Here is a 52,418-nt window from a genome sequence, read left to right as displayed (position 1 = left end):
GAGAAAAGCAAATTTTTAAACTGAACAAACTTTTTTGTATTATTGTAATCTCTTTCAAAGTGGCACCATTTCAACCGAAATGGGTGGCACGGTCCGACCGAAATACCCACTGATTTTGTATCGATTTGCAGAGTTTCGCATTCTCGCATTAAAGACATGGCGAGAAGATAATTTACTCTTCGAATTGCTTTTGCGAAATTTTCAGGATCAATCGCTTGGTTGAAAAATTCGGTTAACCGCAATTCTGTTTCTTTTGAAAGGGTGTTTACACTCATAATCTTGCATTTTAGGAAATATAAAACCCGCGCAGGTTAGGTGTCCTACGCTGCAAGAGCGTTGCAGTTGTTTCCAATACCGCCACCATACCACACGGGCACAAAGTTTTTCTGAGATCATAAGTTCTTGCATTTAGGACTGCGAAGATACCAAAAAAACTCTTGGGATTTGTATGGTTTTTCTATCTGAATATAAAAGATTAAATTTAGTTTGCTTGTTGCTTCGGGGCTTCGACTAAGCTCAGCATGAAATATCGACTTTGCTCAGCATGACAAAAAATACAATAAAAAAATCTGTTTTTATCCGCGTTTTCACGAAGTGAATCCGTTAAATCCGCGTTCGATAATAACATTTCACAATCGCCAGGTCTCACAAAAAAAGGCTTAAAATTTTCCAACATTTTTTCATAATGTTTTATTAACTCACTTGGCTTTTCATTCTAAAAAAGATAGCTTTGAGAAACAATCATTAAATATAAACCGATTATGAAAATTCAAATCAACACCGACAAGAACATCGAAGGACACGAAAGATTAGCAACTTATTTTTCTGAAGAATTAGAAAAAGGTTTAGCTCGTTTTGAGGAAAAAATAACCCGTATTGAAGTACATTTTGGCGATGAAAACGGAGAAAAATTCAGCTTAAACGATAAAAAATGCGTGATTGAAGTTCGTGTAGCCAATTTGCAACCTTTAACCGTAACAGACCACGCCGATACGCTTGAAAAAGCTTTTAGCGGCGCTCTTGCCAAAGCAAAAAAATCTCTTACGACGACTTTCGAAAAACAGAAAGCGTTTTAATCAATATACAAACAAATGCAAATGGCATTATCTCTAATTAAGATAATGCCATTTTTTATTTTAATAAAGCGTTCATTTCTTCCCAATGCAATATTTTGACTTTTTCGCTAAGTTGGTTCGCACTATTGACCATTGCTTTGGCGATATCGCTCGCCTCTATTCCTTTGTATTTCTTCATTCCACCCACAAACAAAGGATTGATGAATTTGAATATCCCAATAAATACTTTTTCCAGAGGTCTGCTTTCTTTTCTGTCTCCTAAAATCATCGATGGTCGAAAAATATGCGTATGATCAAGATTCAAGTTGATAATATCCTGTTCGGTTTCGCCTTTCATCTTGGTGTAAAATATCGACGACTTTGCGTTTGCTCCAATTGCCGAAACTAGAAAAACTGCTTTGGCACCGTTTTCTTTGGCCAATTTCGCCGCCAAAACCGGATAATCATGATCGATTTGATAATATAGTTTTTTATCGGGTGTTTTCTTTTGCGTGGTTCCAAGTGCTATAAAAACTTCATCAACTTGAATGCCTTTTACAACTTCGGGCAATGAATTAAAATCACCTATCAGAGTTTTTAGTTTTGGATGCTGAATGTTAATTGCTGCCCTGACCACGATTGTTACTTGTTCGTAATTGGCATTATTCAACAACGTTTCGAGAATATACGATCCTACCAGTCCGCTTGCTCCGTATACAATTGCTTTTTTCATAATAAGGCGATTTGTTTCCTCGAAGTTAGAAAATTAAAACTTAACTTTTTGGATTGAGTTGTTTAAACACATAGAAACATAGGATTTGTAAACTTAAAAAAAGGCATTTCATTTATTTTAAAGTCACATAGCTATGTGTCAAATCTTGATTTGTATTTAATTCTCTTTTGTTCATTCCTAAATCCTATGTCTCTATGTGTTTATTTTTTTTCCTCTCGCAGATTGAGCAGATTTTAATTTTTAATCTATATTGTCTATTTTTTTTAAACACATAGAAACATAGATTCTAGCAGTTTAGGAAAAGACATTTCATTTGCTTAAACACACATAGCTATGTGTCAAATCTTGATTTGTATTTAATTCTCTTTTGTTCATTCCTAAATCCTATGTCTCTATGTGTTTAAATATTTCTCCCGCATATTGAAAAGATTTAATTTCTAATCTATGCTCTTGTTGTTTTTAAATAAAAGTACGATTAACATAATAATAACGCTTTTCGGGATTGTAAGAAGTAATTTTGCAGTCCCAAAAAAGCAACTTGGTTTTTGAGATAAACCAAGCTTCTTAATTGAGATTATTCATTACAAATTATTTAAAATTACACTTATGAAAAAGCAACTACTCGTATTATTAATCGCAATATTTATAGGTTTTGGTTCCAATGCGCAAACAAAATCATCGGAAACAAATGTGCTGGTTTTGATTTATTCTCAAAACGGCGGAACTTACAAAATGGCAAAAGCAATTGCCGATGGAGTTCAGGAATATCCAAATACAAAAGCGACTTTAAAACGTGTTCCATCTATAAATCCAAAAGAGAAACTAAATGCTGATGTAGAGAAATTACCTGTTGCAACGATCGAAGAATTGGCCAATTATGACGGAATCGCTTTTGGAAGTCCGGTGCATTTTGCGAATATTAGCGCTGATATGAATTACTTTTTCAGCCAGAGTATTCCGCTTTGGACTTCGAGAACTTTAGAAGGAAAACCGGCAACTGTATTTATGTCGGCAGGATCTGGGGCAGGAAAAGAAGCTGCGATTTTGTCTTTCTGGAATATTCTTGCCTCCCACGGAATGGTGATCGTACCAACCGGAATAATGGGAACGGCTACTTTAGACAAAACGGTTCCTCAGGGAAATACGCCTTTTGGAGCGACTTCATTGGCCGGATCTACAGGAATTCGCCCGTCGCAAAGCGAATTGAATCTGGCTAAAGAACAAGGAAAAGCTTTGGCAAGAGTAGCTTCTGGATTGAGAAATACAGAGAATATAAAATCCGTAAAAACAACTTCGGTTGAAAGTAAAAGCGATATCAACAAAACATTAAAAGACAATAATATTGTTATTCCTGAAGCACCAAAACCAGTAGGGAATTATGTTCCGTTTACGATTTCGGATCATAAGGTATATATTAATCAGGTGGCTTTGAAAGACGGAAAGATCCTAAATCCGGGTAAAGTTGGCGCAACAGTTACAGAAGATCAGGCAAAGGAAGCAACATACCAAACGATGCTGAATGTATTTGCTGTTCTAAAAGAAGCTTGCGGAGGCGACTTGAACAAAGTAAAACAATGTGTGCAACTAACAGGATATTTTAATACCACTCCTGAATATACGCAACATGCAGGACTTATGAATTCGGCTTCGAATTTGACGGCTTTGGTTTTTGGAGAAAAAGGAAAACATGCGAGAGCAACGATTGGCGCAGCTTCGTTGCCGATCAATTCGGCTGTAGAAATTCAGGCGATTTTTGAGATTGAATAAAAGAAAATTTTACCGCAATCCCGATAGCTATCGGGAGCAAAGGATTACGCAAAGGTCACAAAGCTTTATGAATTACGCTTTGCTTTGAGATCGCAAAGTAATTAGAAAAAATCCGTTTTTATCAGCGTTTTCGCGTTAGCGAATCAGTAAAATCAGCGTCTAATTTTTGACGCAGATCAAACAGATTTACTTCGTAAAAACGCGGATAAAAACGGATTTTATTTGCAATGATTTTATTTTTTAAAAGCTTAACTCTCTGACATTCCCCATAGGGATAAAACATGCAAGAGCGCCACTATTGGTGCGACTGCGTTACCAATCAATTCGGCTTTAGAAATTCAGGCGATTTTTGAAATTGAATAAGGGTTTATTGGTTTACAAATGGGAATAAATTTGGGAACGTTTTTGTGTTGTCCCTACGGGACAAAATTGTGATTCGCAAATTGTTTTTCTACCAACATGTAATCTCTACGAGATATTTTTTTAGTGACTATATTATATAGAAGAGACTTCACATTTTATAAACATTGCCAACGTTTTCAATCGCTCGAACACAATATATTTTTCACTATCCTTATCCCACGCCTGAAATTGTGGGTAATAATTGAAAATATTGATATTTTAAATAATAACTCCGTTAGGAGTTAAATATTGGTAGAAAAAACATATAGTAAGTATTAATGTCCCGTAAGGGACTACACGTATATTTGTTATAACACAATCGATGTTTTTTGCGTGAGGGATAGAAGCTGGCTACCGAAGTAGCGCGGATAGCCCGACAGCAATAAAAAAAGGGGCCGACTAAGCGATTTGCATAGTTGGCCCCTTTTTTTATTGGTGGCACGCCCAGATTATTATTGACGTAATATTATGATTTTGGCAACGGAGCTCCAACGGCGATATCGCAACGATGTCCGGGTTTTCCGTGAGCAGGATTCATTCCGTCTGCTGTGGCTACTTCTTCGGTACTTAATAAGGCCGGAACCGCATTGTTTGCAGGTGGCGTCACGGTAAAGTTTTGCGAAGTGCTTCCGCTTTGGGCCGTATTAGCAACAGGTTGTTTTGCTGCAGGAGAGTTTAAAGGTGCTCCAACCGGAATATCGCATCTGTGACCGGGTTGTCCGTGCGCAGGATTCATTCCTTTGGCAACTTTGGCTGGCGTTACGGTTGTTGTGGTTACTTGTTGCCCTGCGTTTACTTGTACAGGTTGCGCAGTTTGAGTCGTAGTCGTTTGCCCTTGCGTTGGAGCCGAATTTAATGGCGCACCAACGGCAATATCACAACGATGTCCGGGTTGTCCGTGTGCAGGATTTATTCCTTGCGTTGCTCCCATTACGGTATTGGGATTCGTGGCAGGATTTTGAACTACCGGTTGCTGTATTTTTGTGGTGTCTTTTGCTAATCCTAGTTTGACTAATTCAGATGTTGGTGTATTTTCCTGTGGTTCCAGTTCTTTCTTGCAAGAGGTAAAAACTAAGGAAGTAACAAATATTGAGGTGATAAGTATTTTTGGATTCATGATGTAAATTTTTAAAGCTCTCAAATATACTGGTTTTTGTAAAGTTTTCCACCATATAAGTGATATAAGATAATTTAAGTTTTGCTTTGCTTTGTAATATAATCTCGCAAAGGCGCAGAGTCGCAAAGTTTTATTTTCTTTGAGACTTGGCTTAACTTAAATTTTAAGTTTTTTAAATTTTTGCTTTTAGAATTTCGCGAAAAGGCGCTAAGTTTTAAAATCGGCAAGGGAAAAAACTTTGCGACTCTGCGACTTTGCGCGATTAAAACGAATCCCAATAAAAAACTCTGCATCTTTGAACCTACGTCCCTTTGCTCCTTTCAAAAGATTTTTTGCTAACTTTAAATCCAAATAAAACCTCTCATGAAAAAATCAATTCTCCTCCTATTATTCGTTGCGACTTTTGCAAATGCACAAACTTCTGAAAAAGACAAAGTCAATCAAACCCTTGATACCTGGCACAAAGCGGCTGCTGATGTAAAATTCGACGCTTACTTTGATTTAATTGCCGAAGACGGAATTTTCATAGGAACTGACGCTACAGAAAACTGGACTAAAAAAGATTTTAAAGTTTGGGCAAAACCCTTTTTCGACAAAGGAACTACCTGGAATTTTACAGCTTTGGAACGTCATATCTTTTTTGACAAATCAGGAAAAATTGCGTGGTTTGATGAATTGCTAAATACTCAGATGAAAATTTGCCGTGGTTCTGGTGTCTTGGTTAAAGTGGGGAAAGAATGGAAAATTCAGCATTATGTTTTATCGATGACGATCCCTAATCCAGAAGCAGACACTGTTACTAAGATAAAAGCGCCTATCGAAGATGTTTTGATTGCGAAGCTTCAGAAAAAATAAACAATTTTGGGTTTTGTTTTTATAATCCTAACTTTTCTAGTGGTTTAGAACATCTGATATCAAATTAATTATAATACAATTGGCAATTTTATCCGTAAATTAGAAGTTCAAAATAAGATAGTCTCAAAAAAATGGATCGAATATTACAAAATTGACTAAAATAAAAGATCAACCTCTATTTTATTAGCCCTGAAAATCAAAATCTTTATTTTTTTTTAACTTTGACCCCAAAAAAAATAGGGTTCAATAAAGTATCTGAAAAATGAAAATAGAAAAACGCTGGGTCATTTCCTTTATTATTATAAGTATTGTTTGTATTACCGGTGCATTTTGGCCAACTGTTACTCAAAACAGTTACGTATTATCTGAATTTGGAACAACGGATCATATTGTTCCTGCCGATGTTGCCTGGATGTTAACCTCCTGTTGTCTGGTTTTGATCATGACTCCGGGATTATCTTTTTTCTATGGCGGAATGGTGGGCAGAAAAAATGTGATCTCAACCATGTTGCAAAGTTTTATTTGTTTGGGCGTTGTAACGCTTTTATGGGTTGTAGTGGGTTTTAGTTTGGCTTTTGGAGATCCTGTAGGATTTGGTTCAGGCGAACACTTTTACAGCTTTTTCGGAAATCCAACAACATTTGCTTTTATGGATTATGTGGGCGTTTTGCCTCATAAAAAATTAGCCAGTACAATTCCGTTTATGTTATTTGCTTTGTTTCAAATGAAATTTGCGATTATTGCTCCGGCAATTATTACGGGTTCGTTTGCAGAACGTGTTCGATTTATATCGTATTTACTTTTCATCAGTTTGTTTACCATTTTTATTTATGCTCCTTTGTGCCATTCGGTTTGGTATCCTACAGGAATTTTAGGAAGTTATTTTGGCGTGAAAGATTTTGCCGGAGGAACTGTAGTACATATGAGTTCCGGATTTGCTGCTTTGGCGGGAGTTATTGTTTTAGGAAAAAGAAAAAATAGCGCTCATATCCCAACCAATATTCCGTTTGTATTATTAGGAACCGGAATGTTATGGTTTGGATGGTTCGGGTTCAACGCTGGATCTGCTCTTGCTGCCAACGGAACTGCCGCAATGGCTTTTGCAACGACAACAACTTCATCTGCCGCTGCGATGTTAACCTGGGTTTTCTTTGACAGAATGAACGGAAGAAAAGTTTCTGCTCTTGGTGCTTGTATTGGGGCTGTTGTAGGTTTGGTTGCCATAACGCCAGCTGCAGGATTTGTATCAGTTCCTGAAAGTATGTTTTTTGGGTTTGTTACGGCTTTGGTTTCTAACTCGGTTGTAAATTGTCGTTTCTCTAAAAGATTTGATGATACGCTCGACGTTTTTGCCTGTCACGGAGTTGGTGGAATTATGGGAATGATCCTAACCGCAATCTTTGCTCATGGCGAAGATGCAAGTTTATTGCACGGAGGCTGGAATGTTTTTGCACACCATATGATGGCATTGGTTTTGGTTTCTATCTTTACTTTCTTCGGGGCTTATTTCTTGTTTAAAGTAACCAACTTTATTATTCCGTTGCGTGTCTCTGAAGAAAATGAACATATCGGTCTTGATTTATCGCAACACGATGAAACGCTTGATCCTAAATTAAAACCTATTACTGAGGCGCATTACGGGTAAAAAAGTTTGCCACAGATTTCACAGATTAAAATGATTTTTTTGATTAATCGTAAATATGAATGTGTAGTCCCTACGGGACATGTCTAGCGTGGTAACTATTATTTTCTACCAATATTTAACTCCTAACGGAGTATATCTCGTAGAGATTAAATATTGGTAAAAAAACGACCGTAAGTTTGTCCCGTAGGGGCTACACTAATTAGACAATTATAATTAAAAAATCATTTTAATCTGTGAAATCTGTGGCAAAAAAAAACAGCCAGGAATTTCGATATTTTGTCCACAATACATACAAAAACTGAATTCGCGAAAATTAGTGTAATTCGTGGCAAAAAAGAACATCCATCATTAAAATTCGTGGCAAAAAACTTTAAAACCCAATTGCGCTATTTTCATTCGTTTATATTCCTTAATTTTGCTGAAAATTTTTGTAAAAGTGGGAAGTAAAAATAAACTAAAAAGATTCAGAGAAAACGAAACATTTCAAAACGTTTTTCAACCAACCAGAGAAGAAGTTGTAGGCGATTTAATGCCTTTGAAAGGAAAATGGAACTCTGATTTCTTTAAAAATGATAATCCATTAGTTTTAGAATTAGGATGTGGAAAAGGTGAATATTCTGTTGGATTAGCAGAAAGATACCCTGACAAAAATTTTATTGGTATAGATATAAAAGGGGCGCGTTTCTGGAGAGGTGCTAAAACTGCTGTAGAAAACGAACTTCATAATGTTGCTTTTATTCGTACTCAAATCGAATTGATCAACCATATTTTTAATGAAAATGAAGTGGATGAAATCTGGATTACTTTTCCGGATCCACAAATCAAATACAAAAGAACAAAACACAGAATGACAAACTCAGAGTTTTTGAAATTGTATAAAAAAATCCTTAAAAAAGACGGTGTTGTTAACCTAAAAACCGACAGCGAATTCATGCACGGTTATACTCTTGGATTGCTTCACGGTGAAGGACATGAGGTTTTATACGCGAATCATAACGTGTATACAAACGAAGGAAGTCCTGAGGAAGTTACTGCTTTTCAGACTTTTTACGAGAAACAATATTTAGAAATTAACAAGGCAATTACGTATATTCGCTTTAAAATTAAAGACTAATTTAATTTTAAGAACGTTTTTTCCAACCCATTAAATAACTGAATGGCATTACTTACCCCATTACTTTCAGGTTTTATTGCCGCTTTCATTGGGATTATTCCGCCAGGTTTAATCAACATGACAGCAGCTAAAGTGAACATGAAAGAAGGAAAAAAGAACGCTTTATGGTTTGTTGCCGGTGCGATTTTAGTCATCTTTTTTCAGGTTTCCCTAGCGGTTCTATTTGCTCAGGTAATTGACAATCGCCCGGATGTGGTAACGCTTTTACGCGAAGTTGGGTTTGCAATTTTTTCGATTCTAACGATTTACTTTTTGTTTATCGCTAAGGAACCTAAAGCTAAAAAATCGAAGATCAAAAAGAGCAGCAAAAAAAGCCGTTTCTTTTTAGGAATGTTACTTTCAGGCCTGAACTTTTTCCCGATTCCCTATTATGTTGTGGTGAGTGTTACGCTGGCTTCTTATCATCTTTTTGCATTCGAAAACAACATTATTTTCACTTTTGTATTCGGATCTGTTTTGGGTTCGTTTGCTGCTTTGTACAGCTATATTGGTTTCTTTGGAAGAATCGAAAAGAAAACTGATTACCTCATGCGAAACATGAATACTATAATAGGAAGCATCACGGGATTAATTGCTATTGCAACGCTTTTTAATATCTTGAGTTACTACTTTGGGTAAAAATATTTTCTAAAGATTAAAATTTAGATTTTATAATATTGAACCATTAAGAGATTAAGAGAAATTAAGCCCGACTTTATAAAACTTCACTTTCTTAATTGTTTTTTCAATAAAAAGTTACACTTTGCCTTAATGAACCTTAATATCTTAATGGTAAAATAATCTAAACATATGGCTGAAGATAATTTTTTTGAAAGAGTTTATACGATCGCCAGACAAATTCCGTACGGAAAAGTAACTTCTTATGGCGCTATTGCGAAAGCTTTAGGAACGGCTCGTTCTGCCCGAATGGTGGGTTGGGCAATGAATGCCTGTCATAATATGGACGATGTTCCGGCTCACAGGGTCGTAAACAGAAAAGGGCTTTTGACTGGAAAACACCATTTTGACGGAACTAATTTAATGCAGCAACTTCTCGAAAGTGAAGGTATTGTTATAAAAGACAATCAGATTATAGATTTAGAAAAACATTTTTGGGCGCCAGAAATTGAATTTTAATGGGGTTAGTTTCACCATATAAGTGATATAAGTTCATTTAAAGTATGGCTTGATTTACTTTGTCTTTTTAATCGCGCAAAGTCGCGAAGCCGCAAAGTTTTTTATTCTTTTTAAGTTTTTCTTTGCGACTCTGCGACTTTGCGCGATTAATAAAAATAATTTCACGACTTTGCAAGAGATTTATGTACAATGCTTAATATGAACCTATATCACTTATATGGTTCAAAAATCAAATCAAACAAATCACAAAGCTCGTTTTATCTTCATCGGTTTGGTAGCTTAAGTAACCGCCGTGTGCTTCTATAATGTTTTTAGAAAGTGTTAAACCAATTCCGGCGCCATCTTTTCTGGTGGTAAAAAAGGGCAAGAATACTTTGTCTCGAATTTCCTGATCAATTCCTTTTCCGTTGTCTGAAATGGTGATAAAAAAGCGATTATTTTCTGTGTAACTTGATAAGAACATTTTCTTTTCGGCCTTTTCTTTTAAGGCATATATACTGTTTGTGATTAAATTAATAATCACTTGTTCCATTTGGTTTTTGTCAATCAAAATAGATCTTGAACTATTAATATCATTTACTAATTCGATATTTTCCGCTTTCAAAATTGGACTCATGATTCGCATACAATCTTCAAAAAGTACATTTATTGGCGTCATTTGTTTCGTTGGCGTTGGCAACATGGCGAGTTTTCGGTAATTTTCTACAAATACCTGCAAGTGATCACTTCGATTTATAATGGTCGAAATACTGCTTTTTATGTCATCAAAATCATCTTCTTCTAATTGTTCCTGATCGACAATTTGAAGAAGATTCTGCGAAAGTGCACGAATTGGCGTCAACGAATTCATTAGCTCATGCGAAATAATTTTCATTAAATTGATCCAGGCTTCTTTTTCCTTTTTCTCAATCACACGCTGAATACTATCCAATAAAATGATAAAATATTCTTTTTCGTATGTTTTTGTATAGGAAGTCTGCAACATAAAAGTCTGCAAATCCTGATCTTCAATTTTAATCGAAATTGCTGATTTTAACTCTGTAAAACCAACATTTTCAATTTCATCGCAAAGTGATGGCAAATAGTTTTTAAGATAATTCCAATGACTTACTTTTGGAACTTTAAACAAACTCGAAAAACAATCATTCATTAAAAAAATACTCCAATCGTCATCTTCTTTCTCTAGAATTAAAGCTGCCGTATCAATATTATTTAAAATCGATTGATAAATAAGCTGTTTTGAAGTTTGCTCTTGTTGCTGAAATTTTAACTTATTGTATAAAAGAGATAAATTCTGAAAATTTTCCTTTTTTTGTTGTTCCGGAAAATTAGTTGAAAAATCATTTTGCAAAATCGAAAGCAAAATTTTATCATAAAACGAGGATTGCTTTTTGATATAAAAATACATTTCAGAAAGCATTAGCAAAACAAAGAAACCAACTAAAACAGCATTGTAATACAATCCTTTGTAAATCAAAAAAACACAAAAGAAAAAGGGTATCATAACAAACAGAACCCTTACAAACAAAGCATTATAGAATTTCCAGTTTTTCATTGTTTCATTTTTTTATACTTAATAATGCTGAAAAATTTAACCGCAAAGGTCGCAAAGGATTTACGCAAGGTTCGCAACAACAGCTTTGCGAACTTAATAAAGCCAACTGCAAACACAGCAAAAAAAATACTTTGCGTGCTCTGCGGTTAAATCACACTGTGTTTAAATATTCTTTAAATCGTATTTCTCGATTCTTCTGTACAAAGCTGCTCTTGACAAACCAAGCTCTTCAGCTGTTTTACTGATATTTCCGTTGTGTTTGAAAAGTATTTTTTCGATCGCATTTTTTTCCATTTCAGATAACGGGTTTTCATCATTTTCCTGAATTTCCTCAAAATCAAGAATATCTAAATCGGTTACGGCAATTGTATTATTATCTGCTAAGATTAAGGCGCGTTCGATTTTATTTTCAAGTTCACGAATGTTTCCTTTCCAAGGATATTTCTCTAAATAAGATCCAACATTTTCTTCAAAATGCCAGTTTTCCTGATTGTATTTTTCTGCAATTTTATCCAGAATAAAGTGTGCCATTGGTACAATATCATCTTTTCGTTCGCGTAACGAAGGCAAATAAATTTCCATCGTATTTATTCGGTACAATAAATCTTCGCGAAAGGTTTTGTTTTTAACCTCAGCTTTTAAATCACTGTTTGTTGCTGCAATAATACGAACGTTTAAAGGTCTTGCTTTACTTTCGCCCAAACGCGTAACGGTTTTGGTTTGCAAAACATGCAATAATTTGGATTGCAGATGAAGCGGAATATTACCTATTTCATCCAAAAAAATAGTTCCTCCTGAAGCGGTTTCGAATCTTCCTGGCGTATCTGATTTCGCATCTGTAAAAGCTCCTTTGGCATAACCAAAAAGTTCACTTTCGAATAAATTGTCACTCAAAGAGCCTAAATCAACATGAACAAAAGGCTGTGTTTTTCGTTCTGAATTCTGGTGAATAAATTCGGCAAAAACATATTTTCCCGTTCCGTTTTCGCCTAAAATCAAGACATTCGCATCTGTTTTTGCAACTTTTTCAGCAATCGAATAAGATTGTTTTATTTTTAGAGAACTGCCAACGAAATAATTTTTCTCTACTTTTTCTATTACAACCTTTTTGCTGTTTTTTCTGCTTTCGGCGACAGCCTTGTCTATTATTTCGAGCAACTTTTCGTTATTCCAGGGCTTCAAAACATAATCAAAAGCACCAATTTTTATGCCTTCAACGGCAGTATCAATTTTACCAAAAGCGGTCATTAAAATCACTACTGTTTGTGGCGAAAGCGTTTTAATTTCTTTGAGCCAATGAATGCCTTCTCGCCCATCTTCAAAACCAATTCGATAATTCATGTCTAATAAAACCACGTTTATTTCATTTTCATTCAAAATAGAAATGATTTTTTTGGGATTATTTGCTGTAAAAATCGTCTCGAAATGTTTTTTGAGAATCATTTTTGCCGAAAAAAGAATTTCTTCCTGATCGTCAACGATTAATATTTGGGCTAGTTTTCTTCGCATGATATCTTTTTTTGTTCGATAATGAACGGTCAACTGTTCATTATCGAACAGTCCTTTTTTTGAATGGTTTCTAAAGCTTCTTTAAAATCAATACTTTACAAATAATAAATTTTATGGCACAGTATTTACCTATTGACTATCAGTAAATTATTAAAGAAATGGACAAAGTAATTCCTCGTAAAAATAGAAAATTTAGGTATCTCACAATAGCAATTGGAGTTTTTTTAGTTTTGGCAACAATCATCTTTTTTTCGTTTAACACCAAAAGAAGTTTAAATGTAAAAGCCGAAGAACTAAGTATTCAGAAAGTTGAAAAAGCTTTTTTTGAAGATTTCGTTGTTTTTCAGGCCAAAGTAGAACCTTTGAATGTAATGCTTGTAAATGTTACTGAAGGTGGATCTGTAAAAGAGATTTTTGTAGAAAATGGTGCGATGGTTACCAAAGGTCAATCATTGGCCCGTTTATACAACCCAAATACTGAATTGAATTACCTAACTCAGGAAACAGCAATTATTGAGCAAATCAATAATTTGAACACCGGAAAACTAAACATTAGAAATCAGGAATTAAATTTGACAAAAGATTTAGTTTTGATCGAACATGATTATAATGATGCTAAAAGGTTGTACGACATGAATGCACGATTATATGAAAAAGAAGTGATTTCGAGAAATGACTGGAATAATTTCAAAGAAAGCTTACGTTTTCAGGAGGAACGCAAAAGAACGATTCAGCAAAGTATTCAAAAAGAGAAACAAACGAATCAGGTTCAGATTTCTCAAATCAATAATTCAATCCAAACCATGGAAAAAAGTTTAGATATTTTGAGAAACAATAAAAAGAATTTCCTGATTATAGCGCCGGAATCCGGTAGATTAACATCGTTTCAACCGGTTTTAGGAAAGACATTTCAGGCTGGCGAGAGCATCGGAAGAATAGATTCTAAACAGGGCTATAAGCTAACAGCAGATGTAGATGAATTTTATCTGGAAAAAATACGCGAAGGCTTAAAAGGTCAAGTAGAATTTAAAGGTAAAAATCTTGAAGTTCTGGTAACCAAAGTAATCCCAGAGGTTAAAGGCGGACATTTTATAGTAGAATTGGCTTTTACGTCTAAAGAAGATATTGCATTACAAGACGGATTAAGTTTTGGCGTAAAACTAATTTTATCAGAGAAAAATAAAACTCTTGTTGTGCAAAAAGGAAGTTTTAATCAGGAAACAGCAGGAAAATGGATATTTGTAGTAAAAGGAAACAAAGCTATAAGAAGAAATATAAAGCTAGGACGTGAAAATCCTTCGTATTACGAAGTTCTGGAAGGTTTGAAAGAAGGAGAATCTGTGATTACCTCATCTTATACGGATTACAAAGATATCGAGGAGTTGTCGATTAGTTCTCAGTAATAGTTTTCAGTCGCAGTTTTCAGTCGCGGTCGCGGTCGCGGTTTAATTCACAATTAATAATTCACAATTAATAAAGTTTCAATCATCAATCAAAAAATACAATCAATAACAACTAAAATTTTAAAACTATGATAACAATTCAAAATTTAACCAAAGTTTTTAGAACAGAAGAAGTAGAAACGGCAGCTTTAAGCGGGATTACTTTAGAAATTAAAAAAGGAGATTTCCTTACTATTATGGGACCTTCGGGTTGCGGGAAATCGACTTTATTAAACATCATCGGACTTCTGGACAGTGCTACTGGTGGAAGTTACAAACTATTAGACCAGGAAATGGTGGGTTTGAAAGAGAAAGGAAGAGCTGTTGTTCGTAAAGAAAATATTGGTTTTATATTTCAAAACTTCAACTTAATCGATGAACTTTCTGTTTATGATAATATCGAGCTGCCTTTGCTTTACAACAATGTAAAAGCATCGGATCGAAAACAAAAAATTGAAGCGATTGCCGAGAAGCTTAATATCTCACATCGATTAAAACACTTTCCACAACAACTTTCAGGAGGACAACAACAAAGGGTTGCAGTTGCAAGAGCTTTGGTAAACGATCCTAAAATCATTCTTGCCGATGAGCCTACAGGAAATTTGGATAGTAAAAATGGTAATGAAGTAATGGAACTTTTGACAGATTTGCATGCAAAAGGTGCCACAATTTTGATGGTTACGCACTCTGATTATGATGCTTCGTTTTCGCAAAGAACGATTCATATGAAAGATGGTGTTATATTCTCTGAGCGATTAAATCAGAGAAATGTTGATGTTTTTATGGACGCTAAATAATCACAAAATGATAAAATTTATTGTAACCGCAATCTTATTTCTAGTGGGATTTGTTTGCAAAGTACTGGCAACGATATAAAACCAACAGGTTTTTAAAGCAACTATAATAATATAAAAAATACAACATGATTTTTAACTGGTTTAAAATATTCATATATCATTTAAAACAAAACAAATTGTTTTCATTTTTAAATGTTCTAGGGCTAAGCATTGGAATCGCCGGAGTGATTTTCGCCATTTTATACTGGAATAACGAAAATACATACGACCAATGGAATCCTGAGAAAGAAAACGTGTATCAGGTACTGAATAAAATTGGGGCAACTGGAGATATCTGGCCATCAAGTACAATTCCTTTTGGAGTTACCTGTAAAGCAACAATTCCCGAAATCGAATCTATTTGCTTTTTTGATAGCTGGTATTATGAGGAGATAATAAAATATCAGAATCAAAAATGGATGGGTAAAAAAATTATAGTCGCTGATTATGACTTTTTTGATGCTTTTCCTTTTCCTATTGTAAAAGGGGCAAAAAAAGACATCCTTAAAGAAAAAAATAGTGTAGCCATTTCAGAAGACGAGGCTAAAAAAATATTTAAAAATGAAGATCCTATTGGCAAAATCGTTATAAATGATAACAAATCTTATGTTATAAAATCTGTTTATAAAGTTATGAGCCCTTCTTCTATTGAACCAAATTATGTTTTTGGAGGCTTATTAGAAGATGGTGACGCTAACAACTGGGGAAATTTTAATTACACCCTGATGATTAAAGTGAGGAAAGGCACTAGTGAGGAATCACTTTTGAAGAAGATGCAAAATGTAAATTTTGTTAACAGAACCATGAAAGACGCTAAAGCAAATGGTCAGACACCTGAAGAATATGTGAAGGAAAATGGCGAGGTTAAGGTTATTCTCGATCCCTTAGACAAGGCACGCTTGTATGGTACAAAATCTACTGCAGGAGTCAATTTTCCAGAAGGAAAAGGCAATCTGCAATTGCTCTACATCATGGTAGGTTTATCTATATTGATTTTAATTTTATCACTTGTAAACTATATTAATCTGGCAACCGCTTCTGCTGTTAAACGTGCTAAAGAAGTAGGTGTCCGTAAAATTGTAGGGGCAAGCAAAACGCAAATCATAGCCCAATTTATATTCGAAACGGCTATTATTGTTGTTTTAGCTATTCTTTTTGCTCTGGCAATAGTAGAACTTTCTTTACCATACTACAATAACTTCCTAAGGAAATCTTTGACCATGAATGGCAGCGAATTTTACCTGCAGCTTATTTTTATCTTTGGATTAGTAATTGTTCTTGCAGGCATATTCCCGGCGGTTTATATTTCAAATTTTGAAACTTTAAAGGTTTTAAAAGGCAACTTCTCCAGAAGCAAAAGCGGTATCTGGATTCGAAATTCAATGTTGATTTTTCAATTTGGTATTGCTGCCTTTTTTATCATTGGCGCCTTGATTGTCAACTCGCAGGTAAATTATATGATGAATAAAGATCTTGGTTTTACCGGGGATCAGGTAATCAAAATTCCTTTAAAATCTCCAGATCGCAATAAAAAAATACAACAATATCTGACTATAAAACAAGAACTCCTTAAACTATCCGGTGTTCAGGACGTATCTACTTTTGCAGGTTCTTTTGGTAATAGTACCAATTCAAGTTCCGGATTTACATACAATGGTGTTTTTGTACAGCCTAGAAACGTTGATATGGATTTTGGTTTTCTGGACATGATGAAAATTAAGATTGTAAAAGGACGCGATTTATCTCCAAAATATGCTTCGGACACAATTAGCAATTGGCTCATAAATGAGACACTCGCTAAAACACTGGGACTTAAAAACCCCATAAACACGATAATAAGTTCCGGTTGGGGAAATGAAAAAGGAAACTTGAAATTTAAAATTGTAGGAGTTGTTAAAGACTTTCACATTACAGGATTTCAAAATAAAGTTCCGCCTATGGTCTTTATCAGCATAAAAACCTTAAAATGGAATAATTTTGACAATATTTATGTAAAGGTTTCTCCAAATAATTTAACCGGAACTTTAGATAAACTAAAAACATACTGGGAGAAAAACATCAATCAGGATTATCCTTTTCAATATGAATTTGTAAATAAGGGATTTGCCAAAACCTATCAGGAACAGGTAAAACAGAAAGATTTATTTTTTATTCTGAATCTTGTAGTAATCATAATTGCCATTTTTGGACTATTCGCTTTAGCTTCTTTTTCGATGGAGCGACGATTGAAAGAAATTGCGATTAGAAAAACATTGGGCGCCGAAACTGATGCTCTGCTAAAAGATCTTTCAAAACAATATGTTGTTTTTTGCCTAATAGGTTTTGTAATTGGCATCATACCTGCTTACATTTTATTGCAAAAGTGGCTGGAGGATTTTGCTTTTAGAATCAATGTTTCGGTTATTCCGTTTAGTATTGCGCTGATTTCTTTGTTGGCTCTGACCTTAATAATTGTTTTAACAAAAGCCTATCAGGTAACTAAAATAGACATCTTGAAATATTTAAAATACGAATAAGCTTGTAGACCATTTTTTTTAAAAAAACCCGCCAGATCCATTAATCTGGCGGGTTTCTTTTTTATTCTTAAAACAACAGAATCTTGCTTGCACTTATTTTATAGCAACAGAATCTGAGTAAAGCAATTTATCTAATTGCGCGTCTCTGTCATACACATCCGGATAAAAACCAATTTCTCCTTCATCATTAACCCACGCTGTAAAGTAACCAATATAGATTGGGATTTTAGTTTTAAGCTTACAAGTTGTCTCTTTCTCCCCACTCATTGCCTGATCTATTTTATCAACAGGCCAATCCGGATCGTCTTTTAAAATAGCAAGAGCCAAATTTTTTGCTTCTTTAACATTAATACATCCATGACTAAAAATACGTTTTTCAAAATCAAATAAACTCTTAGCCGGTGTATCGTGCAAATAAATATCATTTGGGTTTGGGAACATAAATTTAACCAATCCCAGAGAATTTTTAGGTCCGGGTTTTTGACGAACATTTCCGCCATTCCATTCCATATTATGATCTGCCAGATAATTTTTATCTTCGGCCATTTTGAGTTTTAATTCATTTTTAATAATACTCTGCGGCACATACCAATAAGGACTAAATACGATTCTGTCCATCATTCCGCTAAAAATCACTGTTTCAGTCATCCTGGTTCCAACAAAAACATCCGAAACCAATTCATATTTACCATTTTTCACATACACCAATCTAAATGATGGTATGTTAATCATAATGTATTCACTAGCTTGTGCCAAGTTAGTTGGTATCCATCTGCAGCGTTCCATATTAAGCATAATCGTCTTAATACGATTTCCAACTGGCTCATTCATTTGGTTGATATGATCTCTGGTAAGTGCATAATTTAACTTAAGACCGTATCTCTTTTTATATTTTAAAACACCTGCCATCATCTCCTCATCGTAGACATCTCTTTTAGAATCTTGTGCTAAATCTCCAACTACAAACAATCGTGCTCTTATTTGTTTTACAGCCACTCCACTATCAAAAGGCTTTAAATCCTTATAATTTAAGCTGTCTATATCTATTTTTGTCCATTGCTTATTTTGCTCAATAGTTCGATATTTTTTCAACATTGCTTTAAGCTTATAATATTGCCCAAACAAAAGATTTTCATCTTTATTTAATCTTGCGGGATCAACTATCAATGAATCTAATATCTTGGCATACGAAATACTTTTTGCCGGCAAAAACCAACCAATTTTCTTTAAGGTTGCAGGATCAACACCAGAATATACATTACTGGCATAAAAGACATACATATTAGATAATAAAAGTTCTGTATCTATCTGAGGAAGTTTATTGGACACGTTTTCATTAAAAACATCATCGACCAAATCCATATAAGGCATAGTAGCCTTGATACCCTGGTCACCCAATAAACGTACTTTATGATAGAGTAACGAACCAAATTCGCTGACTCTTTTATCATCATGCCAGATTGCACTGTATTCTTTCTTTTTATACAGATCTAAAACGTCACTTTGGTACTTTTTTAATTTGGGATATTTCTTGTAAAACTCAGTAATCGATTCCGCATTAACAGTAACTTTTGATACGTACTTTTTGATTAAAAAAGTATTTTCAGACCCCGTCATTTTACTTTTTATTTCGATTTCCTTTCCTGAAGATTCAAAGGAAAACATCAAAAATATAACGGCCGCAATAACAGGTAAAGAAGTAAAATTTCGCATACTTTTTAGATTTAGATTTTAGCAAATAAATTTTATTAAAAAATAACGAAAAACCATAATTTACCTATTAACAAGTTTTCAGATATTTTTAAAAAACAGTAGAAATTATAAATTTAGGGTACTCAAATATAGCGAAGATTATTGGAATTTTAGTCAACCTATTCTGAAAATTTATCGTAAAATTCATATGTTTTAGCTCAAAAAGAATTCTTTGTATAGAGGAGCAGGTGAAATGGTGCCAACATTTTTTTGATATAAGAAAGTAAATACAAACAATAAGAATCATTTTGACTAATCTCAATATCAATAAATACAATTTAAAAGGGTTTGAATCCGAACATAATCTGTTATCTTTGTAGTCTGAAATCAGTTTAAATAAACACAATGCTTAAATCGATTTCTTTCAATAGAAAACAGTAGATTAAAATGAAATTAGATAGAAAAGAAATTCTTAAAGCTCTAGAGACAATCACTATAGCTGGCGAAGGAAAAAATATGGTTGAAAGTGGTGCTGTTGCCAATGTAATAACTTTTGGTGATGAAGTTGTAGTAGATTTAGTTCTGCATACGCCAGCAATGCACATTAAAAAAAGAGCTGAAGACGATATCAAAAAAACAATTCTTGAATTGGTATCTCCTGAGGCAAAAATCAAAGTAAACATTAAAGTTGAGGCAAAAGAAAATCCTAACGAAATAAAAGGAAAAGCTATTCCGGGAATCAAAAATATTATTGCCGTTGCTTCTGGTAAAGGTGGAGTTGGAAAATCGACTGTTACTGCGAATCTTGCTGTAACACTTGCTAAAATGGGTTTTAATGTTGGTGTTCTTGATGCAGATATCTACGGGCCTTCGATGCCTATTATGTTTGATGTTGAAAACGAAAAACCAATTTCGATTACTGTTGACGGAAAATCAAAAATGAAACCTGTTGAAAGTTATGGTATAAAAATACTTTCTATTGGTTTTTTCACTGCTCCAAGTCAGGCGGTTATCTGGAGAGGTCCAATGGCTGCAAAAGCTTTGAACCAAATGATTTTTGATGCTGATTGGGGAGAATTAGATTTCATGTTAATCGATTTACCTCCAGGAACGGGAGATATTCATCTTTCGATCATGCAATCATTACCAATTACCGGTGCTGTTGTAGTAAGTACACCTCAGGCTGTGGCTCTTGCCGATGCTAAAAAAGGTGTTGCTATGTTTATGCAGGACAACATTAATGTTCCTGTTTTGGGAATTATCGAAAATATGGCGTACTTTACACCAGAAGAATTACCTGACAATAAATACTATATCTTTGGTCAGGAAGGTGCAAAAAACCTTGCCGAAGATCTTGATGTTCCATTTTTAGGAGAAGTACCAATTGTACAATCTATTCGCGAAGCGGGAGATTTTGGTCGCCCTGCAGCAATGCAAACGGCATCAGCAATCGAAACTGTTTTTGAAGAAATAACCAGAAATGTTGTTCAGGAAGTAGTAAACAGAAATGACAATTTACCTGCAACAGAAGCCATCAAAATTACAACTATGGCAGGTTGCTCAGCAGTTAAGAAATAATTAGATAATTGAGATACAACTAATGAGATGATTTGAAAATTAGATAATTAGACAATTTTACTTCAAAGTGAATTTTCTAATTATCTAATTTGACTAATTACCTAATTGATAAAATTATGACAACAGAAGAATTAACAAACAACGTATTATTAGCTCTAGAAGAAATCAGACCTTTTTTAAATTCTGACGGTGGAGACATTACTCTAATTTCTATAGACGACGACAAACACGTTAAAGTTCGACTTGAAGGAGCATGCATTAGCTGCAGTGTTAATCAAATGACTTTGAAAGCAGGGGTTGAAACTACAATAAAAAAATATGCACCACAAATTGAAACTGTGGTTAATATAATGTAATAAAAAACAGTATTTTTTCTATTTTTTAGATTTGAATATTTAACAGGAATAATAGCTCTTTGAAGGGTTTGATTTCTAAATATTCAAAAATAAAATAAAATTCAAGTTACTTATTACGAATTTAATAAAAAACAACATAAACATTTAAGAGTTTCCGTTAAGGAATTGTTACATATTTAACTTAAATTTGTCACATAATCCCAAAACCTTAAATTTATGAAGAACTATTACGCTCTATTTTTATTGTTGTTTTTTGTTTCTGTAAGTTATGCCCAGCAAACCACACAAACATTAATTGTTGACAAAGCCTGGCTAAATGAAGCAGAAGAATGGTCAGATTTTAAATACGCAGGTCAAATAGTATTTTCGACTAATGCAAGTGATGAAGAAGGCTCCCTGAGAATTGGTAATTATGACTTCTTATTCGATTTCTGCAACGGAAAAGCCAAATTTGCAAACAAAGCTACTTATAGCACTGCAGAATTTAGTCATCCAAGAAAAGTATCTGTAACAACAGACAAGCAAGGTGTAATGAATTCGACTTACGAAGGAACTTTAATCTTTCAGGCAGACAAAGATTATTATTCTGTAATTGCTTTTGTAACGATACTAGAAAAAAACGGAAATACCCTTGGTGTAAAAATGCGTCTTAAAGAAGGTAATAAAAAAGAATACGCATTTAGTATAAAAAATAGTTAATGTAATTAGGGATTTTTTCACGTTATAAAATCCTAACCAGTAAAATTCCAAATAATTAAAATGGATGTATTAATAAAGATTAAAGATCGAGAAGGAGTTATACACGAATTACAAGCTCCAACTGATATGGCAATGAATATAATGGAGTTATGCAAAGCATACGAACTTCCTGTTGAAGGAACCTGTGGCGGAATGGCCATGTGTGCTTCTTGCCAGTGTTATGTTCTTAATGATGTTGCATTACCAGAAATGGGAGATGAAGAAGAAGCTATGTTATCGGAAGCATTTTATGTTAAATCAAATAGCCGTTTAGGTTGTCAGATTCCAATTACTACCGAGTTAGAAGGATTAGAATTAGAATTAGCACCTGAATATTAAGCTATAAATTACAATATTTTTAAAATTCCAAATTCCAATTATAGCAATTGGAATTTGGAATTTTTTTTTGGGATTTATATAAGTTCACCTGGATCAAAAGGTTCAAATTCTCTTTCAGGAAATGCTTCGGTCAGGATTCCGGATGAACACAACCATGTAATGGTTTCTTCAAGTGTTTTTCCTGTTTTGTAGATCATTTCGCTATTTCGCGGCAAGATAAAATATTCTCCTTTGTAAAGAATAATTTCATCTCCATCAAAAGTATCACCAATTCTAACAGAGTTTAATACTTCTTCTTTTGTCAATATTTCTTTTCCTTCATCCCAAAACCAATATTCACTTATACGATCTTTCCATTCAGTATCTGTTAATATTATGTTTTCCGGAAGATAAATTCTAACATAGGTTCCGCCGAGAATTCCGCTTCCGTATGTTAAAACATATTGTTTGTAATCATCGTCAAAAACAATATTTAAGGTTTTTTCGCAGGCCAGGATTTCTTCTTTCTCAGCAAGGAATAAATCTGTTTTATTGGTTTTATAGTTGGGGATTATTTTATAGTTATCGAAGTTCATCAGTTTTTTTGTATTTATAAGCTAAGATAGGATTTAGATTATTTCTTTAAAACTTTTTAATCAAATTTCATATTCAATTTCTCCAATATAAAGTAACTCAAATTTTGAATTAATTATTGAAACTGGTTTTTCTATCTGATCTTTCGAAATGAACACGATCGTATTTATACTCTCCAGATTTTGATTCTTTGATCTACTTTTTGCTTCAACAATCCATTGGTCAGCATAAGAATATTTTGAGAATTTTTCTTCAAATGAAACATTTTCATTTTCAAAACCGCTTTCCATAAAGTCATGATCTAAAAAATTCTCACTTTGAGATCTTGCAAATTCAGAGATATATTTATCTTCTTCCTTTATATCATCTTCTTCATAATACGTTTCATTTTCACCTAAAAAATTAAAACATTCCGCTTCTGATCTAAATTTACCAAACCAAAAATGGCTAGTTTCTGTTCTCATGCCTTTACTCTTTTATGATTAAAACAAAAGTATTATTTCTTACTCAAAAACTTTTAAACACTCCAACAAAAAAACCGCAATCACATTACTGCAATTACGGCTTTTCCTTTATAACAATTTTCTTTAATCTCTGATTATACCAAACCAGCTGCAATTAAATATTCAGCGATTTGAATTGTGTTTGTTGCAGCACCTTTTCTTAAGTTATCAGCAACAATCCACATGTTTAATGTATTTTCCTGGCTTTCGTCACGTCGGATTCTTCCAACAAAAACATCATTTTTACCTTCGGCATATAGTGGCATTGGGTAGGTAAAAGTATCTAAATTATCCTGCACCACTATTCCATCCGTGTTATGCAAAATTTCACGAACTTCATTTACATCAAAATCATTTGTAAACTCAACATTTACAGCTTCGCTATGTCCACCTACAACTGGTACACGAACAGCAGTTGCCGTAACTCTAATCGTGTTATCCCCAAGGATTTTTTGAGTTTCACGAACTAATTTCATTTCTTCTTTCGTGTATCCGTTTTCTTCGAAACTATCGCAATGTGGAATTGCATTTCTATGAATTGGATATTTATAAGCCATTTCTCCCTGAACTCCTGCGTATTCGTTCTCTAATTGTCTCACTGCTTTTACACCTGTTCCGGTAATGGATTGGTAGGTAGAAACAATGATTCTTTTTATATTGTATTTTCTATGCAATGGTGCCAAAGTCAAAACCATCTGAATAGTGGAGCAGTTTGGGTTTGCAATAATTTTATCTTCTTTTGTTAAAGTATCAGCATTGATTTCCGGAACAATTAGCTTTTTTGTCGGATCCATTCTCCAGGCCGAAGAATTATCAATAACTGTAGTTCCTGCTGCTGCAAATTTTGGTGCCCACTCTAATGAAGTATCACCTCCAGCTGAGAAAAGAGCGATATCCGCTTTTAAATCAACTGCTGTTTGCAACCCAACAACTTTATATTTTTGACCTTTATATTCTATTTCTTTTCCTACTGATTTTTCAGAAGCAACAGGAATTAACTCAGTAACTGGAAAATTTCTTTCTGCTAAAACTTTAAGCATTATTTCGCCAACCATACCAGTGGCACCTACAACGGCTATTCTCATTTTTATATTTTTAGTATGAATTAATCTAATTTACTCTGCAAAAGTAGCTATAATAAAAAACAAAACAAGGTGCTTCACAAAAAATAACAAAATGTTACAAATCAAACAAAAACAAAAAAACCGTCCCAATTAAGGAACGGTTAAATTAGACTTAGTGTAGCGGTATATTATTTATTTTTTAACAGATCTCTAATCTGAATAAGTAATTCTTCCTGAGTTGGTCCTGCCGGCGGTGGCGGAGCAACATCTTTCTTTTTTGCATGGTTTATTCCTTTAATGATTAAGAACAAAACAAAAGCAACAATTAAAAAGTTAATTACTGCCGAAAGAAACAAACCGTACTTAACGCCTCCAAAAGCGGTCAGCTCCTCGATAGTCGATAAATGAGCCGCATCTAATGCCGGTTTTAGTATTAAAGGTGTAATTACATTTTCAATTAATGAGCTTACAATTTTACCAAAAGCAGCTCCAATGATCACACCCACAGCCAGATCGACTACGTTGCCTTTCATTGCAAATTCCTTAAATTCTGAAAACATCCCCATAATTGTTTATTTTAGTTTATAATTAATTGATATCGAAAATACGTAATTTTCTGCATAATTTCATAATTCTATCTAAAAAATACCCTTTTTACGCGTTGCGAAATACTGGTCATGATCTCATAAGGAATTGTTTTTAAAGCTACTGCCATCTCCACGACCGTTGGATTTTCTCCAAAAATAATTACAGGATCGCCTTCTTTACAATCAATATGAGTCACATCTACCATGAGCATATCCATACAAACATTGCCAACAATTTGGGCTTTTTGATTTTTAATAACAACATATCCAACCAAATTTCCCCATAAGCGAGAAATACCGTCAGCATAGCCTATTGGGATTGTTGCAATTTTAGTTTCTTTCTCAGCCATGAAACGTCGGCCATAACCAACGCTGTCGCCGCCAGGAATCGTTCGAACCTGAGAAATAATGGATTTTAATGTCCCTACATTTTCCAGGTATTTTTGTTCTGCCGGATCGTTTGAAACTCCGTACAAACCAATTCCTAATCGCACCATATTATATTGTGCATCCGGGAAATTGCTGATTCCGGACGTATTCAAAATATGGCGAATTGGATTAATATTTAATACTGAAATTAATCGGGACGATAATTTTTCGAATAAATTAATTTGCGAATGAACAAAATCAAAATGTCGTACTTCATCACTTGTTGCCAAATGAGATAAAACACTTTTTACTTTCACCGTTGAATTTCCTTTTAAAGTCTGAATCAATTCGTCCAATGTATTTTCCTCAAAACCCAAACGATGCATTCCTGTGTCTAATTTTATATGAATCGGAAAATCTTTTAAGTTCTTTTCTTTGGCAATTTTAAGAAAAGCTTTCAAGCCTTTTACGCTATAAATTTCAGGTTCTAAGTTGTATTGAATAATCGAAGGAAAACTGGTCGATTCCGGATTCAAAACCATAATTGGCAATTTTATTCCGCCATTTTTCAGTGAGATTCCTTCATCGGCAAAAGCCACACCTAAATAATCTACCTTATGATGTTCAAGCAATTTAGCAATTTCCAATCCTCCGTTTCCGTAACCAAATGCTTTTACCATAACCATCAATTTGACGTTATTGGCTAATTTTGATTTATAATAATTCAGGTTATGACTTATTGAATTCAGATTAATCTCGAGAATTGTTTCATGTGTTTTTTCTTCTAATAAAGAAACAATCTCTTCGAACTGAAATGATCTTGCTCCTTTTATCAATATGGTTTCATTTTCGAAATTCAGGCTTTCAATATGAGCAATAAATTCAGCTGTATTTTGAAAGGTAATACAATTAGAAAATTGATCTGCAAAAGATGAGATGGTTGCTCCAATAGCGATTACTCTGTTTATATTATTATCAGTAATTAATTGCGCAACTTTAGAATACAGCTCTTTATTAGAGAATCCGCTTTGAACAATATCTGACAAAATAATAGTTTTTGAAGCATTCTTTTTTTGTTGGCTTTCTAAAAAATCGAGGGCAATTTTCAGCGATTCAAAATCAGAGCTGTAACTATCATCAATAATACTGCAATTATTGATTCCGTTTTTTACTTCCAGGCGCATTTGTACCGGATACAGATTCTGAACCCTATTTTGAATAGTTTCAGAATCATATTTAAAATAAAGCAAAACGACTAAACAGGAAACAGCATTTTCTATAGAAGCTGAGTCACTAAACGGAATTTCTAAATCGAAGTTTTCTCCTTTATATTGGTATTTAATATTGGTTGAATCGCTTTTATTCTCTCTTTTCAGAATAAAAACGTCCGCAGAAACATCTGTAAAACTCCATGAAAAAAGATCCCTTTCTTGTAATGGATATTTAGTACAAAACAAAGTCAGACATTGATCTACAAGTAGATTCTTTTGATAAATTATTACTGCTGACTCTTTGAATAATAACAATTTCTCATTGATTTTTTGCTGCTGGTTTTCAAAACCTTCATCATGCGCAGAACCAATGTTGGTTAAAACACCAATGGTAGGCTTAATGATTTTTTCGAGATTGACCATTTCATTAACCGTCGAAATTCCGGCTTCAAAAATTCCTAAATTGTGTTTTTCATTAATAGCAATTAGGGATAACGGAACTCCAACTTGCGAGTTATAGCTTTTTGGACTTCGAATTATATTAAAATCGGGGCTCAACAAGAAATTAAGCCATTCTTTTACTATCGTTTTACCATTGCTTCCGGTCAATCCGATAATGGGAAAATGAAAAAGATTACGATAATATGCGGCAAATTCATGCAGTGCATTAAGCGTGTTTTTTACTACTAAAAAATTGGCTTTTCCTAAAGCGTTTTCAGGAATATATTGAACAACAAAATTTTGAACACCTTTTTCGATCAATTCTGCAATATACAAATGAGCGTCATTATTAACACCAGATAAGGCAATAAACAACGTTTCAGATCCGTTTTGTAACGAACGGCTATCGATTGAAATGTGATCAATAAAAATATCAGTGTTTGAGCCCATCCATTCGGCATTAAGAACCGGGATTAGGCTTTTTAAATTTATGCTCATTTAGAAAATCTTTTTGTCAAATTTAAAAAAAGGTTTGCCACCAATTTCACAAATTTTCACTAATTATTCGTTTTGCCACAGATTAACAGATTATCACGGATTAGAAAAAAATTTGCCACGAATTACACCAATCTACACCAATTCTAATTCGTGAATTCGTGGCAAAAAAACTACACCCATAACAAATCATTTTTAATCTTTTTAATCTGTGGCAAAAAATTACGGCAAATTAAAATCCTTAAAAATTAGTGAAATTCATTGCAAAAAACATTATTTGTTTATATTTGCTAACACCACTAAACACAACGTTTTGAAAAAAATACTCCCTATATTTTCCTATATATTACATCCGATTTTTATCTCGATGTATGCTACTTTATTTTATCTTTTTTGCAAAAATGATGCTTTTACCAATCAGGAAAAGTATTATGTTTTATTTCAGATTCTGATTATTACGATTTTGGTACCGGTATTGTTTTTCTTATTGCTTCGTTCGACCGGACATGTCAAATCGGTGATGATTCATGAAACATCTCAACGCAGAATCCCTCTTATTTTACAGTGTTTTTTGTATATTTTATTGGTAAAAAGAAGTATTGTCATTGCTCGATATCCTGAATTACATTTCTTTTTTCTTGGTGCCTTATTTAGTACTATTTTAGCTTTAGTATGCTCTTTGTTTAAGATAAAAGCAAGCTTGCATATGATGGCAATCAGCGGATTTACAATTTTTGCAATTGGTTTGAATATACATCTTCAAATGCAAAATCCTTATTGGGCCGCTTTTTTGATTTTAATGACTGGTATTGTAGCTTCTTCACGATTAGAAATGGAAGCACATTCGCCAAATGAATTATTAATTGGAACATTTATCGGAATATTTCCGCAATTGCTGTTTTTGTATTTGTGGTTATAAAATGTAAAAAATCAAACCAATGTTCATGGCGCTCATTTGGACATTTTCGCCGGAAACGGTTTTAACTGATTTATCAAATAAACCATTCAAACCATAATAGCAATATACATTCCAGGTATTATAACCTGCCGAAACATAAACTCCGTACTGAAATTGATTGATATCTTTGTTATTAGATACTTTATAACTGGCATCCCCGTCTTTTAAAATTGATTTATCTGAGAATATATAACTCATTTTTACACCGCTATAAATCCTCCAAAATTTATAACTTTCGTAAGTTGAGTTTCTCCATCTAAACTCAATTGGCACATCTACAGAATATTGCTTATATCTATTCGAACCAATGTCGCTATAACTACTTACATTGTAAACATTTGTTCCGTCTGCACTTTTCGAAACTGTAAAATTTTGATAGAAATTTTGGTAACTCAAACCAAAACCTGCTGCAATTGCAATAGTTCTGTCTTTATTGATAGGCATATCCCGCAAGAAACCGGCAGAAACACCAGCCGAAAATTTATTTTGTTTTAAACCCGTAGGTCCGTTAAGCAAAAGATTGTAGGTAACCGAAAAGTAAAACTGATCCTCACGATATAATGAGTCAATTTTTACAATAGGCTTTATCTCCGGTTTAACTTCCTGAGCAAAAGAATTGAAAAACGATACTAAAAACAAACAACTGAAAAGTAATCGCATATCGTATTTTGGTTTTAAAGAGTTTTTCAAGTAAACGTTTTTTAGTGTAAATTTATTTTACTTACAAATATAATATAATGCTAGTTCAGGATACAATTAGATCGTAATTATTCGCTTTTTGATCGAGAATAAAATCATTTCCTGCACTTTTTTCAAGAAATAGGCAACAGAATCTAAAAAATAAATCTTTTTTACTTTGATCTTTTATACCTTTGTCGGGAATGAAAAGAAAACAACTCATATTAAGTGTTTCTTTGGCTCTAACGGTATTGTTCTCAATATTGTTTCAGTCCATACACAGTTATGAGCATATTGTAAAACAACTTTCAGAGAAACAATGCCATCATAATTACAATGATCCTAATGGCGAAATAACACATCAACATCATGATTATGACGTATGTTTTGTTTGTCATTTTGTTTTTGGAAGTTATATAGTACCTGAACAATTTGCTTTTCAATTTCATACTTTCAATTCTGAAATCCCTTATTTTTTCTCTCTTCCTGAAAAAGTTTTTTCACTTTCAGAAAGTCCGTATTTATTACGTGGCCCTCCCGAAGCTATAGTTTCTTAATTTCGAAACTTTCGAAATAAAATCAAAGATCTTTTAAATCTAATTTCAAAAAAATTAGTCGATTTCCCCATTCTGAAACTTTCAGGATCGGCGAATCTTACTATTATTTTTAGTTATTGTGCTTTAAAGGATAAAAATCAAATTAATTATAGCATCATTTTCAAATGAAAAAACTAATATTAGCCCTTATTTTAGGGTTTTCGAGCATTCTTTCTGCTCAAAATTCGGTTTCAGGAACAGTAACAAATCTTGAGAACCAACCATTGGCAAACGTGTCTGTTTATGCTCCTGAATTACACAAAGGAACAACGACTGATGCGAACGGAAAATATGATTTTAAGAATCTCCCAAACGGAAGTTTCCGACTTTCTTTCACTTTTGTTGGATTTACAACTCAGAGTAAATCAATTACAAAACTCTTAAAAGAAAACACAATAAACATAACACTTACTGAATCTGTTTTTGAAATGGACGAAGTTGTCGTTTCAACACCTTTCAACAAACTACAATCGCAAAACGTGATGAAGGTTGAACACGAAAGTATCAAAACATTACAGCAAAAAGGAACTTCTACTTTAATCGAAGGTTTAGCAACGATTCCGGGGGTTTCTCAGATTTCTACGGGAACTTCTATTGGTAAGCCGGTTATTCGCGGATTAAGCGGAAATCGAGTTCTAGTATATTCTCAAGGTGTTCGTATCGAAAATCAACAGTTTGGAGACGAACATGGTTTAGGTTTAAATGATGCCGGAATCGAAAGTGTTGAAGTGATCAAAGGCCCAGCTTCTTTATTATACGGTTCTGATGCTCTGGGAGGAGTTTTATATTTTAATCCAGAGAAATTTGCTGATGCAAATACTTTCAAAGCAAATTTTAGCCAAAAATACTTTACTAATACTCAAGGAAGCAATTCTTCGCTTGGTTTAAAAACCTCTACTGATAACTGGAAATTCTTAGTTCGCGGAAGTTTCAACTCCCATTCTGATTATAAAATTGCTGATGGGGAACGTGTAACTAATACCCGTTATAACGAAACTGATTTTAAAACCGGAATTGGATACAGCAACTCTAGTTTCTCAAGTGTTTTAAGATACAACTACAACAAACTGGATCTTGGAATGCCGGATAACGGAATTGGAGAACAATCTACCAGCAAAAATACAGAGTTCCCGAGACAAGGAATCTTCAATCATTTATTGAGTTTAAACAATGTTATATTTTTTCAAAACTCGAAATTAGATGTTGATTTAGGATATATTGCCAATGACAGAAGTGAGTTTGAAGATAGTAACGATGCTTCGCTTCATATGAAACTGAATACTTTTAATTATAATGCGAAGTACCATTTTCCGAAATTGGGAAAAATTGAAACTATTTTGGGTGTTCAGGGAATGCATCAAACAAACAAAAATTCTGGCGAAGAATATTTGATTCCGGATGCTACCACAAATGATTTTGGTGTTTTTGGAACGGCAAATTACGAATGGAACAATAGTGTTGTTCAGGCCGGATTGCGTTTTGATAACCGAAATATTACATCTATCGCACACGGAACAGAAGGCGAAGAAGGTTACTTTTTACCTTTAGACAGGTCATTTGACAGTTTTAATGCTTCTTTAGGATATAAAACAAAACTGGCAGAACCATTAACACTTCGACTGAATGTAGCATCTGGGTTTAGAGCTCCAAATTTAGCTGAACTGACTTCAAATGGGGTTCACGAAGGAACCAATAGATATGAAATTGGAAATGCTGATTTGAAAACAGAGCAAAATGTTCAGACTGATTTAAATCTGGAATATAAAAACACGCATTTTGAGTTCTTTATTAACGGATTCTATAATCATATCAACAATTATATCTACACTTCGCCAACTGGAGAAACTCGCGAGGACAATGATGTTTTTGCTTATACTCAGAATAATGCAAAATTGTACGGTGGTGAAGTTGGTTTCCACTTTCATCCGCATCCACTTGATTGGTTACATTTTGAAACCAGTTTTGAAACCGTAACCGGTAAAAAACAAAATGGTGATTATTTGCCATTAATTCCGGCAAACAACTGGAACAATACACTTAGAACTGAATTTAAAATTAAAAACTGGTTCGAAGAAGGATATGCTTCTTTAAACGTTTCTTCGACTTTCAATCAAAATAATGTTAGTGGTTTTGAAACGGCTTCAAACGGATATACTTTGGTGAATCTTGGCTTTGGCGGAACGGTAAAATTAGGGAAACATGCTTTTGATGTGAACCTGAACGGAAACAACTTATTCGACAAAAAATATATTGCTCACTTATCAAGATTAAAAACAGACGGAATCCCTAACATTGGACGAAATATTGTTCTGGGAGTCAACTTCAACTTATAAGCTTTTTAATTAAACTATGTAAGTATAATATCAGTTTATTTTTGTTTTTGGTTGAACTTGTATTTCTTACGTGGTTTAGCTTTGTATTACTTTGCTGAAAAATTTTACCGCAAAGCACGCAAAGTCTTTTTTGTAAAGCTGTTTGATAAAACACAAAGTTCGCAAAGCTTTGTGTTGATTCTTACTAATACAACCTGATTTTACCGCAAATAACACAACGCTTTTTTTTAAAGCTGGTGGGTAAAATGCAAAGTTTTTAAAAATGCTTGGTTTTATAAAAACAAAAAGTTCGCAAAGCTTTGTGTAAATTTAGCTTTGCGAACTTTGTATTTTTTAAAAGCATTATTAAATAAAATCTTTGCGGACTTTGCGGTTAAATAGGTACTGATCTAACAAAAAACGCTATTTTTGTGACAACTGTTAAACTTAAACAATGAAAAAAACATTTCTATTAATGGCAATTACAACTGCAGGAATTTCATTTGCACAAAATAAAATTCAATATCCACAAACCCAGAAAGGCGAAACAGTTGACGTCTATTTTGATACAAAAGTAAACGATCCATATCGTTGGCTTGAAGACGACAAATCAGCTGAAACCGGTGCTTGGGTAAAAGCTCAAAACGAGGTTACTTATGGTTATTTAGATAAAATCCCTTTTCGTGACGAACTTAAAAAACGCATGGAGAAATTATGGAACTACGAGAAAATCAGTGCTCCATTTGTAGAAGGAAAATTCACTTATTATTCAAAAAACAACGGACTTCAGAATCAATCCGTATATTATAGAAAAGGGCAAGACGGTAAAGAGGAAGTTTTCTTAGATCCAAATACTTTCTCGAAAGACGGAACAACTTCTCTTGGTGGTTTAGATTTTTCTAAAGACGGAAGCAAAGCTGCTTATGCCATTTCTGAAGGTGGAAGCGACTGGAGAAAAGTAATCATTATTGATGCTTTGTCTAAAAAAGTAATAGAAGACACATTGGTTGATGTAAAATTTAGCGGAATTGCATGGCACGGGAATGAAGGTTTTTATTACTCTAGTTATGAGAAACCTAAAGGAAGTGAATTGTCTGCTAAAACAGATCAGCATAAATTATATTTTCACAAACTTGGAACTTCTCAAAAAGAAGATAAAGTTATTTTTGGCGCAGATCAAAAACGCAGATACATAGGTGGTTATGTTACTGAAGATGACAAGTACCTGGTAATCTCAGCTGCCAATTCTACTTACGGGAATGAATTGTATATTAAAGATTTAACGAAAGCGAACAGCCCGATTGTAACGATTGTAGATAATTTTAACAGCAACAATCAGATTATCGAGAATGAAGGTACTAAATTGTTTATCGAAACTGACTTGAACGCACCAAATACTCGTGTTGTTACTGTTGACTTAAGTAATCCTAAACCAGAAAACTGGAAGGATTTTATCAAAGAAACTCAAAATATTTTATCACCATCAACTGGTGGCGGATACTTTTTTGCTAATTACACAAAAGATGCTGTTTCGTTTGTACAACAATACGATTATAAAGGAAAATTAGTGCGTGAAATCAAACTTCCTGCTGTAGGAACTGCAGGTGGATTTGGAGGAAAGAAACACGAAAAAACATTGTATTACAGCTTTACAAATTACACAACTCCGGGAACGATATATTCATTAGAACCAAAATCAGGTAAATCTGAAGTATATCAAAAACCTAAAGTTGATTTTAAAAGTGAAGATTACGAATCTAAACAAGTATTCTATACTTCAAAAGACGGGAAAAAAATCCCGATGATTATCACGTATAAAAAAGGATTAAAATTAGATGGTAAAAATCCAACAATTCTTTATGGTTACGGTGGATTCAACATTAGTTTAACTCCAAGTTTCAGCATTGCAAATGCAGTTTGGATGGAAAACGGCGGAGTTTATGCTGTTGCCAATTTAAGAGGTGGTGGTGAATATGGTAAAAAATGGCATGATGCGGGAACTAAATTGCAAAAACAAAATGTATTTGACGATTTTATTGCTGCAGGTGAATACTTAATCGCTCAAAAATATACTTCATCAGATTTCTTAGCGATTCGCGGAGGTTCTAACGGAGGTTTATTAGTTGGTGCAACAATGACACAGCGTCCTGATTTAATGAAGGTAGCTTTGCCAGCAGTTGGTGTAATGGATATGTTACGTTACCATACTTTTACCGCTGGTGCAGGTTGGGCTTACGATTACGGAACATCTCAGGATAATAAAGAAATGTTTGAATACCTAAAAGGTTATTCTCCTGTACAAAACGTAAAAAAAGGTGTTCAATATCCTGCAACTATGGTTACAACAGGAGATCACGATGACCGTGTTGTTCCTGCACATAGTTTTAAATTTGCGGCTGAATTACAAGAAAAACAAACAGGGAACAATCCTGTTTTAATTCGTATTGATGTAAAAGCAGGTCACGGAGCAGGAAAATCTGTTGCGGCAACGATTCAGGAAAACGTAGACATTCAAGCTTTCACGCTTTATAATATGGGTTTTAAAGCTTTGCCTAAAAAGTAAAACTTATTCTTAATTTTATTAGCCACGAATTCACGAATTATTTTTGTGAGTTCGTGGCTTTTTTTTGCCACGAATTTCACTAATTAGCACGAATTTAATTTGCTTGTTTTGTGTTGAGAATTTTACCACAAAGCACGCAAAGATTTCATATAAAAATATTCTTCAGAAAATGCAAAGTTCGCAAAGCTTTGTATTGAACCAGCTTTGCGAACTTGTGTTTTACAGAACCAGTCTGATACAAAAATTTTGCGTGCTTTGCGGTAAAATAAAATCTGTGTGCATCTGCTTAAATCCTTTTAAATCTTCGTGAATTTGTGGCGAACTTTTTTACACAGTTCCAATATAAATAATTCGTGAAAATTCATGCAATTCGTGGCAAGCTTTTTTTAAATAAAACTTAAATTTGAAATAACTAAAAAAACCAGAAAATGAAAATTGTAAAATGGGGAATTATAGGCTGTGGAAATGTAACCGAAGTAAAAAGCGGACCGGCTTTTCAGAAAACTCCCAACTCAGCCTTAGTTGCCGTGATGCGAAGAGATGCTGCTCTCGCCGAAGATTATGCTAAACGCCATAACGTATCTAAATGGTATTCGAATGCTATTGATTTAATCAATGATCCGGAAGTCGATGCTGTTTATATTGCTACTCCTCCATCGTCTCATAAAGAATATACTATTTTATGTGCCAAAGCCGGAAAACCGGTTTATGTAGAAAAACCAATGGCGTTAACTTTTGAAGAATGCAACGAAATGATCAGCGTTTGCAAAGAACATAATGTTCCATTATTTGTAGCCTATTACAGAAGAAGTTTGCCAAGATTTTTAAAAATAAAAGAATTAATCGATCAAAATAAAATAGGAACGGTAAAACATGTAAATTGTGTTTTATATCATCCGTTTGAAGAAAGGTACAACGACGAAATCAATTTGCCATGGACTGTTTTACCACACATTTCAGGTGGTGGAATCTTTGTCGATTTAGCGTGCCATACGTTAGATTTCCTTGATTTTGTATTAGGACCAATTCAATCAGTTCGCGGACATGCCAGTTCTCAGCTTAAAGCATATCCTGCCGAAGATTCGGTTTCAATGTCCTTTTTATTTGAAAACGGAATTCACGGAACAGGTCTTTGGAACTTCGCCAGTTTTGAGCGTTATGACAATACTGACATTGTAGGCGATAAAGGGAAAATCTCTTTCTCTACTTTCGGCAATGATCCTATACACATTCAATATACAAATGGCGAAAAAGAAAGCGTCACAATCGAAAACCCGCTTCATATTCAGCAACCACTTATCGAAACTGTTGTCGCAGAAATTTTGGGCAACGAAGGCGTAAATCCATCAAAAGGAACATCAGCCGCAAGAACAACCTGGGTGATTGATGAAGTTTTGAAGGAGTTTAGGAATTCAAAATAATAACAACAATAATTCAGCACAATGTTGTCATTTCGAACAATGAGAAATCACATGAGAAACTCTGTATAGAAAGTCGTCAATCTTTGTCTAATATTAGATGTGATTTCTCCCTTTGGTCGAAATGACACAATTGCTGATTGCAAACTGCGAAGACAGCTAAAAATCCCTTGAAACGCAAAACAGCACAATCTTGTCATCATTTTACCCTCTTGTTAATCGACAAAGATTAGTAATATTCTTTGCGGAGCTTCTGGTGTGATTTCTCATTCTTCGAAATGACAAGATTGCACAAAAAAAAGAGGATATTCAAACGAATATCCTCTTTTTTATTAAGTATAATTTTCTAAGAATTACAAGCTGTATTTAAGACCTAAAGTCAAACCTAAACCTGAGATCCCAACATACGAGCTTAATTCATCCATTGGTTTTGTTTTATCAACACCATTCGGATTTGTTAAAGCATTATTAGAATTAACGTCTAATCTGTCTCTGTAATTTGTATGTATTTGAGAAGCAGATCTAGTTGCCAAAGCATCATTACCATTAACATTAAATTCTGTAGTTTCTTTAGTTTTTCCGTGTACAGTAAAGTTACGGTATTCCAATTCACCAAAAACTGAAATATTTTTTCCTAATTTATAAGATGTTCCTAAAGCAGCAACAAATCCAACTGTTGGATTTGGTTTTACTTTATCAACACTATGAACATTTCCAAAAGCAGTTGGAACTCCTGTATTTGAAAAAGCAATTGGAGCGTAAGCATCTGAAGTGATTTCTAAATCTCCATGAATAGGAACTAAAATACCAACCTTAGTATAGGGTTCAAAACCTTTGTGTTCTCCTAAAAACAAAACCAATGCAGGGGCAAGATCAAAAGCAGTAATCTGACCTACTGATTTAAAAGCATATACACCAGCTGGAGTAATAGGCACATCTGATCTGGTTTGTGCCATTGTCTTATCTTTACTAGTATAATAATTAACACCTAACTCAACCCCTAAACGGGCATTAAATCTATATCCGGCTGTTAATCCAGTTCTGAAACCTTCACCAAAAGAACCTGTAACACTTTCTTCAGAAACTAATTTCCCTCCTACAAAAGTTCTGTCTAAAGGAAGATTTCCTCCCACAGTTGGAAATTCAGTAGCAGCAGTCTGAATAAAATAAGATCCTCCTAATTTAAAATACCATGATTCTGGTTTATCTGCTTTTTCTGTTTGCGCCATTGTCGCCATAGAGCAAACTAATAATCCGAGTAAAAATAGGTTCTTTTTCATAATTCTGTTTTTTAATTATTTTTTACAAACATAGATTATTTTAACATATTCTTACAGTTTGTAATGTTAGACTTGGAACGAAATCGTTGTAATTTTAATCTAAAGTACTAAAAAACTACTATGCATGCATATTTTTAACTAAAAAAAAATGCATTATATCAAATTTTAACTGTTAAATTTTAGTTTAGCTTAAAATTTACCTGCATTTTCTCTAATTCTATCAATAGCTCGGTAGAAATCTTAACTTTTACCCTGCGACTTGGCATCGTTAACTTAGTTACTACCTTTATTTCTTCAACTTCATTTACTTCCTGAATTTTAGTTTCTTCAATGGCAGAATCTGTATCTTCATTCTCATCTACAAAAACAGCATCAGTTGTTTCTTCAAAATCAGCTGGAGTTTCTACCTCAACTAAACGTTTAATTTTTTCTAACTCCATAATTTCAAAAGTCACAGAATTATCGCCTTTATTCTCATTGAACAATTGACTCAAATTATGAATAAATTCAGCTTGCAGGTCTGTAATATTCAGTAATAAAATCAATTTTTTAGCAAAGGCTTCCAGAATATCCTGCAATTGCCTAATCTCAACAAATTGCAATCTTGGATCAGATTTTTTACCTGTATCGTGATTTACCCAACCATCTTTTATTAAAATTTTCAGGAAGGCAAAATTATTCTGAATCAGGAAGTGACGGAATTTTAGGTATTCTTCGCCAAAAATCTTGAATTCATAACTTTCATCATATCCTTCTAAATTAAATACTGCCCAGCCTTTTCCGTTTTTTGCTACACGGTGCTGCACATTATTAATGATTCCGGCAAAATTCAAATTTTTACCTACATATTCATTCATACTTTTCAGAGCCTCTAATCTGGCATTGCAGAAGTATTTCATCTCAAATCTAAAATCATCAAGAGGATGTCCTGAAATATAAATTCCAACTACTTCCTTTTCTTTGGCTAATTTTTCCATCGTGCTCCAGTCTTCACACGGAGGCACAATAGGCTCATCAATCTGAACCTCACTTGATTCCCCAAACAAACTTACCTGCGATGAATTTTCGTTTTCCTGAAATTTAGAACCGTAACGAATCGCTTTTTCATAAAATGTAATTCCGTCGCCATCATCATGAAAATATTGTGCTCTTGTAGTTCCTTCAAACGAATCAAAACCACCTGCCAAAGCAAGGTTTTCGATTGCTTTTTTGTTAGCTGCACGCAAATCTATTCTTTTAGCCAAATCAAAAATCGATTTGTACCTGCCATCTTTTCTACTTTCTACAATTGTTGCCACAGCTCCGGAACCCACTCCTTTAATGGCGCCCATCCCAAAACGTACTGCATACTCATCATTTACAGTAAATTTATAAAATGACTCATTTACATCCGGTCCTAAAACCTGCAATCCCATTCGCTTACATTCTTCCATAAAAAATGATACTTGTTTAATATCATTCATGTTATTCGAAAGAACCGCTGCCATATATTCTGCAGGATAATGTGCTTTTAAGTACGCTGTTTGATATGCAATCCAGGCGTAACAAGTCGAGTGCGATTTGTTGAAGGCGTAACTCGCAAATGCTTCCCAGTCTTTCCAGATTTTCTCTAAAACTTTTGCATCGTGACCTTTTTTTGCTGCTTGTTCTACAAACTTAGGCTTCATTTTATCCAGTACTTCTTTTTGTTTCTTACCCATCGCCTTACGCAAAACGTCGGCCTCACCTTTTGTAAAGTCAGCCAGCGATTGCGACAAAAGCATTACCTGCTCCTGGTAAACGGTAATTCCGTAAGTTTCTCCTAAATATTCCTCACAAGCATCTAAATCGTATTTGATTTCCTCTTCGCCATTTTTTCTTCGAACGAAAGACGGAATATATTCCAAAGGTCCCGGACGATACAAGGCATTCATGGCAATTAAATCTCCAAAAACCGTTGGCTTCAGATCTTTCATATATTTCTGCATTCCGGGTGACTCGTATTGAAAGATTCCAACCGTTTCTCCTCTCTGGAAAAGTGCATATGTTTCAACATCATCAATTGGGAATGTATCCGGATCAAGATCAATGTTGTTTCTATATTTTACCAGTTTAACGGTATCTTTTATTAAGGTAAGGGTCTTCAGACCCAAGAAGTCCATCTTCAGCAATCCTGCACTTTCTGCAACCGAGTTATCAAACTGGGTTACATATAAATCAGAATCTTTGGCAGTTGTAACAGGAACGAAATTCGTAATATCCGATGGCGTAATGATTACCCCACATGCATGAATTCCGGTATTTCGCATTGATCCTTCAAGGATTTTTGCCTGCTGAATTGTTTCTCCGGCCAAATCGTTTTCATTGGCAATGGCGATTAATTCTTTTACGTTATCAAACTCATCAGAACGAAGTGCTTTTTTAACCTCATCTTCATTCTCAGAAATAAAACGCGCCAAATTCCATTTTGACGGCATCATCGCCGGAATCAGTTTTGCAATTCTGTCGGCTTCAAATAATGGTAAATCCAATACACGCGCCGTATCACGAATCGCTGATTTGGTTGCCATTTTACCATAGGTAATAATTTGCGCAACCTGATTTTTACCGTATTTATTGATTACATACTCCATTACACGACCACGACCCTCATCATCAAAGTCAATATCAATATCGGGCATCGATACACGATCCGGATTCAGGAAACGCTCAAAAAGCAAATCGTACTTAATAGGGTCAATATTTGTAATCCCTAAACAATAAGCAACGGCAGAACCCGCTGCAGATCCACGACCGGGACCAACAGAAACGTCCATATTTCTGGCTTCGGCGATAAAATCCTGGACAATCAGGAAGTAACCCGGATATCCGGAATTCGAAATCGTTAATAATTCAAAATCCAAACGTTCCTGAATAGATTCGGTAATTACTCCATATCGCTTTTCTGCGCCCACCATTGTAAGGTGACGCAAATATTTATTCTCACCCCTAACTCCACCATCCGCTTCATCTTCAATAACTACAAACTCCTGCGGAATATCAAATTTAGGAAGCAATACATCACGATAAAGTGAGTAGATCTCGACCTTATCAACAATTTCCTGAATGTTGATAATCGCATCAGGTAAATCAGAGAAGAGTTTTTTCATCTCTTCAGATGACTTATAATAGTATTCCTGATTAGGTAATCCGTAGCGATATCCTCGTCCACGACCAATTGGTGTAGCCTGTTTTTCACCATCTTTTACACACAATAAAATATCGTGCGCATTGGCGTCTTCTTTATTTAAATAATAGGTATTGTTTGTCGCAATTAATTTGACATTGTGTTTTTGAGAAAACTCAATCAGGGTTTTGTTAACACGATTTTCGTCTTCCTGATTGTGGCGCATTACTTCAAGATAAAAGTCATCGCCAAATTGTTGTTTCCACCAAATCAAAGCTTCTTCGGCTTGGTTTTCACCAACATTCAGAATTTTACTCTGGATTTCTCCGTATAAATTCCCGGACAAAACCATGATATCTTCTTTGTATTGTTCGACAATTTTTCGATCAATTCTTGGAACATAATAAAATCCTTCCGTAAAGGCAATCGACGACATTTTCGCCAGATTGTGATATCCTTTTTTATTCTTGGCTAATAAAACAATCTGATTTCCATTGTCTTTTTTGCTTTTATCAAGGTGATTGTCGCAAACATTAAATTCGCAGCCTACGATTGGTTTTATTTCAGTTTCTGTTGGTTCTTCGCCAGCTTCAACTAAGGCTTTATTTTTTCCGGATGCCGCTTTATTATGATTCATAACAGCGCTCACAAAGTGAAAAGCCCCCATCATATTTCCGGTATCTGTCATTGCAACAGCCGGCATTCCGTTTTTGGCTGTAGCCGCAACAATATTTGCAATTCCTATTGTGGATTGTAAAACCGAAAACTGTGTATGATTGTGTAAATGCGCATATTTTGCTGCTTTAAAATCTTCTCTGTCAGAACCGGAAACCGTAGTTTGTTTGTCATTAGATTCTAAAGCTCTTAATTGCTCTCTGATTTTATCAGAAGCCGCTTTTAAGTTGATGTGTTTTAGTCCTATTAAAGGAAATTCCTGAGGGTTTCTATTTTGAAATTCCTTAAAGTAATCCTTGGGAACATCCAGTTCTTCTTTGGTAAAAACCTCTCTTCTTATTAATTCAAGAAAACAACGCGTGGTTGCCTCAACATCGGCAGTTGCGTTGTGCGCTTCTGCAAAAGGTTTATCAAAAAGATAACTGTGCAATTCTGTTAAGGTTGGTAATTTAAACCTTCCTCCACGACCTCCCGGAAGTTTTAATAATGAAGCGGTAACCTCTGTACAAGTATCCAAAACCGGCATTGAAGCCATAGGAGAATCAACTCCAGCTCTATGAAATTCAGCCCCCATAATATTAACGTCAAAACCTAAATTCTGACCGACAATAAATTTGGTTTTACTTAATGCAATATTGAATTTCTCCAAAACTTCTGCTAAAGTAATTCCATCGGCTTCAGCCAATTCAGTCGAAATTCCGTGAATACGTTCTGCGTCATACGGAATGTTGAATCCATCAGGTTTTACCAAATAATCCTGATGTTCAATAAGAATTCCCATTTCGTCGTGAAGCTGCCACGCGATCTGAATACAGCGAGGCCAGTTATCAGAATCAGTTATTGGAGCGTCCCAACGTTTTGGTAATCCAGTAGTTTCAGTATCGAATATTAAATACATAGGTTTTGTAAAAAGGCAAATTAAAAAATTCCAAATCCCAAAATTTTCACATCATAAATCACTGATTTAATGATCAATAGAAATCTACGAAATAAAAATGGAGGAAGTTCAAATTTAGTCTTTTTTTAGACAAATTAACTACTGATTTTTGTTAAGAATTGTACTTATTTTATTCCCTGCCTTTTACACAGACCATTAACGAAATTGCCAAATAAGGAATGTCTTTTAAAATAAAAAAATCAGTTACCGGGAATCCCTCTACACTTTTAAAAACTCCGGGAGTTGTAATTAAAAAACTTAACGTTGTGACAAATATAATTGCAGAAGCACAACCTGCATAAAAACCAATTTTCTTAAAAAACAAAGAAAGCAAAAGTCCAATTCCGGTAACAACTTCAAAAATCCCAATACAATTAGAAACCTGCTGAACAGACATCACTTTATACATCCAACTCATTGCAAAATGATTTTCAACTAAATCTTTTATAGCGCCGGCTTCCACAGCTGTGAATTTAAAAAGCCCTACCCAGATTAAAATAATTACGGTTCCTAAAACACCAAGCTTGTATGCAAATTCATTTAAATTCATAATATCTTTTTTTTTTAAATTAGAATTATCAATATTAATCGTTCTTTTAGGAATTAAATGTCAGCTACTTGTCATAATCGATTAATTTTAAGAATCAAAATTTTTTAATATTCGTTTAATTTCATTCTAAAAAACAAAAAAATGCAATTCTTGGATGTCGTATTATTTTAATTAGAAAAATGATGTAAAATCTGATTTTAAATACCTGACAAAAGTGAACTAATTTCTTATTTCCAATGTTCTAAAAAGAATCCAAAACTAACAATTATTACTATTTTTATTTATATTGTTACATTTTTTATAACAGAAAGCTATATTTTGTATTGATTTTGAGATAAATTTGCCAACTATTAAAATTAAAGCAATTCCATCAAAATTGAAGTAAAAAAGAAAAGTAAAACCAATTTATATCCATTCTACAACCAAATCTGATTACAAAAAAGCCAATCGCAATTTGTATTTTGGTTTGGGTATCGTATATAATGAAATATTGAAATTGACGACCTTATATCTTTTTCTAATTTTGTTTTTCTATTATAATGAGCAGGAAATTGCTGTGGTTAGAAATTACAATTAAAAAAAATAAAAAATGAGTAAGACATTATTTGACAAAGTATGGGATTCACATGTAGTGCGTAAAATTGAAGATGGACCGGATGTGTTTTTTATTGACCGTCATTTCATTCATGAGGTTACGAGTCCTGTTGCTTTTTTAGGATTAAAAGCCAGAGGCGTTAAGGTTTTATACCCTGAACGTACTTTTGCAACTGCAGATCACAATACACCAACCATAAACCAACATTTACCAGTTGAAGATGCTTTATCTGCCAATCAGCTTAAAGCGCTTGAAGATAATGCTGCCGAATACGGAATTTCGCACTGGGGTTTAGGTCACATTAAAAATGGAATTGTACACGTAGTTGGTCCTGAAAACGGAATTACTTTGCCAGGTGCTACTATTGTATGTGGAGATTCTCACACATCTACTCACGGTGCTTTTGGAGCGATTGCTTTTGGTATTGGAACTTCTGAGGTCGAAATGGTACTTTCTACTCAATGTATCATGCAGCCAAAACCAAAGAAAATGCGCATCAACGTAAATGGTGAATTAAGCAAAGGTGTTGGTCCAAAAGACGTTGCTCTTTATATTATTGCTCAATTGACTACTTCCGGAGGTACTGGTTATTTTGTTGAATACGCCGGTGATGTTTTCGAAAACATGACAATGGAAGGTCGTATGACGGTTTGTAACCTAAGTATCGAAATGGGTGCTCGTGGCGGAATGATTGCGCCTGACCAAAAAACTTTTGATTTCCTTGAAGGCAGATTATATGCTCCAAAAGGCGAAGCCTGGGACAAAGCGGTTGCTTATTGGAAAACACTTAAAACCGATGATGATGCTGTTTTTGATGCTGAATTAAACATCAAAGCTTCAGATATTGAACCAATGATTACTTATGGTACTAACCCGGGAATGGGAATTGGTATCTCAAAACATATTCCGAACGCCAATCAAGTTGAAGGCGGTGCGGAAACTTACAAAAAATCTCTTGCCTATATGGGCTTTGAAGAAGACGATGTGATGATTGGAAAACCAATTGATTATGTTTTCTTAGGAAGTTGTACAAACGGACGTATTGAAGATTTTAGAGCTTTTACTGAAATTGTAAAAGGAAGAAAAAAAGCAGATAATGTTACCGCTTGGTTAGTTCCGGGTTCTCACGTTGTTGAAGCTCAAATTAAAGAAGAAGGTTTATTGGATATTTTAACCGAAGCTGGTTTTGTATTGCGTCAGCCTGGTTGTTCGGCTTGTTTAGCAATGAACGATGACAAAGTTCCTGCAGGAAAATATGCAGTAAGTACATCAAACAGAAACTTTGAAGGTCGTCAGGGTCCTGGTTCAAGAACATTATTAGCAAGCCCAATTATGGCCGCTGCTGCTGCTGTAACAGGAAAACTAACGGATCCGAGGGAGTTATTTTAAAAGATTTATGAATGTAGATTAACGATTTTTGATTTCAGATTTCTTCGTTAATCCTTTTAAAAAAATCTTTAAAAAATTTCAATTTACATTTTACAAAATATTAACGATTACAATTTTTCTTTTCTGAGAAGAAAAATCAAAAATCGTTAATCAAAAATTAAAAATAAAAATGGCATACGATAAATTTAATATACTTACCAGCAGCGCAGTGCCGTTGCCTATTGAGAACGTAGATACAGATCAAATCATTCCGGCTCGTTTCCTGAAAGCTACAAAACGTGAAGGTTTTGGAGACAATCTTTTTAGAGACTGGAGATATAACGGAGACGACTCCCCAAAAGCTGATTTCGTTTTGAACAATTCAACTTACAGCGGAAAAATCCTTGTGGGAGGAAAAAACTTCGGTTCAGGATCTTCAAGAGAACATGCAGCCTGGGCTGTTTATGATTACGGATTTCGTGCTGTAGTTTCAAGTTTCTTTGCAGATATCTTTAAAGGAAACTGTTTAAACATTGGCGTATTGCCTGTTCAGGTGAGCCCGGAATTTGCAGATATTATTTTTAAAGCAATTGAAGCTGATCCTAATACACAATTAGAAATCAACTTACCAAACCAAACGATTACTTTGTTAGCAACTGGTCAACAAGAATCTTTTGCTATTAACGGTTACAAAAAGAACAATATGGTTAATGGCTTTGATGACATTGATTATTTGCAAAATATTAAAGAAGATATCGTGACTTTCGCAGATAAACTTCCTTACTAAGAAAAATCTTGTTCAATCTATTTAGACCCGACAGGTTTTCAAAACCTGTCGGGTTTTTCTAAATTAAATGAGAAAACACAGAACGCGGATACAACTGATTTGCTATCGCAAAAACGCTAAAAAAAACAGATTTTATTTTTAGCTAAAGTAAAAATCAGTGGTAATCCGAGTCTTCGTAAAGAGAATCAGTAAAATCGGCGTCGAAATTAAAATATGGATCAATAATATCCAGCCATTAGAAATTAGAATATCAATATGGAAAGAAGAAAAATTGAAATAATGGATACGACGCTCCGCGATGGTGAACAAACATCTGGAGTATCATTTTCTGCTGCAGAAAAACTAACCATTGCGCAATTGTTGTTGGAGGAATTAAATATTGATAGAATCGAAATTGCTTCGGCGCGTGTAAGCGAGGGCGAATTTCAGGCCGTCAAAGGCATTACATCCTGGGCAGCCGAAAAAGGATATATTAATCGTATTGAAGTACTCTCGTTTGTAGACGGTGGCGTTTCGATCGAATGGATGAAAAAAGCGGGTGCCAAAGTGCAGAATTTATTGACCAAAGGTTCAATGAATCACCTGACACATCAATTAAAAAAAACGCCCGAACAGCATTTTTTAGAAATTGCTCAAATCATAGCTTTAGCAAAAGAAAACAATATTGAAACAAATGTTTATCTTGAGGACTGGAGTAACGGAATGAGAAATTCACCTGAATATGTTTTTCAGTTTCTTGATTTTTTATCTACTCAACCCATCAAAAGAATTCTGCTTCCTGATACTCTAGGTGTATTAATTCCGTCTTTGACTTTTGAATTCATCACAAAAATCAGAACAAAATATCCGCAAATTCATTTTGATTTTCACGCACATAATGATTACGATTTAAGCATTGCCAATGTTATGGAGGCTGTAAAAGCAGGCATAAACGGACTTCACGTTACTGTAAACGGAATGGGAGAAAGAGCCGGAAATGCACCGCTTGAAAGCACTGTTGCCGTTATAAACGATTATCTGCCAGAAGTTAGCATCAATATTAAAGAGACATCTTTATACACGGTCAGTAAATTAGTTGAGACTTTTACAGGATATAGAATTCCTGCCAATAAACCAATTGTTGGCGATAATGTTTTTACACAAACTGCCGGAATCCATGCGGATGGAGATAACAAAAACAATTTATATTTTAATGATTTGCTTCCGGAACGTTTTGGAAGAAAACGTAAATATGCCTTAGGCAAAACTTCAGGAAAAGCCAATATCGAAAAGAATCTTCAGGAATTAGGTTTAAAACTAAACAACGAAGATTTAAAATTGGTCACACAAAGAATCATTGAATTAGGAGATAAAAAGGAAACTGTTACTAAGGAAGATCTTCCATACATTATTTCAGATGTTTTGGACAGTCATACTTATGAAGATAAAATCACAATAGAATCGTATGTATTAATGCACTCAAAAGGAATGCGTCCCTCAACGACTTTGCTCCTAAAAATTGATGATGAAATCATTGAGGAAAACGCACAAGGAGATGGTCAGTTTGACGCTTTTATGAATGCTTTGTCAAAAATCTATAAAAGCAAGAAACTAACACTTCCAAAACTGATCGATTATGCGGTTCGAATCCCGCCAGGAAGTAGCTCTGACGCATTATGCGAAACAATCATTACCTGGGTAAACAACGGAAAAGAATTTAAAACCCGTGGTTTAGATTCAGATCAAACAGTTGCCGCAATTATAGCAACTCAAAAGATGCTGAATGTAATTCCGTAAGGTTCTAAGTTGCTAAGACTCTAAGGTTCTGATAAAAAAATTAGGATCTCAGCAACTCAAAACTATGAAAACATAAAAAACAATTATAAATTAAAATTCTGACCAGCTAAGAAAAAAACTTAGTAACTCAGAATCTTAGAAACTCAAAAAAATGAATTTTAACATAGCCCTTTTAGCAGGAGACGGAATTGGTCCTGAGGTAATTAATGAAGCAGTAAAAGTATCTGATGCAATTGCAAAAAAATTCAATCACGAAATAACATGGACACCAGCTCTTACGGGAGCTTGCGCAATTGATGCCGTTGGAGTTCCTTATCCTGATGAAACTCACGAAATTTGCATGGCAGCCGATGCTGTTTTGTTTGGCGCTATTGGACACCCAAAATACGATAACGATCCAAGCGCACCAGTTCGCCCTGAGCAAGGATTATTATTGATGCGTAAAAAACTAGGTTTGTTTGCTAACGTGAGACCTACTTTTACATTTCCTTCTTTAATCGACAATTCTCCTTTAAAAAGAGAAAGAATCGAAGGAACGGATTTAGTTTTCTTAAGAGAATTAACAGGAGGTATTTACTTTGGAGAAAAAGGAAGAAGAGACGGCGGAGAAACTGCATTTGACAATTGTGTTTACACAAGAGCCGAAGTTCAGCGTTTAGCTAAAAAAGGTTTCGAATTAGCGATGACTCGTAGCAAAAAATTATGTTGCGTTGATAAAGCAAACGTATTAGAAACTTCACGTTTATGGAGAGAAACTGTTCAGGCAATGGAAAAAGATTATCCTGAAGTTACTGTTTCTTATGAATTTGTTGATGCTGTTGCAATGCGTTTAGTACAATGGCCAAATTCTTATGATGTATTAATTACTGAAAATCTATTTGGAGATATCTTAACTGACGAGGCTTCTGTAATTTCAGGTTCAATGGGATTAATGCCTTCTGCTTCTGTTGGAGAACATACTTCTTTATACGAACCAATTCACGGATCTTATCCGCAAGCAACAGGATTGAATATTGCTAATCCTTTGGCTACTATTTTATCTGCAGCCATGATGTTTGAAGATGCATTTGGTCTTAAAGATGAAGCCGAAGCAATTAGAGCAGTTGTAAACAAATCACTAGAAGAAGGAATTGTTACTGAAGATTTAGCTGCAAAAGGAACTAAAGCATACAAAACCAGCGAAGTTGGAGACTGGCTTGTAGCGAATCTATAAAAAAGTTTAAAGTTTATTTTGTTTCAGGTTTCACGTAGAGGCGCACAGCAGTGCGTCTTTCCTTTGTGTTAGATGCACTGCTGTGCATCTCTACGAAGAAACAAAATTTACCGCATAAAAAAAGGGATCAACTTTCGTTGATCCCTTTTATATATTTAGAAAAAAATATTAATATCCTCCTCTGTTACCACCACGGTCATTTCCACCACGGCTGTTTCCTCCACCATAACCACCGCGTGAATCTCCACCACGACTGTTATTGTTGAAGCTTCTTCTTTCGCCTTCTGGTTTCGGTTCAGATTTATTAACCACAATTGCACGACCTTGAACAGTAGCTCCGTTCAATTCATCAATTGCTTTTTGAGCTTCAGCATCGTTTGGCATCTCTACGAAACCAAAACCTTTGCTTCTTCCTGTAAATTTATCAGTAATGATTTTAACTGAATCTACTGCTCCGTAAGCCTCGAAAGACTCTCTTAAATCTGCTTCCTCAATACTGAATGGAAGGCTTCCAACAAAAATGTTCATATGTACTTATTTATAATAATATAGCAAATGTACTCTTATTTTTCTGTAATCTACTATATATTAGTTTATTTATGTTTTTATTTTGATTTAAAAAAATAAAAAACTAACAAAAACCAATCTGTCAGAAATTATTTTACTAATAAAGTATAATATTGCCTAGTGTAGCCGGTACTTTATAAAACACACCTTCTGTAAAAGTTATTTTTGGGTTTTCAGTATCACTTGTGTTTTGATTTATTGCATTAAATTTAAATGTCCCTGAAATAGTATTACTTTCTATATCGTATTCTGTAATAACAATTTGACCACTCCCAACTCCTGCACCTGTAGAAAAAACAGCAGATTGAGACGGAAGCGTATTTGAATAAGATGCTTTTGAATCCTTATTAATACCCAGAATATAAGTTCCTTTTACCGGTGATGCCGTTTGTAGAATCACTTTTTCATAGCCCAAATTACCCTCAATAATCATACTGGTATTGACTCCCTTATATGCTTTATAACTTTGAGCTCTCCAAAAAACATTATTTTTCAATCCCTGAAAGGCAGGAGTATTAAATTTTACATCTTCAGTACAAGATGCAAACATCAAAATCGTAATTAACAGGTAAATGTATTTTTTCATAAAGCAATGAATTTGTGGCAAAAATACCTTATTTGACTTAAACAATGAAAATTTAAGCTCTAAAACAGCCTAAAAATCACAAAAAGCTGATTAAAATATTTTTAATAAAGTTTGGAACACATAATTCATAAAAAAACTATATCTTTGCGCCCTTAATTAACAGAGGTCGAGTACCTCAAAATTTAATCATAAGATTATGTCAGTAAAAATTAGATTACAAAGACACGGTAAAAAACAAAAACCTTTTTACTGGGTTGTAGCTGCAGATGCACGCTCAAAAAGAGATGGTAAATACTTAGAGAAAATCGGTACTTATAATCCAAACACAAACCCTGCAACTATCGAATTAAACATTGATAGTGCTGTAAAATGGTTACACAATGGTGCACAACCAACTGATACAGCTAGAGCTATTCTTTCTTACAAAGGAGCTTTATTGAAACACCACCTTGATGGAGGTATTCGTAAAGGTGCTTTGACTCAAGAGCAAGCTGATGCTAAATTATCTGCTTGGTTAGATGCTAAAGCTGGAAAAGTTGATGCTAAAAAAGACGGTTTAACAAAAGCGCAAGCTGATGCTAAATCTAAAGCTTTTAAAGCAGAACAAGAAGTTAATGCTAAACGTTTAGCTGCTGCAGCTCAAGCTGAAGCTGATGCTATCGCTGCTGCAACTCCTGCAGTTGAAGAAGAAGTTGCTGAAGTTGAAGAAAATAACGAAACAACTGAAGCATAATTATATTTAGCGGGAATGCGTAAAGAAGATTGTTTTTATTTAGGTAAAATCGCTAAAAAATTTAGTTTCAAAGGTGAAGTTCTTGCCTATTTAGACACGGACGAACCTGAGTTATACGAAAATCTGGAATCAGTGTTTGTTGAATGCAACAAACACTTGGTTCCTTTTTTTATCGAAAAAAGTTCTTTGCACAAAAACGATTTTCTTAGAATTCGTTTTGAAGACATGAATACCGAAGAAGATGCAGATGCCATTATGGGTAATGCCATTTATCTTCCTTTGAATATGTTGCCAAAACTTTCCGGCAACAAATTTTATTTCCATGAGGTTATCGGTTTCGAAATCGAAGACCAGCGTTTAGGCGTTTTTGGAAAAATTGCTGCTGTAAATGATACAACGGCACAACCACTTTTTGAAGTTTTAAATGGTGAAGTCGAAATGTTAATCCCTATGATTGATCATTTCCTTGTAAAAATTGACCGCGAGAATAAAAAAGTGATCATGAACCTTCCGGAAGGATTGGTAGAGATGTATCTTTAAGTTTTAAAATTCCAAATTCCAATCTGAAAAGTAAATTTCATTTTTTTTTAAATTCCAAATTTCAGTAGAAAAGATGTTTTCTTAAATATATTTGAAAGAAAAAACCCTCATTTAAATCTATTTTACTACTTTTAAATTCCATTATATATTGGAATTTAAAAATTGGATTTTATATGCCTAAGCCCTACGATTTAGAAGAAAGAACTTTCTTATTTGCAAAAGAGTGTCGAATTTATATTAGAACTTTAGCAAAAACAACATCAAATATTGAAGATGGCAAACAGTTAGTAAGATCCTCTGGTTCTGTTGGAGCAAATTACATTGAAGCAAACGAAAAACTGGGAGATAAAGATTTAATTTTTAAACTTAAAATATCAAGAAAAGAAGCGAAAGAATCTAAATTTTGGTTGAGATTACTGCACGACTTAAATCCAGAACAAAGAATTTTTTCAGAATCTTTATTATTCGAAATAGAAGAATTAAGAAAAATACTATCCGCAATTATTACCAAAACATCAAAATAATTAATTAGGATTTTAATCTTATTTTTACACCTTAAATAAAATATTTTATTCCGCTTTACACTTGGACTTGGAAATTTCTTTTTTAAGTTTGGAATTTGGAATTTAAAAAAATTGGAATTTACTATCTATGTTTTCATTCAAACAATTTTCAGTTGCACAGGATCGATGCGCTATGAAAGTAGGAACAGATGGCGTTTTATTAGGCGCATGGGCTCCTGTAAATCACAATCCGTTTAGTATTTTAGATATTGGCGCAGGAACCGGAATCATTGCTTTGATACTGGCTCAGCGAACTCATGCTGAACAAATTGACGCACTTGAAATTGATGAAGACGCTTATGAACAAGCAGTTGATAATTTCGAAAACTCTCCTTGGGGCGACCGTTTATTTTGTTTTCATGCCGGTTTAGATGAATTTATTGAAGAGCCGGAAGATGAATACGATTTAATTGTTTCCAATCCTCCTTTTTATGCTGAAGATTATAAAACCGAAAATGAACAACGCGATTTAGCCCGTTTTCAAGATGCAATGCCTTTTGAAGAATTAGTCGAAGCAGCTGATTTATTACTTTCTGAAAATGGAATATTTGCCGTTATTCTCCCATTCAAAGAAGAAGAGAGCTTTATTTCTTTAGCCAAAGAATCAGAATTATATCCAATAAAAATCACCCGCGTAAAAGGAACTCCAACTTCACCAATAAAACGCAGTTTATTGGCTTTTAGCCGAAATGAGAATCCAGAAATCGAAATCGATGAGTTAACGATCGAAATAGACAGGCACGTTTATACTCCGGAATATATTGAATTGACTAAAGAGTTTTATTTAAAATTCTAAACCTGCTCAAAAATACTTTTGAACTGATATAGAATCCTTTCTATCAATCGTAAATCTTCGGTTACAATTTCAGCGCTTCCTTTCATTTCCTGCTGAAAAACGATTTGCTTTTTA

44 protein-coding genes and 1 pseudogene are annotated in these 52,418 nt (G+C 34.2%); 27 read left to right on the top strand and 18 right to left on the bottom strand.

Annotated features, from left to right (window positions below; translation table 11 throughout):
- On the bottom strand, positions 1 to 275 hold a 275-nt coding region (locus NJT12_RS18920), incomplete at its 3' end, for a hypothetical protein (RefSeq protein ID WP_271337487.1).
- Between the two features lie 486 nt (positions 276 to 761).
- Here NJT12_RS18920 and NJT12_RS18915 point away from each other — a divergent pair.
- The gene (locus tag NJT12_RS18915) at positions 762 to 1,076 is read left to right on the top strand and encodes an HPF/RaiA family ribosome-associated protein (protein ID WP_271337486.1); all 315 of its coding nucleotides are present in this window, start codon (positions 762 to 764) and stop codon (positions 1,074 to 1,076) included.
- A 55-nt stretch (positions 1,077 to 1,131) separates the two neighbouring features.
- Here NJT12_RS18915 and NJT12_RS18910 read toward each other — a convergent pair whose 3' ends face one another.
- Positions 1,132 to 1,788 (bottom strand): oxidoreductase, encoded by a 657-nt coding sequence (locus NJT12_RS18910; RefSeq protein ID WP_271337485.1) that lies wholly within the window; start codon positions 1,786 to 1,788, stop codon positions 1,132 to 1,134.
- A gap of 606 nt (positions 1,789 to 2,394) precedes the next feature.
- On the opposite strand from NJT12_RS18910, the gene wrbA reads away from it, so the two are divergent.
- The gene (wrbA, locus tag NJT12_RS18905) at positions 2,395 to 3,555 is read left to right on the top strand and encodes an NAD(P)H:quinone oxidoreductase (protein ID WP_271337484.1); all 1,161 of its coding nucleotides are present in this window, start codon (positions 2,395 to 2,397) and stop codon (positions 3,553 to 3,555) included.
- 868 nt (positions 3,556 to 4,423) lie between these two features.
- Here the strand turns inward: wrbA and NJT12_RS18900 are convergent.
- Positions 4,424 to 5,074 carry a hypothetical protein gene (locus NJT12_RS18900; protein WP_271337483.1) on the bottom strand — a complete coding sequence of 217 codons (651 nt, stop codon included), beginning with the start codon at positions 5,072 to 5,074 and terminating at the stop codon, positions 4,424 to 4,426.
- A gap of 363 nt (positions 5,075 to 5,437) precedes the next feature.
- Here NJT12_RS18900 and NJT12_RS18895 point away from each other — a divergent pair, with 363 nt between their 5' ends.
- The 5 genes from NJT12_RS18895 (at position 5,438) to NJT12_RS18875 (ending at position 9,864) form a co-directional block, all read left to right on the top strand.
- Positions 5,438 to 5,929, top strand: coding sequence for a nuclear transport factor 2 family protein (locus NJT12_RS18895; protein WP_271337482.1), 492 nt, complete (start codon positions 5,438 to 5,440; stop codon positions 5,927 to 5,929).
- Positions 5,930 to 6,191: 262 nt separating this feature from the next.
- Positions 6,192 to 7,574 carry an ammonium transporter gene (locus NJT12_RS18890; RefSeq protein WP_271337481.1) on the top strand — a complete coding sequence of 461 codons (1,383 nt, stop codon included), beginning with the start codon at positions 6,192 to 6,194 and terminating at the stop codon, positions 7,572 to 7,574.
- 436 nt (positions 7,575 to 8,010) lie between these two features.
- Positions 8,011 to 8,688: a tRNA (guanosine(46)-N7)-methyltransferase TrmB gene (gene trmB / locus NJT12_RS18885; protein WP_271337480.1), complete on the top strand. Its 678-nt coding sequence runs from the start codon at positions 8,011 to 8,013 to the stop codon at positions 8,686 to 8,688.
- A 42-nt stretch (positions 8,689 to 8,730) separates the two neighbouring features.
- Positions 8,731 to 9,366, top strand: a complete 636-nt coding sequence (locus NJT12_RS18880; protein ID WP_271337479.1) for a LysE family transporter — start codon at positions 8,731 to 8,733, stop codon at positions 9,364 to 9,366.
- A gap of 171 nt (positions 9,367 to 9,537) precedes the next feature.
- Positions 9,538 to 9,864, top strand: a complete 327-nt coding sequence (locus tag NJT12_RS18875) for an MGMT family protein (protein ID WP_271337478.1) — start codon at positions 9,538 to 9,540, stop codon at positions 9,862 to 9,864.
- Positions 9,865 to 10,093: 229 nt separating this feature from the next.
- Here the strand turns inward: NJT12_RS18875 and NJT12_RS18870 are convergent, their stop codons facing one another.
- Both NJT12_RS18870 and NJT12_RS18865 read right to left on the bottom strand, forming a co-directional pair.
- Positions 10,094 to 11,419: a sensor histidine kinase gene (locus NJT12_RS18870; protein ID WP_271337477.1), complete on the bottom strand. Its 1,326-nt coding sequence runs from the start codon at positions 11,417 to 11,419 to the stop codon at positions 10,094 to 10,096.
- A gap of 162 nt (positions 11,420 to 11,581) precedes the next feature.
- Positions 11,582 to 12,928, bottom strand: coding sequence for a sigma-54-dependent transcriptional regulator (locus NJT12_RS18865; RefSeq protein ID WP_271337476.1), 1,347 nt, complete (start codon positions 12,926 to 12,928; stop codon positions 11,582 to 11,584).
- 158 nt (positions 12,929 to 13,086) lie between these two features.
- Between NJT12_RS18865 and NJT12_RS18860 the strand changes: the two genes are divergently transcribed.
- The 3 genes from NJT12_RS18860 (at position 13,087) to NJT12_RS18850 (ending at position 17,722) form a co-directional block, all read left to right on the top strand.
- Positions 13,087 to 14,331, top strand: coding sequence for an efflux RND transporter periplasmic adaptor subunit (locus tag NJT12_RS18860; protein WP_271337475.1), 1,245 nt, complete (start codon positions 13,087 to 13,089; stop codon positions 14,329 to 14,331).
- A 128-nt stretch (positions 14,332 to 14,459) separates the two neighbouring features.
- Positions 14,460 to 15,167 carry an ABC transporter ATP-binding protein gene (locus NJT12_RS18855; RefSeq protein WP_271337474.1) on the top strand — a complete coding sequence of 236 codons (708 nt, stop codon included), beginning with the start codon at positions 14,460 to 14,462 and terminating at the stop codon, positions 15,165 to 15,167.
- A gap of 125 nt (positions 15,168 to 15,292) precedes the next feature.
- Positions 15,293 to 17,722 carry an ABC transporter permease gene (locus tag NJT12_RS18850; protein ID WP_271337473.1) on the top strand — a complete coding sequence of 810 codons (2,430 nt, stop codon included), beginning with the start codon at positions 15,293 to 15,295 and terminating at the stop codon, positions 17,720 to 17,722.
- Positions 17,723 to 17,815: 93 nt separating this feature from the next.
- Here NJT12_RS18850 and NJT12_RS18845 read toward each other — a convergent pair whose 3' ends face one another.
- Positions 17,816 to 19,435: a L,D-transpeptidase family protein gene (locus tag NJT12_RS18845; RefSeq protein WP_271337472.1), complete on the bottom strand. Its 1,620-nt coding sequence runs from the start codon at positions 19,433 to 19,435 to the stop codon at positions 17,816 to 17,818.
- Between the two features lie 426 nt (positions 19,436 to 19,861).
- Here NJT12_RS18845 and NJT12_RS18840 point away from each other — a divergent pair, with 426 nt between their 5' ends.
- The 4 genes from NJT12_RS18840 (at position 19,862) to NJT12_RS18825 (ending at position 22,425) form a co-directional block, all read left to right on the top strand.
- A complete protein-coding gene (locus NJT12_RS18840) occupies positions 19,862 to 20,992 on the top strand; it encodes an Mrp/NBP35 family ATP-binding protein (protein WP_271337471.1) in 1,131 nt (376 codons plus the stop codon).
- 116 nt (positions 20,993 to 21,108) lie between these two features.
- On the top strand, positions 21,109 to 21,348 hold the full coding sequence (locus NJT12_RS18835; RefSeq protein ID WP_213306350.1) for a NifU family protein: 240 nt from the start codon (positions 21,109 to 21,111) through the stop codon (positions 21,346 to 21,348).
- Between the two features lie 216 nt (positions 21,349 to 21,564).
- The gene (locus tag NJT12_RS18830) at positions 21,565 to 22,047 is read left to right on the top strand and encodes a hypothetical protein (protein WP_271337470.1); all 483 of its coding nucleotides are present in this window, start codon (positions 21,565 to 21,567) and stop codon (positions 22,045 to 22,047) included.
- A gap of 60 nt (positions 22,048 to 22,107) precedes the next feature.
- Positions 22,108 to 22,425: a 2Fe-2S iron-sulfur cluster-binding family protein gene (locus NJT12_RS18825; protein ID WP_026982672.1), complete on the top strand. Its 318-nt coding sequence runs from the start codon at positions 22,108 to 22,110 to the stop codon at positions 22,423 to 22,425.
- A gap of 74 nt (positions 22,426 to 22,499) precedes the next feature.
- Here the strand turns inward: NJT12_RS18825 and NJT12_RS18820 are convergent, their stop codons facing one another.
- From NJT12_RS18820 to NJT12_RS18800, 5 genes are all read right to left on the bottom strand, one after another.
- Positions 22,500 to 23,000 carry an SMI1/KNR4 family protein gene (locus NJT12_RS18820; RefSeq protein ID WP_271337469.1) on the bottom strand — a complete coding sequence of 167 codons (501 nt, stop codon included), beginning with the start codon at positions 22,998 to 23,000 and terminating at the stop codon, positions 22,500 to 22,502.
- Positions 23,001 to 23,060: 60 nt separating this feature from the next.
- Positions 23,061 to 23,462 carry an immunity 22 family protein gene (locus NJT12_RS18815; protein ID WP_271337468.1) on the bottom strand — a complete coding sequence of 134 codons (402 nt, stop codon included), beginning with the start codon at positions 23,460 to 23,462 and terminating at the stop codon, positions 23,061 to 23,063.
- Between the two features lie 134 nt (positions 23,463 to 23,596).
- The gene (locus NJT12_RS18810; RefSeq protein WP_271337467.1) at positions 23,597 to 24,586 is read right to left on the bottom strand and encodes an aspartate-semialdehyde dehydrogenase; all 990 of its coding nucleotides are present in this window, start codon (positions 24,584 to 24,586) and stop codon (positions 23,597 to 23,599) included.
- A 167-nt stretch (positions 24,587 to 24,753) separates the two neighbouring features.
- Positions 24,754 to 25,131, bottom strand: coding sequence for a large conductance mechanosensitive channel protein MscL (gene mscL / locus NJT12_RS18805; RefSeq protein ID WP_271337466.1), 378 nt, complete (start codon positions 25,129 to 25,131; stop codon positions 24,754 to 24,756).
- A 68-nt stretch (positions 25,132 to 25,199) separates the two neighbouring features.
- Positions 25,200 to 27,671, bottom strand: a complete 2,472-nt coding sequence (locus NJT12_RS18800; protein ID WP_271337465.1) for a bifunctional UDP-N-acetylmuramoyl-tripeptide:D-alanyl-D-alanine ligase/alanine racemase — start codon at positions 27,669 to 27,671, stop codon at positions 25,200 to 25,202.
- Between the two features lie 310 nt (positions 27,672 to 27,981).
- Here NJT12_RS18800 and NJT12_RS18795 point away from each other — a divergent pair, with 310 nt between their 5' ends.
- A complete protein-coding gene (locus tag NJT12_RS18795; protein WP_271337464.1) occupies positions 27,982 to 28,587 on the top strand; it encodes a hypothetical protein in 606 nt (201 codons plus the stop codon).
- Here NJT12_RS18795 and NJT12_RS18790 read toward each other — a convergent pair.
- Positions 28,582 to 29,316 (bottom strand): porin family protein, encoded by a 735-nt coding sequence (locus NJT12_RS18790; RefSeq protein ID WP_338083393.1) that lies wholly within the window; start codon positions 29,314 to 29,316, stop codon positions 28,582 to 28,584. The genes NJT12_RS18795 and NJT12_RS18790 overlap by 6 nt on opposite strands.
- 191 nt (positions 29,317 to 29,507) lie before the next feature.
- Here NJT12_RS18790 and NJT12_RS18785 point away from each other — a divergent pair, with 191 nt between their 5' ends.
- From NJT12_RS18785 to NJT12_RS18770, 4 genes are all read left to right on the top strand, one after another.
- Entirely contained in the window at positions 29,508 to 29,861 is a 354-nt protein-coding gene (locus NJT12_RS18785) for a hypothetical protein (RefSeq protein WP_271337463.1), read from the top strand.
- A gap of 164 nt (positions 29,862 to 30,025) precedes the next feature.
- Positions 30,026 to 32,233 carry a TonB-dependent receptor gene (locus tag NJT12_RS18780; protein WP_271337462.1) on the top strand — a complete coding sequence of 736 codons (2,208 nt, stop codon included), beginning with the start codon at positions 30,026 to 30,028 and terminating at the stop codon, positions 32,231 to 32,233.
- 433 nt (positions 32,234 to 32,666) lie between these two features.
- The gene (locus NJT12_RS18775) at positions 32,667 to 34,775 is read left to right on the top strand and encodes a prolyl oligopeptidase family serine peptidase (RefSeq protein WP_271337461.1); all 2,109 of its coding nucleotides are present in this window, start codon (positions 32,667 to 32,669) and stop codon (positions 34,773 to 34,775) included.
- 428 nt (positions 34,776 to 35,203) lie between these two features.
- A complete protein-coding gene (locus NJT12_RS18770; RefSeq protein ID WP_271337460.1) occupies positions 35,204 to 36,196 on the top strand; it encodes a Gfo/Idh/MocA family protein in 993 nt (330 codons plus the stop codon).
- A 350-nt stretch (positions 36,197 to 36,546) separates the two neighbouring features.
- Here the strand turns inward: NJT12_RS18770 and NJT12_RS18765 are convergent, their stop codons facing one another.
- The 3 genes from NJT12_RS18765 to NJT12_RS18755 form a co-directional block, all read right to left on the bottom strand.
- The gene (locus tag NJT12_RS18765) at positions 36,547 to 37,473 is read right to left on the bottom strand and encodes an outer membrane beta-barrel protein (protein ID WP_271337459.1); all 927 of its coding nucleotides are present in this window, start codon (positions 37,471 to 37,473) and stop codon (positions 36,547 to 36,549) included.
- Positions 37,474 to 37,652: 179 nt separating this feature from the next.
- On the bottom strand, positions 37,653 to 42,191 hold the full coding sequence (gene dnaE, locus NJT12_RS18760; RefSeq protein WP_271337458.1) for a DNA polymerase III subunit alpha: 4,539 nt from the start codon (positions 42,189 to 42,191) through the stop codon (positions 37,653 to 37,655).
- A 169-nt stretch (positions 42,192 to 42,360) separates the two neighbouring features.
- The gene (locus tag NJT12_RS18755; RefSeq protein ID WP_271337457.1) at positions 42,361 to 42,780 is read right to left on the bottom strand and encodes a DUF417 family protein; all 420 of its coding nucleotides are present in this window, start codon (positions 42,778 to 42,780) and stop codon (positions 42,361 to 42,363) included.
- 589 nt (positions 42,781 to 43,369) lie between these two features.
- On the opposite strand from NJT12_RS18755, the gene leuC reads away from it, so the two are divergent.
- From leuC to leuB, 4 genes are all read left to right on the top strand, one after another.
- Entirely contained in the window at positions 43,370 to 44,764 is a 1,395-nt protein-coding gene (gene leuC / locus NJT12_RS18750) for a 3-isopropylmalate dehydratase large subunit (RefSeq protein ID WP_271337456.1), read from the top strand.
- A 169-nt stretch (positions 44,765 to 44,933) separates the two neighbouring features.
- Positions 44,934 to 45,530: a 3-isopropylmalate dehydratase small subunit gene (gene leuD / locus NJT12_RS18745; protein WP_271337455.1), complete on the top strand. Its 597-nt coding sequence runs from the start codon at positions 44,934 to 44,936 to the stop codon at positions 45,528 to 45,530.
- Between the two features lie 255 nt (positions 45,531 to 45,785).
- The gene (locus NJT12_RS18740) at positions 45,786 to 47,306 is read left to right on the top strand and encodes an alpha-isopropylmalate synthase regulatory domain-containing protein (protein ID WP_271337454.1); all 1,521 of its coding nucleotides are present in this window, start codon (positions 45,786 to 45,788) and stop codon (positions 47,304 to 47,306) included.
- Positions 47,307 to 47,457: 151 nt separating this feature from the next.
- Positions 47,458 to 48,519 carry a 3-isopropylmalate dehydrogenase gene (gene leuB / locus NJT12_RS18735; protein WP_271337453.1) on the top strand — a complete coding sequence of 354 codons (1,062 nt, stop codon included), beginning with the start codon at positions 47,458 to 47,460 and terminating at the stop codon, positions 48,517 to 48,519.
- A 168-nt stretch (positions 48,520 to 48,687) separates the two neighbouring features.
- On the opposite strand, the gene NJT12_RS18730 is transcribed toward leuB, so the two are convergent.
- Complete coding sequence (locus NJT12_RS18730; RefSeq protein ID WP_026982652.1) at positions 48,688 to 49,047, bottom strand: RNA recognition motif domain-containing protein; 360 nt, start codon at positions 49,045 to 49,047, stop codon at positions 48,688 to 48,690.
- A gap of 136 nt (positions 49,048 to 49,183) precedes the next feature.
- Complete coding sequence (locus NJT12_RS18725) at positions 49,184 to 49,672, bottom strand: DUF6252 domain-containing protein (RefSeq protein ID WP_271337452.1); 489 nt, start codon at positions 49,670 to 49,672, stop codon at positions 49,184 to 49,186.
- A 196-nt stretch (positions 49,673 to 49,868) separates the two neighbouring features.
- On the opposite strand from NJT12_RS18725, the gene NJT12_RS18720 reads away from it, so the two are divergent.
- The 4 genes from NJT12_RS18720 (at position 49,869) to NJT12_RS18705 (ending at position 52,304) form a co-directional block, all read left to right on the top strand.
- Positions 49,869 to 50,405 carry a 30S ribosomal protein S16 gene (locus NJT12_RS18720; RefSeq protein WP_271337451.1) on the top strand — a complete coding sequence of 179 codons (537 nt, stop codon included), beginning with the start codon at positions 49,869 to 49,871 and terminating at the stop codon, positions 50,403 to 50,405.
- A gap of 15 nt (positions 50,406 to 50,420) precedes the next feature.
- Entirely contained in the window at positions 50,421 to 50,945 is a 525-nt protein-coding gene (gene rimM, locus NJT12_RS18715) for a ribosome maturation factor RimM (RefSeq protein ID WP_089477692.1), read from the top strand.
- Positions 50,946 to 51,118: 173 nt separating this feature from the next.
- Complete coding sequence (locus NJT12_RS18710) at positions 51,119 to 51,469, top strand: four helix bundle protein (RefSeq protein WP_271337450.1); 351 nt, start codon at positions 51,119 to 51,121, stop codon at positions 51,467 to 51,469.
- A 127-nt stretch (positions 51,470 to 51,596) separates the two neighbouring features.
- Positions 51,597 to 52,304, top strand: coding sequence for a tRNA1(Val) (adenine(37)-N6)-methyltransferase (locus tag NJT12_RS18705; protein WP_271337449.1), 708 nt, complete (start codon positions 51,597 to 51,599; stop codon positions 52,302 to 52,304).
- Here NJT12_RS18705 and NJT12_RS18700 read toward each other — a convergent pair.
- Positions 52,301 to 52,418, bottom strand: a pseudogene (locus NJT12_RS18700) (HlyD family secretion protein); the annotation flags it as partial. The gene NJT12_RS18705 and the pseudogene NJT12_RS18700 overlap by 4 nt on opposite strands.

The sequence above is a fragment of the Flavobacterium azizsancarii genome, assembly GCF_027980145.1.
GTDB lineage: Bacteria > Bacteroidota > Bacteroidia > Flavobacteriales > Flavobacteriaceae > Flavobacterium > Flavobacterium azizsancarii.
This window is presented reverse-complemented; position numbering and strand designations above follow the sequence as displayed.

Bases quoted from the DNA above. Each gene is read 5' to 3' on its own strand.
- NJT12_RS18825 (WP_026982672.1), top strand. From the start codon at position 22,108: ATGGATGTATTAATAAAGATTAAAGATCGAGAAGGAGTTATACACGAA.
- NJT12_RS18705 (WP_271337449.1), top strand. From the start codon at position 51,597: ATGTTTTCATTCAAACAATTTTCAGTTGCACAGGATCGATGCGCTATG.
- NJT12_RS18810 (WP_271337467.1), bottom strand. From the start codon at position 24,586: ATGAGAATAGCCGTTGTAGGTGCCACTGGTATGGTTGGCGAAATAATG.
- NJT12_RS18775 (WP_271337461.1), top strand. From the start codon at position 32,667: ATGAAAAAAACATTTCTATTAATGGCAATTACAACTGCAGGAATTTCA.
- leuC (WP_271337456.1), top strand. From the start codon at position 43,370: ATGAGTAAGACATTATTTGACAAAGTATGGGATTCACATGTAGTGCGT.
- NJT12_RS18835 (WP_213306350.1), top strand. From the start codon at position 21,109: ATGACAACAGAAGAATTAACAAACAACGTATTATTAGCTCTAGAAGAA.
- NJT12_RS18890 (WP_271337481.1), top strand. From the start codon at position 6,192: ATGAAAATAGAAAAACGCTGGGTCATTTCCTTTATTATTATAAGTATT.
- NJT12_RS18845 (WP_271337472.1), bottom strand. From the start codon at position 19,435: ATGCGAAATTTTACTTCTTTACCTGTTATTGCGGCCGTTATATTTTTG.
- NJT12_RS18720 (WP_271337451.1), top strand. From the start codon at position 49,869: ATGTCAGTAAAAATTAGATTACAAAGACACGGTAAAAAACAAAAACCT.
- NJT12_RS18850 (WP_271337473.1), top strand. From the start codon at position 15,293: ATGATTTTTAACTGGTTTAAAATATTCATATATCATTTAAAACAAAAC.
- NJT12_RS18755 (WP_271337457.1), bottom strand. From the start codon at position 42,780: ATGAATTTAAATGAATTTGCATACAAGCTTGGTGTTTTAGGAACCGTA.
- NJT12_RS18880 (WP_271337479.1), top strand. From the start codon at position 8,731: ATGGCATTACTTACCCCATTACTTTCAGGTTTTATTGCCGCTTTCATT.
- NJT12_RS18815 (WP_271337468.1), bottom strand. From the start codon at position 23,462: ATGAGAACAGAAACTAGCCATTTTTGGTTTGGTAAATTTAGATCAGAA.
- NJT12_RS18710 (WP_271337450.1), top strand. From the start codon at position 51,119: ATGCCTAAGCCCTACGATTTAGAAGAAAGAACTTTCTTATTTGCAAAA.
- NJT12_RS18915 (WP_271337486.1), top strand. From the start codon at position 762: ATGAAAATTCAAATCAACACCGACAAGAACATCGAAGGACACGAAAGA.
- wrbA (WP_271337484.1), top strand. From the start codon at position 2,395: ATGAAAAAGCAACTACTCGTATTATTAATCGCAATATTTATAGGTTTT.
- NJT12_RS18730 (WP_026982652.1), bottom strand. From the start codon at position 49,047: ATGAACATTTTTGTTGGAAGCCTTCCATTCAGTATTGAGGAAGCAGAT.
- NJT12_RS18800 (WP_271337465.1), bottom strand. From the start codon at position 27,671: ATGAGCATAAATTTAAAAAGCCTAATCCCGGTTCTTAATGCCGAATGG.
- dnaE (WP_271337458.1), bottom strand. From the start codon at position 42,191: ATGTATTTAATATTCGATACTGAAACTACTGGATTACCAAAACGTTGG.
- NJT12_RS18895 (WP_271337482.1), top strand. From the start codon at position 5,438: ATGAAAAAATCAATTCTCCTCCTATTATTCGTTGCGACTTTTGCAAAT.
- rimM (WP_089477692.1), top strand. From the start codon at position 50,421: ATGCGTAAAGAAGATTGTTTTTATTTAGGTAAAATCGCTAAAAAATTT.
- leuB (WP_271337453.1), top strand. From the start codon at position 47,458: ATGAATTTTAACATAGCCCTTTTAGCAGGAGACGGAATTGGTCCTGAG.
- leuD (WP_271337455.1), top strand. From the start codon at position 44,934: ATGGCATACGATAAATTTAATATACTTACCAGCAGCGCAGTGCCGTTG.
- NJT12_RS18840 (WP_271337471.1), top strand. From the start codon at position 19,862: ATGAAATTAGATAGAAAAGAAATTCTTAAAGCTCTAGAGACAATCACT.
- NJT12_RS18770 (WP_271337460.1), top strand. From the start codon at position 35,204: ATGAAAATTGTAAAATGGGGAATTATAGGCTGTGGAAATGTAACCGAA.
- NJT12_RS18875 (WP_271337478.1), top strand. From the start codon at position 9,538: ATGGCTGAAGATAATTTTTTTGAAAGAGTTTATACGATCGCCAGACAA.
- NJT12_RS18870 (WP_271337477.1), bottom strand. From the start codon at position 11,419: ATGAAAAACTGGAAATTCTATAATGCTTTGTTTGTAAGGGTTCTGTTT.
- NJT12_RS18900 (WP_271337483.1), bottom strand. From the start codon at position 5,074: ATGAATCCAAAAATACTTATCACCTCAATATTTGTTACTTCCTTAGTT.
- NJT12_RS18910 (WP_271337485.1), bottom strand. From the start codon at position 1,788: ATGAAAAAAGCAATTGTATACGGAGCAAGCGGACTGGTAGGATCGTAT.
- NJT12_RS18865 (WP_271337476.1), bottom strand. From the start codon at position 12,928: ATGCGAAGAAAACTAGCCCAAATATTAATCGTTGACGATCAGGAAGAA.
- NJT12_RS18855 (WP_271337474.1), top strand. From the start codon at position 14,460: ATGATAACAATTCAAAATTTAACCAAAGTTTTTAGAACAGAAGAAGTA.
- mscL (WP_271337466.1), bottom strand. From the start codon at position 25,131: ATGGGGATGTTTTCAGAATTTAAGGAATTTGCAATGAAAGGCAACGTA.
- NJT12_RS18785 (WP_271337463.1), top strand. From the start codon at position 29,508: ATGAAAAGAAAACAACTCATATTAAGTGTTTCTTTGGCTCTAACGGTA.
- NJT12_RS18860 (WP_271337475.1), top strand. From the start codon at position 13,087: ATGGACAAAGTAATTCCTCGTAAAAATAGAAAATTTAGGTATCTCACA.
- NJT12_RS18820 (WP_271337469.1), bottom strand. From the start codon at position 23,000: ATGAACTTCGATAACTATAAAATAATCCCCAACTATAAAACCAATAAA.
- NJT12_RS18830 (WP_271337470.1), top strand. From the start codon at position 21,565: ATGAAGAACTATTACGCTCTATTTTTATTGTTGTTTTTTGTTTCTGTA.
- NJT12_RS18780 (WP_271337462.1), top strand. From the start codon at position 30,026: ATGAAAAAACTAATATTAGCCCTTATTTTAGGGTTTTCGAGCATTCTT.
- NJT12_RS18740 (WP_271337454.1), top strand. From the start codon at position 45,786: ATGGAAAGAAGAAAAATTGAAATAATGGATACGACGCTCCGCGATGGT.
- NJT12_RS18725 (WP_271337452.1), bottom strand. From the start codon at position 49,672: ATGAAAAAATACATTTACCTGTTAATTACGATTTTGATGTTTGCATCT.
- NJT12_RS18765 (WP_271337459.1), bottom strand. From the start codon at position 37,473: ATGAAAAAGAACCTATTTTTACTCGGATTATTAGTTTGCTCTATGGCG.